At 60.6% G+C, this 54903-nt stretch carries 57 protein-coding genes and 2 pseudogenes (1 of these 59 cut by a window edge); 20 read left to right on the top strand and 39 right to left on the bottom strand.

Annotation, left to right across the window (positions count from 1 at the left end; all coding sequences use genetic code 11):
* On the top strand, window positions 1-6 hold the 3' end of the coding sequence (locus tag AC1RMX_RS16610) for an inorganic phosphate transporter (RefSeq protein WP_096818172.1). Its footprint begins 1608 nt before the window's first position; only the last 6 of its 1614 coding nucleotides appear in the window; its start codon lies beyond the left edge, outside the window; the stop codon is at window positions 4-6.
* Window positions 7-59: 53 nt separating this feature from the next.
* Here AC1RMX_RS16610 and AC1RMX_RS16605 read toward each other — a convergent pair whose 3' ends face one another.
* Window positions 60-956 carry a LysR family transcriptional regulator gene (locus tag AC1RMX_RS16605; RefSeq protein WP_493072553.1) on the bottom strand — a complete coding sequence of 299 codons (897 nt, stop codon included), beginning with the start codon at window positions 954-956 and terminating at the stop codon, window positions 60-62.
* A 120-nt stretch (window positions 957-1076) separates the two neighbouring features.
* Between AC1RMX_RS16605 and AC1RMX_RS16600 the strand changes: the two genes are divergently transcribed.
* Window positions 1077-1832, top strand: a complete 756-nt coding sequence (locus tag AC1RMX_RS16600) for an SDR family NAD(P)-dependent oxidoreductase (RefSeq protein ID WP_493072552.1) — start codon at window positions 1077-1079, stop codon at window positions 1830-1832.
* A 59-nt stretch (window positions 1833-1891) separates the two neighbouring features.
* Here the strand turns inward: AC1RMX_RS16600 and AC1RMX_RS16595 are convergent, their stop codons facing one another.
* Complete coding sequence (locus AC1RMX_RS16595; RefSeq protein ID WP_493072551.1) at window positions 1892-2329, bottom strand: multidrug/biocide efflux PACE transporter; 438 nt, start codon at window positions 2327-2329, stop codon at window positions 1892-1894.
* 88 nt (window positions 2330-2417) lie between these two features.
* On the opposite strand from AC1RMX_RS16595, the gene AC1RMX_RS16590 reads away from it, so the two are divergent.
* The gene (locus AC1RMX_RS16590) at window positions 2418-3272 is read left to right on the top strand and encodes a LysR family transcriptional regulator (protein WP_102621316.1); all 855 of its coding nucleotides are present in this window, start codon (window positions 2418-2420) and stop codon (window positions 3270-3272) included.
* A 4-nt stretch (window positions 3273-3276) separates the two neighbouring features.
* On the opposite strand, the gene AC1RMX_RS16585 is transcribed toward AC1RMX_RS16590, so the two are convergent.
* The gene (locus AC1RMX_RS16585) at window positions 3277-4113 is read right to left on the bottom strand and encodes a LysR family transcriptional regulator (protein ID WP_493072550.1); all 837 of its coding nucleotides are present in this window, start codon (window positions 4111-4113) and stop codon (window positions 3277-3279) included.
* A gap of 111 nt (window positions 4114-4224) precedes the next feature.
* On the opposite strand from AC1RMX_RS16585, the gene AC1RMX_RS16580 reads away from it, so the two are divergent.
* Complete coding sequence (locus tag AC1RMX_RS16580) at window positions 4225-4950, top strand: SDR family oxidoreductase (protein ID WP_248742517.1); 726 nt, start codon at window positions 4225-4227, stop codon at window positions 4948-4950.
* An 11-nt stretch (window positions 4951-4961) separates the two neighbouring features.
* On the opposite strand, the gene AC1RMX_RS16575 is transcribed toward AC1RMX_RS16580, so the two are convergent.
* From AC1RMX_RS16575 to AC1RMX_RS16565, 3 genes are read right to left on the bottom strand one after another with little or no spacing between them, the layout of a single operon-like run.
* Window positions 4962-6206 (bottom strand): RNA polymerase sigma factor, encoded by a 1245-nt coding sequence (locus AC1RMX_RS16575; RefSeq protein WP_493072549.1) that lies wholly within the window; start codon window positions 6204-6206, stop codon window positions 4962-4964.
* Window positions 6199-6543, bottom strand: a complete 345-nt coding sequence (locus AC1RMX_RS16570; protein WP_007951101.1) for a YciI family protein — start codon at window positions 6541-6543, stop codon at window positions 6199-6201. The genes AC1RMX_RS16575 and AC1RMX_RS16570 overlap by 8 nt, the downstream gene beginning before the upstream one ends.
* A 40-nt stretch (window positions 6544-6583) precedes the next feature.
* Window positions 6584-7009, bottom strand: a complete 426-nt coding sequence (locus AC1RMX_RS16565; protein WP_096818191.1) for a YybH family protein — start codon at window positions 7007-7009, stop codon at window positions 6584-6586.
* A 142-nt stretch (window positions 7010-7151) separates the two neighbouring features.
* On the opposite strand from AC1RMX_RS16565, the gene AC1RMX_RS16560 reads away from it, so the two are divergent.
* Window positions 7152-7637 carry a GNAT family N-acetyltransferase gene (locus AC1RMX_RS16560; protein WP_119427903.1) on the top strand — a complete coding sequence of 162 codons (486 nt, stop codon included), beginning with the start codon at window positions 7152-7154 and terminating at the stop codon, window positions 7635-7637.
* A 17-nt stretch (window positions 7638-7654) separates the two neighbouring features.
* Window positions 7655-8260, top strand: a complete 606-nt coding sequence (locus tag AC1RMX_RS16555; RefSeq protein ID WP_493072548.1) for a pyridoxamine 5'-phosphate oxidase family protein — start codon at window positions 7655-7657, stop codon at window positions 8258-8260.
* Window positions 8261-8265: 5 nt separating this feature from the next.
* Here the strand turns inward: AC1RMX_RS16555 and AC1RMX_RS16550 are convergent, their stop codons facing one another.
* From AC1RMX_RS16550 to AC1RMX_RS16540, 3 genes are all read right to left on the bottom strand, one after another.
* The gene (locus tag AC1RMX_RS16550) at window positions 8266-8754 is read right to left on the bottom strand and encodes a GNAT family N-acetyltransferase (protein ID WP_096818197.1); all 489 of its coding nucleotides are present in this window, start codon (window positions 8752-8754) and stop codon (window positions 8266-8268) included.
* Window positions 8755-9070: 316 nt separating this feature from the next.
* Complete coding sequence (locus tag AC1RMX_RS16545; protein WP_096818199.1) at window positions 9071-9565, bottom strand: GyrI-like domain-containing protein; 495 nt, start codon at window positions 9563-9565, stop codon at window positions 9071-9073.
* 69 nt (window positions 9566-9634) lie between these two features.
* Window positions 9635-10297, bottom strand: coding sequence for a LysE family translocator (locus AC1RMX_RS16540; RefSeq protein WP_096818201.1), 663 nt, complete (start codon window positions 10295-10297; stop codon window positions 9635-9637).
* Window positions 10298-10436: 139 nt separating this feature from the next.
* Between AC1RMX_RS16540 and alaC the strand changes: the two genes are divergently transcribed.
* Window positions 10437-11648 (top strand): alanine transaminase, encoded by a 1212-nt coding sequence (gene alaC / locus AC1RMX_RS16535; protein WP_493072547.1) that lies wholly within the window; start codon window positions 10437-10439, stop codon window positions 11646-11648.
* 98 nt (window positions 11649-11746) lie between these two features.
* Here alaC and AC1RMX_RS16530 read toward each other — a convergent pair whose 3' ends face one another.
* Window positions 11747-13099: a GntP family permease gene (locus AC1RMX_RS16530; RefSeq protein ID WP_096818205.1), complete on the bottom strand. Its 1353-nt coding sequence runs from the start codon at window positions 13097-13099 to the stop codon at window positions 11747-11749.
* Window positions 13100-13181: 82 nt separating this feature from the next.
* Window positions 13182-13715 (bottom strand): gluconokinase, encoded by a 534-nt coding sequence (locus AC1RMX_RS16525; protein WP_007951121.1) that lies wholly within the window; start codon window positions 13713-13715, stop codon window positions 13182-13184.
* Between the two features lie 216 nt (window positions 13716-13931).
* On the opposite strand from AC1RMX_RS16525, the gene gntR reads away from it, so the two are divergent.
* A complete protein-coding gene (gene gntR / locus AC1RMX_RS16520) occupies window positions 13932-14963 on the top strand; it encodes an HTH-type transcriptional regulator GntR (RefSeq protein ID WP_192558806.1) in 1032 nt (343 codons plus the stop codon).
* A 1-nt stretch (window position 14964) separates the two neighbouring features.
* Here gntR and AC1RMX_RS16515 read toward each other — a convergent pair whose 3' ends face one another.
* Window positions 14965-15837 (bottom strand): LysR family transcriptional regulator, encoded by an 873-nt coding sequence (locus AC1RMX_RS16515; protein WP_493072546.1) that lies wholly within the window; start codon window positions 15835-15837, stop codon window positions 14965-14967.
* Between the two features lie 121 nt (window positions 15838-15958).
* Here AC1RMX_RS16515 and AC1RMX_RS16510 point away from each other — a divergent pair, with 121 nt between their 5' ends.
* The 3 genes from AC1RMX_RS16510 (at window position 15959) to AC1RMX_RS16500 (ending at window position 18668) form a co-directional block, all read left to right on the top strand.
* Window positions 15959-16399 (top strand): PACE efflux transporter, encoded by a 441-nt coding sequence (locus tag AC1RMX_RS16510; protein ID WP_493072545.1) that lies wholly within the window; start codon window positions 15959-15961, stop codon window positions 16397-16399.
* A 125-nt stretch (window positions 16400-16524) separates the two neighbouring features.
* On the top strand, window positions 16525-17949 hold the full coding sequence (locus tag AC1RMX_RS16505) for an MFS transporter (protein ID WP_493072544.1): 1425 nt from the start codon (window positions 16525-16527) through the stop codon (window positions 17947-17949).
* Between the two features lie 152 nt (window positions 17950-18101).
* Entirely contained in the window at window positions 18102-18668 is a 567-nt protein-coding gene (locus tag AC1RMX_RS16500; RefSeq protein ID WP_493072543.1) for a hypothetical protein, read from the top strand.
* Between the two features lie 56 nt (window positions 18669-18724).
* On the opposite strand, the pseudogene AC1RMX_RS16495 reads toward AC1RMX_RS16500, so the two are convergent.
* From AC1RMX_RS16495 to AC1RMX_RS16470, 6 genes and pseudogenes are all read right to left on the bottom strand, one after another.
* Window positions 18725-19153, bottom strand: a pseudogene (locus AC1RMX_RS16495) (methyl-accepting chemotaxis protein); the annotation flags it as partial.
* A 120-nt stretch (window positions 19154-19273) separates the two neighbouring features.
* Window positions 19274-20044, bottom strand: a pseudogene (locus tag AC1RMX_RS16490) (PAS domain-containing protein); the annotation flags it as partial.
* Between the two features lie 517 nt (window positions 20045-20561).
* A complete protein-coding gene (locus tag AC1RMX_RS16485; RefSeq protein ID WP_096818220.1) occupies window positions 20562-21575 on the bottom strand; it encodes an ABC transporter substrate-binding protein in 1014 nt (337 codons plus the stop codon).
* Window positions 21572-22117, bottom strand: coding sequence for a sigma-70 family RNA polymerase sigma factor (locus tag AC1RMX_RS16480; protein ID WP_102621301.1), 546 nt, complete (start codon window positions 22115-22117; stop codon window positions 21572-21574). Before AC1RMX_RS16480 ends, AC1RMX_RS16485 begins: the two co-directional genes overlap by 4 nt.
* A 127-nt stretch (window positions 22118-22244) precedes the next feature.
* Window positions 22245-23036, bottom strand: a complete 792-nt coding sequence (locus AC1RMX_RS16475; RefSeq protein ID WP_493072542.1) for a phosphate/phosphite/phosphonate ABC transporter substrate-binding protein — start codon at window positions 23034-23036, stop codon at window positions 22245-22247.
* Between the two features lie 7 nt (window positions 23037-23043).
* Window positions 23044-23985 (bottom strand): fatty acid desaturase, encoded by a 942-nt coding sequence (locus tag AC1RMX_RS16470; protein ID WP_493072541.1) that lies wholly within the window; start codon window positions 23983-23985, stop codon window positions 23044-23046.
* A 336-nt stretch (window positions 23986-24321) separates the two neighbouring features.
* On the opposite strand from AC1RMX_RS16470, the gene AC1RMX_RS16465 reads away from it, so the two are divergent.
* Window positions 24322-24741, top strand: a complete 420-nt coding sequence (locus AC1RMX_RS16465) for a GNAT family N-acetyltransferase (protein WP_493072540.1) — start codon at window positions 24322-24324, stop codon at window positions 24739-24741.
* Here the strand turns inward: AC1RMX_RS16465 and def are convergent, their stop codons facing one another.
* The 3 genes from def to AC1RMX_RS16450 form a co-directional block, all read right to left on the bottom strand.
* On the bottom strand, window positions 24742-25281 hold the full coding sequence (gene def / locus AC1RMX_RS16460) for a peptide deformylase (protein WP_096818225.1): 540 nt from the start codon (window positions 25279-25281) through the stop codon (window positions 24742-24744).
* A 2-nt stretch (window positions 25282-25283) separates the two neighbouring features.
* Window positions 25284-26234, bottom strand: coding sequence for a YihY/virulence factor BrkB family protein (locus AC1RMX_RS16455; protein WP_096818226.1), 951 nt, complete (start codon window positions 26232-26234; stop codon window positions 25284-25286).
* Window positions 26235-26411: 177 nt separating this feature from the next.
* Window positions 26412-26603: a CsbD family protein gene (locus AC1RMX_RS16450; protein WP_096818227.1), complete on the bottom strand. Its 192-nt coding sequence runs from the start codon at window positions 26601-26603 to the stop codon at window positions 26412-26414.
* 198 nt (window positions 26604-26801) lie between these two features.
* On the opposite strand from AC1RMX_RS16450, the gene AC1RMX_RS16445 reads away from it, so the two are divergent.
* Entirely contained in the window at window positions 26802-27179 is a 378-nt protein-coding gene (locus AC1RMX_RS16445) for a hypothetical protein (RefSeq protein ID WP_493072539.1), read from the top strand.
* Between the two features lie 48 nt (window positions 27180-27227).
* Here the strand turns inward: AC1RMX_RS16445 and fadD1 are convergent, their stop codons facing one another.
* Entirely contained in the window at window positions 27228-28925 is a 1698-nt protein-coding gene (gene fadD1, locus AC1RMX_RS16440) for a long-chain-fatty-acid--CoA ligase FadD1 (protein ID WP_096818229.1), read from the bottom strand.
* Window positions 28926-29275: 350 nt separating this feature from the next.
* Window positions 29276-30964, bottom strand: coding sequence for a long-chain-fatty-acid--CoA ligase FadD2 (gene fadD2 / locus AC1RMX_RS16435; RefSeq protein WP_493072538.1), 1689 nt, complete (start codon window positions 30962-30964; stop codon window positions 29276-29278).
* Between the two features lie 249 nt (window positions 30965-31213).
* Between fadD2 and AC1RMX_RS16430 the strand changes: the two genes are divergently transcribed.
* Both AC1RMX_RS16430 and AC1RMX_RS16425 read left to right on the top strand, forming a co-directional pair.
* Window positions 31214-32158: an alpha/beta hydrolase gene (locus tag AC1RMX_RS16430; RefSeq protein ID WP_493072537.1), complete on the top strand. Its 945-nt coding sequence runs from the start codon at window positions 31214-31216 to the stop codon at window positions 32156-32158.
* 42 nt (window positions 32159-32200) lie between these two features.
* Window positions 32201-32671, top strand: coding sequence for a MaoC family dehydratase (locus AC1RMX_RS16425; RefSeq protein WP_003227420.1), 471 nt, complete (start codon window positions 32201-32203; stop codon window positions 32669-32671).
* A gap of 69 nt (window positions 32672-32740) precedes the next feature.
* Here AC1RMX_RS16425 and AC1RMX_RS16420 read toward each other — a convergent pair whose 3' ends face one another.
* On the bottom strand, window positions 32741-33208 hold the full coding sequence (locus tag AC1RMX_RS16420) for a PA2169 family four-helix-bundle protein (protein WP_096818237.1): 468 nt from the start codon (window positions 33206-33208) through the stop codon (window positions 32741-32743).
* A 205-nt stretch (window positions 33209-33413) separates the two neighbouring features.
* Between AC1RMX_RS16420 and AC1RMX_RS16415 the strand changes: the two genes are divergently transcribed.
* Together AC1RMX_RS16415 and AC1RMX_RS16410 are read left to right on the top strand one after the other, a co-directional pair.
* Window positions 33414-33650: a DUF3820 family protein gene (locus AC1RMX_RS16415; protein WP_003227425.1), complete on the top strand. Its 237-nt coding sequence runs from the start codon at window positions 33414-33416 to the stop codon at window positions 33648-33650.
* A gap of 24 nt (window positions 33651-33674) precedes the next feature.
* Window positions 33675-34856 carry an aminotransferase class V-fold PLP-dependent enzyme gene (locus tag AC1RMX_RS16410; RefSeq protein ID WP_493065995.1) on the top strand — a complete coding sequence of 394 codons (1182 nt, stop codon included), beginning with the start codon at window positions 33675-33677 and terminating at the stop codon, window positions 34854-34856.
* On the opposite strand, the gene AC1RMX_RS16405 is transcribed toward AC1RMX_RS16410, so the two are convergent.
* From AC1RMX_RS16405 to zwf, 4 genes are all read right to left on the bottom strand, one after another.
* Complete coding sequence (locus tag AC1RMX_RS16405) at window positions 34853-35569, bottom strand: intradiol ring-cleavage dioxygenase (protein ID WP_493072536.1); 717 nt, start codon at window positions 35567-35569, stop codon at window positions 34853-34855. The two genes, AC1RMX_RS16410 and AC1RMX_RS16405, sit on opposite strands and share 4 nt — an antisense overlap.
* Before the next feature lie 200 nt (window positions 35570-35769).
* Window positions 35770-36435, bottom strand: coding sequence for a bifunctional 4-hydroxy-2-oxoglutarate aldolase/2-dehydro-3-deoxy-phosphogluconate aldolase (locus AC1RMX_RS16400; protein WP_011335602.1), 666 nt, complete (start codon window positions 36433-36435; stop codon window positions 35770-35772).
* A gap of 17 nt (window positions 36436-36452) precedes the next feature.
* Window positions 36453-37166, bottom strand: a complete 714-nt coding sequence (gene pgl / locus AC1RMX_RS16395) for a 6-phosphogluconolactonase (protein WP_096818242.1) — start codon at window positions 37164-37166, stop codon at window positions 36453-36455.
* Window positions 37153-38619: a glucose-6-phosphate dehydrogenase gene (gene zwf / locus AC1RMX_RS16390; protein ID WP_085709658.1), complete on the bottom strand. Its 1467-nt coding sequence runs from the start codon at window positions 38617-38619 to the stop codon at window positions 37153-37155. The genes pgl and zwf overlap by 14 nt, the downstream gene beginning before the upstream one ends.
* A 226-nt stretch (window positions 38620-38845) precedes the next feature.
* Here zwf and AC1RMX_RS16385 point away from each other — a divergent pair, with 226 nt between their 5' ends.
* Complete coding sequence (locus AC1RMX_RS16385) at window positions 38846-39706, top strand: MurR/RpiR family transcriptional regulator (protein WP_169842436.1); 861 nt, start codon at window positions 38846-38848, stop codon at window positions 39704-39706.
* A gap of 50 nt (window positions 39707-39756) precedes the next feature.
* Here the strand turns inward: AC1RMX_RS16385 and AC1RMX_RS16380 are convergent, their stop codons facing one another.
* The 11 genes from AC1RMX_RS16380 to edd form a co-directional block, all read right to left on the bottom strand.
* Window positions 39757-40617 (bottom strand): D-hexose-6-phosphate mutarotase, encoded by an 861-nt coding sequence (locus AC1RMX_RS16380; RefSeq protein WP_493072535.1) that lies wholly within the window; start codon window positions 40615-40617, stop codon window positions 39757-39759.
* A 116-nt stretch (window positions 40618-40733) separates the two neighbouring features.
* Window positions 40734-42083 (bottom strand): carbohydrate porin, encoded by a 1350-nt coding sequence (locus AC1RMX_RS16375; RefSeq protein ID WP_102621292.1) that lies wholly within the window; start codon window positions 42081-42083, stop codon window positions 40734-40736.
* Between the two features lie 102 nt (window positions 42084-42185).
* On the bottom strand, window positions 42186-43346 hold the full coding sequence (locus tag AC1RMX_RS16370) for an ABC transporter ATP-binding protein (protein ID WP_493072534.1): 1161 nt from the start codon (window positions 43344-43346) through the stop codon (window positions 42186-42188).
* Window positions 43347-43348: 2 nt separating this feature from the next.
* Window positions 43349-44194 (bottom strand): carbohydrate ABC transporter permease, encoded by an 846-nt coding sequence (locus AC1RMX_RS16365; protein ID WP_096818250.1) that lies wholly within the window; start codon window positions 44192-44194, stop codon window positions 43349-43351.
* On the bottom strand, window positions 44187-45095 hold the full coding sequence (locus AC1RMX_RS16360; protein ID WP_085697145.1) for a carbohydrate ABC transporter permease: 909 nt from the start codon (window positions 45093-45095) through the stop codon (window positions 44187-44189). The genes AC1RMX_RS16365 and AC1RMX_RS16360 overlap by 8 nt, the downstream gene beginning before the upstream one ends.
* 93 nt (window positions 45096-45188) lie before the next feature.
* A complete protein-coding gene (locus AC1RMX_RS16355) occupies window positions 45189-46490 on the bottom strand; it encodes an ABC transporter substrate-binding protein (protein ID WP_192558820.1) in 1302 nt (433 codons plus the stop codon).
* A 118-nt stretch (window positions 46491-46608) separates the two neighbouring features.
* Window positions 46609-47868, bottom strand: coding sequence for a D-mannose isomerase (locus AC1RMX_RS16350; RefSeq protein WP_493072533.1), 1260 nt, complete (start codon window positions 47866-47868; stop codon window positions 46609-46611).
* A gap of 104 nt (window positions 47869-47972) precedes the next feature.
* Entirely contained in the window at window positions 47973-49400 is a 1428-nt protein-coding gene (locus tag AC1RMX_RS16345; protein ID WP_173861378.1) for an ATP-binding protein, read from the bottom strand.
* Window positions 49401-49431: 31 nt separating this feature from the next.
* Entirely contained in the window at window positions 49432-50163 is a 732-nt protein-coding gene (locus tag AC1RMX_RS16340) for a response regulator (protein WP_025112821.1), read from the bottom strand.
* A 79-nt stretch (window positions 50164-50242) separates the two neighbouring features.
* Window positions 50243-51199, bottom strand: a complete 957-nt coding sequence (locus AC1RMX_RS16335) for a glucokinase (protein ID WP_096818256.1) — start codon at window positions 51197-51199, stop codon at window positions 50243-50245.
* Entirely contained in the window at window positions 51196-53022 is a 1827-nt protein-coding gene (gene edd / locus AC1RMX_RS16330) for a phosphogluconate dehydratase (protein WP_102621287.1), read from the bottom strand. The genes AC1RMX_RS16335 and edd overlap by 4 nt, the downstream gene beginning before the upstream one ends.
* Window positions 53023-53242: 220 nt before the next feature.
* Here edd and gap point away from each other — a divergent pair, with 220 nt between their 5' ends.
* Together gap and AC1RMX_RS16320 are read left to right on the top strand one after the other, a co-directional pair.
* Window positions 53243-54244 carry a type I glyceraldehyde-3-phosphate dehydrogenase gene (gap, locus tag AC1RMX_RS16325; protein ID WP_096818258.1) on the top strand — a complete coding sequence of 334 codons (1002 nt, stop codon included), beginning with the start codon at window positions 53243-53245 and terminating at the stop codon, window positions 54242-54244.
* 119 nt (window positions 54245-54363) lie between these two features.
* Window positions 54364-54882: an RNA polymerase sigma factor gene (locus AC1RMX_RS16320; RefSeq protein WP_085709647.1), complete on the top strand. Its 519-nt coding sequence runs from the start codon at window positions 54364-54366 to the stop codon at window positions 54880-54882.
* The last annotated feature ends 21 nt before the right edge of the window (window positions 54883-54903 follow it).

Genomic DNA, 54903 nt, shown 5'->3' with positions numbered 1-54903 from the left:
TTCTGATCCAGCCGAATCCCTGTGAGAGCCCTTGCTCCCACAGGGATTTGCGGCAGGAATCAGAGCGTCGAACGAATCAAATCCCCCAGCCAATCCATGAACACCCGCACCCGCAACGGCAGATGCCGCTGCCGGGCGTACAGCAGTGAAATGCCCATCGCCGGCGCAGTGTATTGCGGCAACACGGTCACCACCTCACCGGTGTCCAGATAGGTATTCATGCCGGTACGCGGCACCTGGATCAGACCGAATCCCCCAAGGCACGCCGACTCGTAAGCATCGGTGCTGTTGACCGTCACGCTGCCGGCCATCGGCAAGCGGTGGACCTGCCCATCCTGCTCGTAGACAAACCCTTCCGAACGCGAACCCAGCACACCGACGTAGTGCACCAGCCGATGCTGCGCCAGATCCTCAAGGGTCTGCGGCACACCGTAGCGCTGCAGATACGCGGGGCTGGCGCAGTTGATCATGCTGAAGTCACCCAGATGTCGCGCCACCACCGACTGATCGGGTTGCGCGCCGATGCGCACCACGCAATCGAAGCCTTCGGCGAGCAGGTCGACCCGGCGATCGGTGCTGCTGATTTCCAGCTCCAGGTTCGGATGACGGGCCATGAATTCCGGCAACTTCGGCATGATCAACCGCCGCGACAGAATGTTCGGCATATCGACCCGGATCCGCCCGGTCAGCGACGCTTCGTCCTGACGGAACAGGTTCTCGATTTCGTCCATGTGCGACAGCAGATCCTTGCTGCGCTCATACAACGCAAGGCCGTCCTGAGTCGCCTGGACCTTGCGCGTGGTGCGTTGCAGCAGACGCGTGCCGAGCAGGGTTTCCAGCACCTGCACCTGCTCGGACACCGTCGAGCGCGGCAGCCCCAGACTCTCCCCTGCCATCGTAAAACTCGACAATTCGCTGACCCGGACGAAGGTGCGCAGCAGTTCCAGTTTGTTCATGGGCCACCTTTTGATTGTTCGTACATACCGACCAGTGATTCCGGTTTCAGTCTGTTTATCACCTCACGGCGGATAAATAAACTGGGCCCCATCAACCGTCACTGCCCTCGAGGAAGACCCATGAATCGTAAAATCGCATTGATCACCGGGGCCAGCCGTGGCCTCGGCAAGAACGCCGCCCTGCACCTCGCCGCGCAAGGCGTGGACATCATCGGCACCTACAACAGCCGCGCCGATGAAGCGCAATCGCTGGTCGAGGAACTGAAAACACTCGGCGCCAACGCCGTGATGCTGCAACTGGATGTCGGCCGCAGCGAAGGCTTCGCCGATTTCGCCGTGCGGGTCGAGCAAGCACTGCAACAGCTCGGTCAGTCGCGCTTCGATTTCCTGATCAACAACGCCGGGATTGGCGTGCATGCGTCCTTCGCCGAAACCACGCCGGAGCAGTTCGACCTGCTGATGAACGTGCAGTTGAAAGGGCCGTTCTTCCTGACTCAGCAATTGCTGCCGCTGATCAACGATGGCGGGCGGATCATCAACATCTCCAGCGGTCTGGCCCGTTTCACCCTGCCGGGTTATGCCGCCTACGCGGCGATGAAAGGTGCGATGGAAGTGCTGACCCGTTATCAGGCCAAGGAGCTGGGTGCGCGGCAGATCGCCGTGAATATCCTCGCACCGGGCGCCATCGAAACCGACTTCGGCGGTGGTGCGGTGCGCGACAATTCGGCGCTGAACGCGATGGTCGCCAGCAACACCGCGCTGGGCCGTGCCGGGCAGCCGGATGACATTGGCGGTGCACTGGCGCTGCTGCTGTCGCCGGGCGCGCAGTGGATCAACGGTCAGCGGATTGAAGCGTCGGGCGGGATGTTTCTCTAAACCCGGCAAAAATCCCGGACAAAAAAAATCGCAGCCCTCGCAGGCTGCGATTTTTGTTTTCAGTTCTGGCAGACGCTGCGCATCACCAGCCGCTCGCGCACCACGTCATAACCCCAATGATAGACATAGGTGTACGGCAGGAAGAACAGCAGCACGCCAATGTCGAGCAGGAACGCCTGCCACAGGCTGACCGACAGCCACCAGGCAATCAGCGGCACGCCCATCACGATCAACCCGCCCTCGAACAGCAGCGCGTGCGCCACCCGTACCCAGGCGTTGTGGGCGATGTTCCAGCGTTTGAGCAGGCGGTCGAAGAAGCCGTTGAACACCACGTTCCAGCCCAGGGCCAGCAACGCGATGGCCATGGTGACGGCGCCCATTTCGACCAGCGGTTTGCCCATGATCCACGCCAGCAATGGAGTACAGATCAGGATTGCCAGCAGTTCGAAACCGATGGCCTGGAAGATACGTTCAGTGATGGATTTGTTGCCAGTCATGGCCGAGTTCCTCTGTGAAGATGGTTGCCATGATCCAGCACCGCACCGATACTTCATAACCAATAACCATCGATCAAGGCGATAGTTCATGGCCTCTCAAGAAGTGCTGCTCGCGTTTGTCCAGGCCGCCACTCAAGGCTCTTTTTCGGCGGCGGCGCGCAAACTCGGGCGCAGTCAGTCGACGGTGAGTGCGGCGGTGGCGAGTCTTGAGATCGATCTGGACCTGATCCTGTTCGACCGCAGCAGCCGCAAACCGACCCTGACCCCGGCCGGCCACGTGATGCTGCAACGGGCCGAGGCGATTCTGTCGGCCACCAGCCGCCTGGAAATGACCGCCCGGCAATTGGCCCAGGGCGTCGAGCCGAAACTCACGGTGGCGATTTCCGACACTTATCAGTCCGACCGTTTCGAGGCGGCACTGGTGGGCTTCGAGCAGCGCTATCCGGATCTGGAGCTGGAATGCCTGATCGCCGAGTGCGATGACCTGATCGAACTGGTGCAACGCGGTCGGGCGCACCTGGCATTCGCCGAGATGCAGGACAACTACCCGCCGGACCTGGCGACCTCGACCGTCGCCGAACGCACTGAAATCGCCCTGTTCGTCGGCCGTAATCATCCGTTGGCGACGCAGGAATCCATCGATCAAACAGTCCTTGAACAGCATCGCGAGCTGCGCCTGGCCACCATCGTCAATCCCTATGACAGTCGCGGCAAAGGCCGGGTGTGGTCGGCGCCGAGTTATCTGATGCTGCTGGAGATGGCCGAAAAGGGCTTCGGCTGGGCACCGCTACCGCGCTGGCTGGTGGAGCGTTTCGGTAACGATCTGCTGGTTGAGCTGAAGGTGCGCGGCTGGCCGAAACCGGTGTTCGTCGATGCGCTGTGGTCGCGGCTGTACCCGCCGGGGCCGGCAGGGAGCTGGTTGCTGAGCAAGATGCTGGAGTGACGATTCAGGCGGCGGCAATCGCCGGCGGCCGATTGTGTTGAAAGTGCTCATGCAACCCGCGCATCGCCGGCAATTCCAGCGCCTGCGCCGCGTAGCACAACCCCACCCGCCGGGTCGGCGCCGGCAGGTGCAGCGCACGTACGATGATGCGTTCATGCCCGCTCACCAACGACTGCGGCAACATCGCCACACCGACACCCGCCGCCACCATGTGCAACGCCTGTTGCAGTGAACCGGCGTGCCCCGCCACCGCTTCCGGCGAACGTCCGTAAAGCGCCATCAAGCGTTGATGCGACGGATGTTGCGGGCAGGTGATCCAGTCCTCGATCGGCGCCCAGCCTGCCTGCGCGCTGGCCATCGGGTGATCGAGGGGTAGCGCCATCACGTAAGACTCTTCCCACAGCGGCAGAAACAGTTCGTCCTCGCAGCACATTTCCTCGACTGCCAGCCGACCGTCGCCATGACAGCCTTCTTCCAGGGTCAGCAGCAGATTGGGCAACGCCTGATGGGCCATGCGCACAAAGGCTTCGATATGGCTGGCGGCGATGTCGCCCTCGATGCCGAGGGTCAGCGGCGCACGGTTTTCGCGGCCGCGAAACATCCGGCTCAGCGCCTCGGACTCGGCCACCATCCGTCGTGCCTGCGGATACAGCAGCCGCGCTTCGTCGCTGACTTCCACACCACGGGGCTGACGCAAAAACAGCGTCGCGCCGAGTTCTTCTTCCAGCTGTTTGATGGTCACCGACAACGTGGGCTGGCTGATGAACAGCCGTTGCGCGGCGGCGGTGATGTTGCGCTCCTCGAACACCGCAAGGAAGGCTTTGAGATGGCGGATATCCATAGGAAATTCCGATGGCAGACAGAGGAATAAGGCATTTTTCAGCCTCCAGCGGGCTAAATATACTGCGCTTCGAATCTGGTTATTTGTTTTTTTTATCTCAGGAGTTCAACCATGGGCAAGCCATTGATCATCATCACCGGCGCCAGCTCAGGCATCGGCGAAGCCACCGCACGGCGTTTGAGCGCTGCCGGTCATCCGCTGCTGTTGCTGGCGCGGCGCATCGAACGCCTCGAAGCACTGGCCCTGCCGAACACTCTCAGCCGCCGCGTCGACATCACCGACCGCGCCGCGTTGCTGGCCGCTGTTGCCGAGGCTGAGGCGCAATTCGGCCCGGCCGATGCGCTGATCAACAACGCCGGGGTGATGCTGCTGGGCGAGATGAGCAAACAGGACCCGGCGCAGTGGGACCAGATGCTCGACGTCAACGTGAAAGGCTTGCTTAACGGCGTGCACGCGGTGGTCGCCGGGATGATCGAGCGCAAGCACGGCACCATCATCAACGTCAGCTCGGTGGCCGGGCGCAAGACGTTCCCGAACCATGTGGCGTATGTCGGCACCAAGTTCGCGGTGCACGGGTTGTCGGAAAACCTGCGTGAAGAACTGGCGCCGCATAACGTGCGCGTGACCACGATTGCGCCGGGGGCGGTGGAGACCGAGTTGTTGAGCCACACCACGGATGAGGCGATCAAGACCGGGTATCAGGCGTGGAAGCAGGACATGGGTGGCACCGTGCTGAGCGCCGAGGATGTGGCGACGGCGATTGCTTATGCGTATGGGCAGCCGCAGGGGGTTTGTATTCGGGAGATTGTGATGGCTGCTACCCGCCAGCAAGCCTGACTCGACGTTTACTAAAGGGGATTGCGCAGCGTCAGCTCGCGCAATCGTCCCTCAATAAACCGCCGCTCCGGCTCCTGCCGCGTCAACGCCAGCGCCCGCGAATAAGCCGCCCGCGCCTCTTCAACCCGCCCCAACTGCCGACAAAACTCCGCCCGCGCCGAATGCGCCAGGTGGTAGTCCTGCAGCTCCCCACGGTCAAGAATCCCCTCGATCAAGGTCAACCCGGCCAGCGCCCCGTCACGCTTGGCCACCGCCACCGCCCGGTTCAACTCGATCACCGGCGACGGCACCGCCCGCAACAAAACGTCATACAGCCCGACAATCTGTTCCCAATCCGTCTCCCCCGCCGTCGGCGCTTCGGCATGCACCGCCGCAATCGCCGCTTGCAGGCAATACGGCCCGAAGCGTCCGGTGGTCAGCGCCTTTTCCACCAGATCACAGCCTTCGGCAATCAGTTCGGCATTCCACAATCCGCGATCCTGATCATCCAGCAGAATCAGCTCACCCTCGGGCGTCGATCGCGCCGACCGCCGCGACTCATGCAGCAACATCAACGCCAGCAACCCCATGACTTCCGGGTCCGGCAACAACTCCAGGAGCAACCGCCCGAGACGAATCGCCTCACGGGTCAAATCCTCGCGGGTCACCTGGGCGCCGCCGGACGCCGAATAACCCTCGTTGAACACCAGGTAAATCACCCGCAGCACACTGTCGAGGCGCTCGGGCAATTCGCTCAGGCTCGGGACTTGATAAGGGATTTTCGCATCGCGAATCTTCGCCTTGGCGCGCACGATGCGCTGGGCAATCGCCGCCGGGGCCGAGAGAAATGCGCGGGCGATTTCCTCGGTGGTGAGATCGCAGACTTCGCGCAGGGTCAGCGGCACTTGCGCGTCCGCCGCCAGTGCCGGGTGGCAGCAGGTGAAGATCAGGCGCAGGCGATCGTCTTCCACGTCTTCGGCGTCCCATTCGGACTGTTCCAGCTCCTCCAGTTGCGCCAGCAACAACGGCTGCGACGCCTTGAACCGCGCACGGCGGCGCAACACGTCGATGGCCTTGAAGCGCCCGGTGGACACCAGCCACGCTCGCGGATTGTCCGGCACGCCGTCGCGCTGCCAGCGCTCGACTGCGACGAAGAACGCCTCGTGCAAGGCTTCTTCGGCGAGGTCGAAATCGCCGAGCAGGCGGATCAGGGTCGCGAGGATCCGCCGCGAGTCTTCGCGATAGACCTGCGCGACCCGAGCCGCGACCTCAGACATTCAACTGCCGCACGGGACGCACTTCGACACTGCCGACCCGGGCCGCCGGAATGTTGCCGGCGACCTGGATCGCTTCGTTGAGGTCCCGCGCGTCGATCAGGTAGAAACCGGCCAACTGCTCCTTGGTCTCGGCGAACGGGCCGTCGGTGATCGACAACTTGCCGTTGCGCATGCGCACCGTGGTGGCGGTCTGCACCGACTCCAGCGCTTCGGCGGCGACCATCCGGCCGCTGCCCTGGATCGACTCGGCGTAGGCCCAGCATTCGGCGTCTTCCGGGCTGTCGGGCGACGAATGCAGCAGGCGCTCATCGCTGTAGACCAGGCATAAATACTTCATGGCGTTCTCCTGAATCGGACGGATCAACTATGGCTGAAGATCAGGGTTTCACATCAAACAGGGTCGAGCCAGTCATCGGATCGAACGGCGCCGACCAGTGTTCGTGGGCGATTTTCCACGCCCCGTCGACCAGCCGATAGCAGGCGGTGGCGCGCATCCAGCAACTCTGGGTTTCGCCTTTTTCATTGGTGCCGCCGCAATTGGCGACCCAGTGGGCGAAGGCGATGTTGTCCCCGATCTCGATGGCGATTTCATGGAATTCGAAAATGTGCGGGCCGGGGCACATTTCCATGCAGGCCACCCAGTGGGCGCGGTAGGCCTCCTTGCCCTTGAATTGCAGGGCCTTGATCGCATCGAAAGAAAGTATGTCGTCGGCGTACAGGGTCATGACCTTTTCCACGTCCTTGGTCATGACGGCCTGACGGTAGGTGTCGATCACGGCTTGAATCTGCGCTTGCGTACTCATGGGGTTTCTCCCTGGTTTTTGTTGTGAAGACACACTTGGTCGCTTGGCGATTGGCCGGATCGACAGCTGAAACAAAAAAATTCCAGAGAACGCAAAATCGCTAGAATCCGAGGCTCATCTTTGTAGGAAAAAGGAAATTCCCGTGTCAGCCCGACTCGTGCCTTACGAAAGCCTGAACGCCACCCAACGCCAACAGGTCGAGGCCATTGAAATCCACGCCGAGCAGATCAAGTTCTCCGGCGACATCCACGGCGCCCTGCACACGCTGCTGTCGAAACCCGGCCCCGGCGTGAAAGGTTTTGCCCTGCTGGCCGAAGACGTACCGGTGGCCTTCCTGCTACTCAAGCGCCCGCCGGTGTTGCCGGAATGGGCCGATGAGCACAGCGCAACCTTGCATGCGTTGCAGGTCGATCACCGGGCCCAGGGCAAGGGTTATGGCAAGGCTTGCCTGCTGGCGCTGCCGGACGTTGCGCGCCAGGCCTGGCCGGAAATCAAAGGGCTGGAACTGTCGGTGGACGCTGACAACGATGCTGCGATTGCGCTGTATGCCAAGTACGGTTTCGTCGACAGCGGCGAAGCGTACAAGGGGCGCATCGGTTACGAGCGGCGCATGGGCCTGTTCTTTTAATCGTCGAGGGAGCAACGATGATCGATTCAATCGAAGCACTGGAAGCTATTTACGGATTGCCCCACGAGCGGGCGGTGCGCAAGCAGATCGGTTTTCTCAACGAGGACTATCAGGCGATGGTCCGGGTTTCGCCGCTGGTGATTGTCAGTTCGGTCGGCGCCGATGGCATCGACGGTTCTCCGCGCGGGGACGCGCCGGGGTTCGTGCGGATCATTGACGAGCGCACCCTGGCCCTGCCGGATCGCCCGGGCAACAACCGCATCGATACCTTGCGCAACGTGCTGCACGATCCACGAGTGTCGTTGCTGTTCATCATTCCGGGGATTGGCGAGACGTTGCGGGTCAATGGCACGGCGACCATCAGCGCTGATCCGGAGTTACTGGAAAGCTTCGAGGTCAACGGCAAGCCGGCGCGCACGGTGTTGCTGGTGACGGTGGAGGCGGCGTTCTTTCATTGCTCGAAAGCGTTCGTGCGTTCGGACGCGTGGAATCCGCAAACCCACTTGCCGCGCTCGGCGCTGCCAACGGCAGGCGCGTTTCACAAGCGCCTGAACGAAGGTCAGTTCGATGCCGAGGCCTACGACCGTGAGGCCCCGACGCGGGTGCGTGAAACGCTCTACTGAAGTCTTTAGAGGGTCAGAATCATCTCGTGCCACGCCATCCCGCCGTGGTCGGACTCGGACGGTTTGATGTAGGCAAAACCGAATCCGGCGTACAGCGGGATGTGCCGATCCTTGCACATCAGGTGAATCGTCGCCTTGCCCTGAGCGCGCATGCGCTCGATGAATTCGCCCAGCAGACGCTTGGCCAGGCCCAGGCCTTGATAGTCCGGGTGCACCACCACCGACATGATCACCACGTTCGGCCCCGCCGGATCGTGGCCGATCAGTTCCTTGAACGCCTCGTCGGACATCTGCACTTCAAACGCCGCGCCGGAGTTGATGAAGCCGGCCACCTGCCCGTCCACCTCGGCGACGATGAAACCGTCCGGCCAGGTGGCGATACGCGTGGCGATCTTCTCGCGGGTCGCGGCTTCGTCGCCCTCGTAGGCGAGGGTTTCGATGGCGTAGCAGCGATCCAGGTCGGCGGCGGTGACGTGGCGGATGACGGTGTTCATGGCGGCTCGAAATCAGTGGAAACAGGGCCGCCAAGGATAAAGGAATAAGGTGTTCATATCGATCCGCATGGGCGGCGTAAAGCCTGCGTATAAGCGCTTTTCTTCGGATTCGGGACGGTCTATTCCTGAGCACTGTCTCTGATCACCCGAAGGGGAACAGTTTATGAGCAGCATGGAAATCGGTTTGTTGATGGTGTTGGGTATCAGCTTTTTCGGCTTCATCACCTTGGGCATCGACCTGTTGCGGGCACGACGGATCAAGGGCAAGTAAGGCTTGATCGGCAGCGCGAAGCGGGTTCGCGCTGCCGGTCGTTCATCAGGTTTTCTTTTCCACCGGGACGCAGATTTCCAGCTTGCCGGTATTGGTTTTCGGATTGAAATCGGCGCTGTAGCGTTCCAGCTCCGGGGCGTTGAGGCCCTTGTATTCGGAGGCCGGCAGCCAGGTCTTGTAGATGTACTCAATGGTCTGTGGCAGAAGATCCAGCGAACCCTTGTGCTCGAACACCGCGTACTGGCGAGGCAGGATTTCGATCCACGGATACTTTTCCTGCGGGAAGTCATCCAGCTTGCGGATTTCGACCCCGGCCATGTAATCGAAACCGCCGTTGCCGTCGAAATTGCTGCAAACGCCGTAGGTCACTTCGCCCTTCTGACCCGGAATATTTCCGATGTGCGGGATCAGTTTTTCCCACAGCGCGGGGATGTCCTGGACGGTCTCTTTGGTGAAACGATCGCGAAAACCTGCAATCAGCAGGAAGTGTCCATGTTCGAAGCGAGGTTCAGCCACTTCGACGCGTTTTTGCTCATCCATGACTCGACTCCTTGGAACGAAAAAAGTGGGTTCGGCTGGGAGTATAGAAGCCAAACCCGATTCGCACATTTACAGCGTATGCAGGGCCTCGACGGCACCGGAACCGACGAACTCGTTATAACCGGATACGATCACGTAGACCGCGAAATAGCAGAAGATCGCCGCCGATGCCATGTAGGAATAGCGCAGCAGTTTGTCACCCAGCAGTTTGCCGCCATGGCTCGCCGCAAAGCACAGACCCGCCGACCACAACAGCCCGGCACACAGGAAGCCGCCGAGGAACAGCGCCGAACTGAGCGGACCGCCGCCACCGGAACGGGCGATCAACGTGCCGCCCACGGCCGCGAACCACAGGATGGCGCTCGGCGACGACATGGCGAGAAAAATCCCACGGAAGAATTCCTTGCGATGGGAGTTCTGGCCGACCTCAGCCGTCTCCGCCAGCAGCGCTTCGTGGTGGATCGCCGAATAGATCATCTTCGCCGCGAAGTAGATCAACAGCGCCGAACCGCCGATCCACAACACCCAGCGCACGGTTTCGTATTGCAGCAGAACGGTCATTCCGGCCAGGGCAAGAACGGCGTAGATCAAGTCGCCGACGCAGGTGCCGAGGCCCAGCGCGAAGCCCTGAAAATAGCCGCGCTGCATGGCCAGGGTGATCATCGCGATGTTGGCCACGCCGATGTCCAGGCACAGCGAAAGGCTCAGCAAGAAGCCGCTGGTGAATTCCATTAACCGTTTTCCTTGGGAAAAAATTGTTGTCGTGCACGCTGGACAGTCTGCCATCGCTGCCCTTATCTTCCGCCACAGGTCACCGCAGTGACCAGCGTCGCTCGGACGGTTCCGGGCGCTTACGTTATCCGAGGCAACAATGGCTGAACAAGGTTCGCCGCGCCGCTTTGCGCGCATAGATCGACTCCCCCCTTACGTTTTCAACATCACTGCCGAGCTGAAGATGGCCGCCCGACGTCGTGGCGAAGACATCATCGACTTGAGCATGGGCAACCCCGACGGCGCCACGCCGCCGCACATCGTTGAAAAACTGGTGCAGGTTGCACAACGCGAAGACACCCACGGTTACTCCACGTCCAAGGGCATTCCGCGCCTGCGTCGGGCGATTTCCAACTGGTACAAGGAACGCTACGAGGTCGATATCGACCCGGAAAGCGAAGCCATCGTCACCATCGGTTCCAAGGAAGGCCTGGCTCACCTGATGCTGGCGACCCTGGATCAGGGCGACACCGTGCTGGTGCCGAACCCGAGCTACCCGATTCACATCTACGGTGCCGTGATTGCCGGCGCCCAGGTGCGGTCGGTGCCGCTGGTGCCGGGCGTGGACTTCTTCGACGAGCTGGAACGGGCGATTCGTGGCTCGATCCCGAAACCGAAGATGATGATCCTCGGCTTCCCGTCCAACCCTACCGCGCAGTGCGTGGAGCTGGATTTCTTCGAACGGGTGATCGCCCTCGCCAAACAGTACGACGTGCTGGTGGTGCACGACCTGGCCTACGCCGACATCGTCTACGACGGCTGGAAAGCCCCGTCGATCATGCAGGTGCCGGGTGCCAAGGACATCGCGGTGGAGTTTTTCACCCTGTCCAAGAGCTACAACATGGCGGGCTGGCGCATCGGTTTCATGGTCGGCAACCCGGAACTGGTCAACGCCCTGGCGCGGATCAAGAGCTACCACGACTACGGCACCTTCACCCCGCTGCAGGTGGCCGCGATTGCTGCGCTGGAAGGCGATCAGCAATGCGTGCGCGACATCGCCGAGCAGTATCGCCAGCGCCGCAACGTGCTGGTCAAAGGCCTGCATGAACTGGGCTGGATGGTCGAAAATCCGAAAGCCTCGATGTACGTCTGGGCGAAGATTCCCGAGGCCTACGCGCACCTCGGCTCGCTGGAATTCGCCAAGAAGCTGCTGGCCGAGGCCAAGGTCTGCGTCTCGCCGGGTGTCGGCTTTGGTGAATATGGCGACGATCACGTGCGTTTCGCGCTGATCGAGAACCAGGACCGGATTCGTCAAGCGGTACGCGGGATTCGCGGGATGTTCCGGGCGGATGGCCTGGTGACCAAATCCTGATACAGGACACATGATCGTTCCCACGCAGAGCGTGGGAACGATCCGCCAGACACAAAAAAACCGCATCGCTGCGGTTTTTTTGTGTCTTGCGTTCGAGGTTAAACGAACAGCGACAGCAGCAGGATAAAGCCCAGCGCAACCACCGACAGGATGGTTTCCATCGCGGTCCAGGTCTTGAAGGTTTCCGCCACGGTCATGTTGAAGTACTGCTTCACCAGCCAGAAACCGGCGTCGTTGACGTGGGACAGGATCAAGGAACCGGCACCGGTGGCCAGCACCAGCAACTCACGGTTCACGCCCGGGATCATCCCCACTACCGGCACCACGATGCCCGCGCCAGTAATGGTCGCCACAGTGGCCGAACCGGTCGCGATGCGGATCACCGCCGCCACCAGCCACGCCAGCAGGATCGGCGAGATCTGCGCGCTGACCGCCATGTGGCCGATCACGTCGCCCACACCGCTGGTCACCAGCATCTGCTTGAAGCCACCACCGGCACCGATGATCAGGATGATCGCGGCGGTTGGCGCCAGGCTCGCATCCAGCCATTTGAGCATCTGCTGAGAACCGATGCCCTGCTTGGCGCCGAAGGTGTACAGCGACAGCAGCAAGGCCAGCAACAGCGCCGAGATCGGGTGACCGATCATGTCCATCCAGGTGCGGAAGAAATGACCGTCCGGCAACGCCACATCAGCGAAGGTTTTCAGCAGCATCAGGAACACCGGCAGCAGCACGGTGACCAGGGTGATGCCGAAGCTTGGCAGCTTGGCCGAATCGGTTTCACGGGCCAGTTGATCGACCAGTTCCTGGTTCGGATGACCCGGGATGTGCTTGGCGATGAACGTACCGAAGATCGGACCGGCAATGATGGCGGTCGGCAGCGCGACGATCAGACCGTAGAGAATGGTCTTGCCGATGTCAGCACCGAACACGCCGATGGCCAGCAGCGGGCCCGGGTGCGGTGGCACCAGACCGTGCACGGCGGACAGGCCGGCGAGCAGCGGGATACCGATCTTGATGATCGACACGCCGGTGCGGCGAGCCACGATGAACACCAGCGGAATCAGCAGCACGAAGCCGATTTCGAAGAACAACGGAATGCCCACCAGGAACGCGGCGAACATCATCGCCCACTGCACGCGCTCTTTGCCGAACGCGCGAATCAGGGTCTGGGCGATCTGATCGGCACCGCCGGATTCGGCCATCATTTTGCCGAGCATCGTACCCAGCGCGAGGATGATGCCGACGAAACCGAGCACGCCACCGAAGCCGTCCTGGAACGCCTTGATGATGGTGCCGATCGGCATGCCGGACGTCAGGCCGAGGAACGCGGCGGCGATGGTCAGAGCAATGAAGGGATGGAGCTTGAACTTGGTGATCAGGACGATAAGCCCGATCACCGTGACCACTGCATCAAGCAGCAGGTAGGCGTCATGGGACATGCCAAACATTGGGGGTGTCTCCTGGTTTGTTGTTGTTATTAAAGCGGGTTAATCAGAAGTCGAAAGGACAGCGCTATCTTCGCAAACACGCTCATACCGCCTGTTTCAGGCCATGAGCCTGCCACCAGACGTGGGCTTGCGACGCCAGTTCTTCAACGCTGTGGATCGAAGCATTCAGGGCCAGGGTCAACGGCTCGCCCTTGGGCGATTCGAGGGTGGCGAACTGGCTTTCGATCAAGGTGGCCGGCATGAAGTGGCCCGGACGATGGGACACACGTTCGGCGGCAACTTCAGGCGTCAATTCGAGGAACACGAAGCCCAGGCCCGGCAAGGCGCTGCGCAGACGTTCGCGGTAAATGTGCTTGAGGGCCGAGCAGGTCAGCACCGGGCGTTCGCCCAGGGCATCGACGCGACGCAGCTCATCGCACAGGCTGTCGAGCCAGCCGGCACGGTCTTCGTCGTTCAGGGGGATCCCCGCGCTCATCTTTTCGATGTTCGCGGCCGGATGGAAAGTATCGCCTTCAATGGCAGTGGCGCCGCTCAATTGGCACAGGGCCTCGCTGACGCACGTCTTGCCGCAACCGGCAACGCCCATGATGACCAGGGCGGTGATGGGATGATTCATGAAACACCTCAGCGCGCAGACAGCGCTACCTTTGCTAACTATGACTCTAGTGCACAGGCAGAAATTGCCGACGCCTTCTTGTCGTTTTTTTGGGTTGCAGCAGGTTGGGTCCCAACGCCAAAAAGCGAGGATCAGGCAGGACCTCGCTTACGCATTTGCAGCTGCATAAGGACAGCGCTACCTTAGTGCCTTGATTTTTGTTTGGCAAGCCGCCCGATGACCACCCCTAAAAACGATAAAAACACCCGCACCACCGGCCGTCCCACCCTCAATGAAGTCGCCCGGCTGGCTGGCGTCAGTCCGATAACCGCTTCTCGCGCCTTGCGCGGGGTCAGCACTGTCGCCACCGAGCTGGTGGAAAAAGTCCAGAAAGCCGCGCTGGAACTCAACTACGTGGTCAACCCCGCCGCCCGCGCCCTGGCCTCGGCCCAGAGCCATTCGGTGGTGGTCCTGGTGCCTTCTTTGGCCAACCTGTTGTTCATCGACACCCTGGAAGCCATTCATCGGGTGCTCACGCCCAAAGGCTTCGAAGTGCTGATCGGCAACTTCCACTATTCCCGCGATGAAGAAGAAAACCTGCTGCGCAACTACATGGCTTATCAGCCACGGGGTTTGCTGCTGACCGGTTTCGACCGCACCGAAACATCGCGGCGGATGATCGAGGCCAGCAACATTCCCTGCGTGTACATGATGGAACTGGACAGCGCCGCCGGGGTGAACTGCGTCGGCTTCTCCCAGCTCAGCGCCGGGGAAACCGCCGCCGAACATTTGCTGTCCCGTGGCCGCAAGCGTCTGGCGTACATCGGCGCGCAGCTCGATCAGCGCACCCTGCTGCGCGGTGAAGGTTTTCGCAAAGCGTTGCAGAAGGCCGGTCGCTACGACCCGGATCTGGAAGTGCTGACCCCGCGTTCATCGTCTGTAGGCCTGGGCGGCGAGTTGTTCCTGCAGCTGCTGGCAGCGCATCCGGACGTCGATGCGATCTTCTTCGGCAACGACGACCTGGCTCAGGGCGCATTGCTCGAAGCGCTGCGCAACGGGATCAAGATCCCCGAGCAAGTGGCGATCCTCGGCTTCAACGACCTGCCGATGTCCGAGCACATGGTGCCGCGCCTGAGCAGCATCAACACCCCGCGCGAGGCCATCGGCCGGCGTGCGGCGGAACAGATGCTGACCCTGATGGCCGGCAACAGCGTGGCGCGACCGGTCGAGGACATGGGCTTCGAATTGAAGGTGCGCGAAAGCACCTGACTCAACCGCCCAGCAACGCCACAAGAGCCAGCGCGCCCTTCTGCAACGGCTGGCTCTTGAGCCACACCGCGTGCACCGGCAATACCAGGCCGTTCTCGATGTTGCGGAAGTTCAGCCGTTTCAATCGCCCCGAATCGAGCCACGGCTGTACCACCGACAACGGGAAATTGCCCCAGCCCAACCCCGCCTCGACCATCTCCAGCGCCGTCTCCAGGCTATCGGTGCGCCAGTGGGATTCGGCCACCAGCGGCCGGGTTTCGCTGATCGGCAAGTCGCGACTGCCGACGACGATCTGCCGCACATGCACCAGATCCTCGAGAAACAGATCCTGCCCCTGCAACAGCGGACTGTCCGCCGCCAGCGTGGCGATCATCCGTTCACTGCCGACAAACTGAAAGCGCTCCAGCACGTTCACGCTCAACCCGGCGAACGCCAGGCACACGCTGACCCGGCCACTGTGAAGCATCGCCAGCACGTCATCCTGCGGCGCGGTCAGCACTTCGATGTCGAGCAGCGGGTGGCGCTCACTGATGTCCTTGATCGCCGCCAGCAAACGTCGCCGGTCGATATCCGCCGCCACGCCAATCGACAACTTGCTCTCCAGCCCCAGCGACAACTGCACCGCATGCACCTGCAATTGCTTGAGCTGACCGGCGATCAGCCGCGCATGAGGCACCAGCGACAGCGCCATCGCCGTGGGTTGCGGTTCGCGGTGACTGCGATCAAACAGCGGGTAGCCGAGTTCGGCCTCCAGATTGCCGATGGCCATGCTCACCGCCGACGGGACTTTGCCCAATGCCCTGGCTGCGGCGGAAAACGAGCCGCGCTCAATCACTGCGAGAAACAGCTCGATGCTTTCGCTGTTGAAATTCACATCATCTACCTATCAATAAAACTGAAAGCTACTGACTTTTTCTGTCATCACCATTGAAGCTATCTTTCGTCGTCTTCGCCAGCCCCACTGGCCACAAGTCGCAAGAAAGAGGCAATTCCCCATGCATGGCGTCAAACGCAAACTGGTCTACGTGTCGCTCTATGAAGTGATCGGCATGACCTTCTCGGCCCTCGGCTTGGCCCTGTTGTCCGGCACGTCGCCCGGCAGCACCGGCCCGCTGGCGGTGATCATCACCACCATCGCCGTGACCTGGAACTTCATCTACACCTCGCTGTTCGAGCACTGGGAAAGCCGTCAGGTCTCGCGCACCCGCACAGTCAAACGCCGTATCGCCCACGCGGTCGGCTTTCAATTGACGCTGATCGTGTTCCTGATTCCGCTGATCGCCTGGTGGATGAACATCAGCCTGGTGCAGGCCTTCCTGCTGGATCTGGCGCTGATCGTGTTCATCCCTTGCTACACCTTCGCCTTCAACTGGCTGTTCGATAAGGTGTTCGGTTTGCCGGCCTCGGCGCTGCCGGATCCCGTGCCCGCAGCATGAATCGCTAATTGGTAAGCGGATATTGCAAGAAATCGGCGGTTTTCCCATGCCAACCGCCGATATAAACAATCCTTGATTTCCGATAGCAGGCTAAGCTTTTCCATCATAAAAAAATGGATCGGCCCATGACTGCACACGCCCCCGCCGCCGCGCAAAGCGATGGCATCGACCCGATACGCGCCGCACAGGTTTCCGCCCGCATCGACCGTCTTCCGGCGGTCGCCACGATCTGGCGGCTGGTGGCGCTGCTGTCGATCGGTGGTTTCTTCGAACTCTATGACCTGTTCCAGACCGCCTATATCAGCCCCGGCCTGATCCGCGACGGCATCTTCACCACCGGCAATCAGGGCGTGTTCGGGTTCTCCGATCAAGCCGCGTTCGCCTCGGCGACGTTCCTCGGTCTGTTTCTCGGCGCCAGTCTGCTCAGTCCGTTGGCGGATCGTTTCGGGCGACGGGCGATCTTCACCTTCGCGCTGGTCTGGTACACCGTGGCCACGGTGCTGATGGGCGTGCAGAGTTCGGCGCTGGGGATCATCTGCATGCGTTTTCTGGTGGGCATCGGCCTCGGCATCGAACTGGTGACCATCGACGCCTACCTCTCGGAACTGGTGCCCAAACGCATGCGCAGTTCGGCGTTCGCCTTCGCGTTTTTCGTGCAGTTCCTGTCGGTGCCGGCGGTGGCGCTTATGTCTTGGTGGCTGGTGCCGCAGGCGCCGTTCGGGGTGTCCGGCTGGCGTTGGGTGGTGCTGGCCAGTGCGGTGTTTGCGCTGTTCATCTGGTGGCTGCGCAAACGGCTGCCGGAGTCGCCGCGCTGGCTGGCCCAGCATGGCCGCTTCGATGAAGCGAACCGGATTCTCGATGGCATCGAGGCGCGCTGCGAGAAAGATCACCGTCAACCACTGGATGCGCCGGAAGCCGTGGCCGTCGACGTCGAAGGCAAGGGCCGTTTCGCCGATATCTGGCAGCCACCGTACCGGCGCCGGGCACTGATGCTGATCGTCTTTCACATCTTCCAGGCCATCGGTTTCTTCGGCTTTGGCAACTGGCTGCCAGCGTTGCTTTCCGGTCAGGGCGTCAGCGTCACCCACAGTCTGATGTACGCATTCATCATCACCCTCGCCTACCCGCTCGGGCCGTTGCTGTTCGTCAAATTCGCCAACCGCTTCGAGAACAAGTGGCAGATCGTCGGCTCAGCCTTGGGCGCCATGACCTTCGGCACCTTGTTCGCGTTGCAGACCAGCGCTTTCGGCCTGATTTTCTGCGGGGTGATGATCACCTTCTGCAACGCCTGGCTGAGCTTCAGTTATCACTCCTATCAGAGCGAACTGTTCCCCACCAACATCCGCGCCCGGGCGGTGGGGTTCTGTTACTCGTTCAGTCGTTTGTCGACGGTGTTCAGCAGCCTGTTGATCGGTCTGTTCCTCGACCACTTCGGCACGCCGGGCGTACTGGCGTTCATTGTCGTCAGCATGTTGATCGTGATGCTGACCATCGGCTATTTCGGCCCCCGCACCCGCAACCTGGCGCTGGAAAACATCGCTCATCGCTGACGGGCAACGGTCATCTTCTGCCGCCGGACGGCAAAGGATGACCGCTTCCGAAAACCGTAAATTCCTTAATCTGCTGAATTCATGAGACTTATTCTGACGGCACGGTAATTGCTGTTTTACCGCCGACAGCAATTACCACAAGGTCCTTCATCATGTTGGTCAGTTCGAAACAGGCGAATTTGATTCATCTGCCCAAGCGCATCACCGAAGACGCCACCGCTTCGGCGGCTGCCGGTCTGCAAGGCGGGCTCCACGGCGCGATGCTGCAATCGCTGCAAAACCAGGCGCAGGCGCAAACCACTGACGCCACCAGTCAGATTCAAAGCTCGGCCACGCAACTCGCCACCCAGCAAGTCAACGAAGCCACGCGCATCAGCGACAACGTCGATGAAGCGTTCGCCAAGACCCGCGTCGGCCTGCAGACTTCTGACGCTTCGCAGACCAAGGCCACCGGCACTTCCGCCACCGACGAGTTCAAGGACTACATGAGCAAGTCGCCGGAACAGCGTCTGCGCGACAGCATCCTCAAGGAAATGGGTTTGACCGAAGACGACATCAAAGCCATGCCGCCAGAGAAACAACTGGCCATCGGCAAAGAGATCGCCGATCGCCTGCAGGACAAGATGAAACTGGCCGAAGCCGAGAAGCAGAACAAACAAGACGCCAACTCGGTCAAGATCAGCGACCAGTCGGCAGACAAGTTCCTCGCTTCGCTCTGACTCGCAGCGCAATGAAAAAAGGATCCCAAGGGATCCTTTTTTTCAGCCGTAAACCGTCAGTTCAACTGCAACGTCTCGTTGAACTGGCTGATCGCATCCACCACATGCCGCGAGCCCTGCTGAATCTCCCGGATCGCGTCCCCCGCCTCGTTCGCCAGTTCCACCCCGAGCCCGGTGCGGCTCAGGCTCGACTGCATGCTCGACACCGCACTCAGTGACAACTCATGGTTCTTGCGCACCACATCGACGATCTCCAGGGTTGCCTGACTGGTCCGCGCCGCGAGGCTGCGCACTTCATCCGCCACCACCGCAAAACCGCGTCCGTGCTCACCCGCCCGCGCCGCTTCGATGGCCGCGTTGAGTGCCAGCAGGTTGGTCTGGTCGGCAATCCCGCGAATGGTCTGGACGATGGTGCCGATGATGTCCGACTGCTTGCTCACCGCATCGATGCTCAGCGCCGCTTCGTTGAGGTCGCGGGAAATGTCCTGAATGATCTGCACCGTCTGCTGCACGACCTGTGAGCCTTTTTGCGCGCAGGCGTCGTTTTGTACCGAGGTGCTGTGGGCCGATTCCGCAGCGGTCTGCAAGGTGGTCATCTGGTGGGTGATGTCGCTGGCGAACTTCACCACTTTGTACAACCGACCCTTGGCATCGAACAACGGGTTATACGAGGCTTCGAGGTAAACGGTCTGCCCGGACTTGTTCTTGCGTTCGAAGCGGTGCGAGTGATATTCGCCGCGATTGAGCGAGGCCCAGAACGCTTTGTATTGCGCGGATTCGGCTTCGGCGCGATGACAGAACAGGCTGTGATGATGGCCGACAATTTCGTTGAGCGAATACTGCATGGTCTTGAGGAAGTTGTCGTTGGCCGAGATCACATTGCCTTCCGGGGTGAATTCGATCACGGCCATCGAACGGCTGATGGCGGCGAGCATGCTCTCCTCTTCTTTTTCCTTGTTCACGCGCGCCGTGATGTCCGACGCCACTTTGATCACGCTTCTGACTTGTTTGTCCGGGCCATACACCGGCATGTAACTGGCCTCGAGCCAGATCTCCTGACCGCGCTTGTTCAAACGCAGGAAAGTCCCGCTGAGGGGTTCGCCACGGGCCAGGTCACGCCACAACTTGGCGTATTCCTCGCTGCGGTAAAACGCCTCTTCGCAAAAGACCCGGTGATGTTTGCCACGCACTTCCTCGGCGCTGTAGCCCATGGTCTTGCAGAAGTTCTCATTGGCATCCAGAACGATGCCCTCGGGGGTGAATTCGATCATCGCCATCGAACGGCTGATCGCCTCCAACTTGGCGTTGGCTTCGGTCAGGGCACAACTGAAGCGTTCGATTTCCTGCAGGTCAGCCTTGTGATGTAGGTTGAACATGTCTCTATCACCTTCCGCGCGGTCTTTTGATTTGATGAAAGTTCAGGTCTTTCAGAATCCACCACTACGTTCCACAGAACAGGCACACGCATTCCTCCACAGGAGGAAGTTGTCAGGTGATCAACGATGATTAATCAAAGAGTCCATGCAGCGACGCTCTAATCAAGACATCCTTCTCTTGATAGCCCGCGGGCGGGCCATTCCTAACGTGCAGAAGAACTTCCATTTAAAAACATGCTCCTTGTCGGTTCAGTGTCGGTGCCTTGGATTGCGCACTCTGGCAGCTTTGTTCATGACTAACCGATTGCCGTCGAGGCGCATTGGATGGCGGTCGACATAGTTAGTTACGTGTGAGCATAGACAGCGCAAAGCCTTGCGCAAGGCCACTAGTCGGCCAGTACCACGGGGAGTTTGGACAAAAAAAGGACAAGAATCGGTTCAGCGGGCGGGATGTTTGTTGCCATTGCGACAGACTCGCAATGGCAACTTTTGAAACTACGCAATTATCGGATAAGTACTACAGACTCCCACTGACTTTATTCGCCACTTCACCCGGCACCCACGACTTCCAGACTTGCGGTTGATCGCGCAGGAAGGCTTCGGCGACCTGACGTGGCTGCTGACGTTTCTCGCTCATCCCGGCCAGGGTCTGGTTCAGCAGATCGATCGGCAAATCGACCTTTTCAAAGAACGTCACCAGTTCCGGATACTGCGCCTTGAACGGTGCCGACACGCCAATCGCCAGGCTCGCCGGCATCGAGCGGGTGCCTTTCGGATGGGGGTTGTTGGCGTCGGCCAGGGTTTTCCAGGCTTCGGCGTCGAACGGCGGCTCTTCCAGCTTCACCAGTTTGAAGCGACCGAGCAACGGTGTCGGCGACCAGTAGTAGAACAGCACCGGTTTGCCACGCTTGATCGACGACGCCACCTCGGCATCCAGCGCCGCGCCGGAACCGGTGCGGAAGTTGACGAAGCTGTCGTTCAGCGCATAGGCCTTGAGCTTCTGGCTGTTGACGATTTCCGAGGTCCAGCCGGTCGGGCTGTTGAGGAAACGCCCGCGGCTCGGGTCTTCCGGGTCCTTGAACACATCCTTGTAGCGCGGCAGGTCGGCCACGGATTTCAGCTCCGGCGCCAGCGGTTTGATCCCGCGCTCGGGGTCGCCCTTGATCACGTATTCCGGCACCCACCAGCCTTCGGTGGCGCCCTTCACCGTGTCGCCGAGGCCGAACACCTTGCCCTCGGCGGCAGCCTTGACCCACGCCGGACTGCGTCCGGCCCATTCTTCACCGATCACTTGAATGTCGTTTTTTGCCAGCGCCGCTTCGAGGCTGACGGTGCTGCCCGGCAGCGTATCGGTCGGGTAGCCATAGCCTTTTTCGACGATCAGGCGCAGCACTTCGGTGATGAAACTGCCGCTTTCCCAGGTGATATCGCCGAAGTGGATCGGCGCGGTTTTTTCCGCTGCCACGGCGTGGCCGGCAGTCAGGGTCAGGGCCAGCAGCGAACTGCCGAGCAGGGTTTTGATCGATCTCATGCGGACCTCTTGTTCTGGGAGGAAATCAGGGTTTGGTTGGCGCTGTGGCGATTGCACAGGGCCTGGGAACGGGTCATGTACATGCTCACCGAACGCTGGGAGATGCCCAGTTCGGCAGCGATTTGCGGGTAGGTCAGGCCGTCGATGCGCGCCAGCAGAAAGGTCGAGCGCACCTTGCCCGGCAGGCGCTGGAGCGTTCGGTCCAGATGCTTGAGACTCTGCGACAGATCTGCCAGATCTTCGGGAGACGGCGCGTGATCGAGGTCACTCTGTTGCAGTTGATGCAGATGCCGACGCTCCAGATCGCCCCGCCGCCAGCGCTCATACAGCAGCCGCTGGGCGATGGTGGTGAGCAACGCGCGGGGTTCGCGGATGGCGGTCAGGCCCGGTGCTTCGAGCAATTGCGCGAAGGTTTCGGCGGCGATGTCTTCGGCGCTGGCTGCATCATTCGATTGCCGGCGCAGACGTGTGCACAACCACTGGTAATGGTCGCGAAACAACGTATTCACATGATTGCGATGGGATGAGTCGGCGCCGGACATGGGGGCTCCTTGGTCAAGGGTCGCTGAATGTCCGGTCGTCCGGTGGCGCGATCCTAGCAAGGTGCCTTATGCGTTAAAAATACTTAAAAAGAATTTTTATATTCCATTAGTGAATTAGTGGAAATCGCTAACGCAAGCGGCCGTATCCCAGTTCTTCGGCCTCGCGTTGATAGTCCAGCAGGACGAGGTAATCACTTTCGCTGGCAGGCAGGACTTCGGGCAGGCCGAGGATGCGGGCAACGTCGGGCAAGTCTTGCAGGCTGCGGTTCATCGCCCGGCGCAGCTGTTCGATCTGCGTGTCCGAAGCACTGGCAACGGTGATGAAAGGCAAGGTCGGGCTGAACGCACTGCGCGCCACCACCCGCAAGCCATTGACCTCTTCGGCGGCGTGCTGCGCCAGGTAGGCAAAGGTCACGCTGTCGATGGCCGCCAGATCGGCGCGATCTTCGCGCAACCAGCGCAGGCTTTCGCGATGGCCGCCACTGAGGCCGACCGAAGCGAAAAACTCACCGTCCCGCTGCAACGGCGCCAGACGCTGGCGCAACAGGTTCATGCCGCTGTTGGAGTCCTCGCTGTTGATCACCCCGCGACTGTCGAAGAACTCCGCCAGACTGCGGCGCGGATCATTGGCGCGGGCAAGGATCAGACTGCAATGATTGCCGGCAGTGGCATCCGGCAATTCATAGCGCGGACGGCCGACAATTCTGACCTGGCCACGCAGTGCGGTCATCAGCGGATAGCCGCAGGTCTGGGTCAGCAGCAACTGCGGCGACAGCCAGAGGTCGGGCAGCGACAAGCCTTCGGCCTTGAGTCGCGAGCGGCCCAGGTGATCGAGAATCCGCGCCAGCCACTGTTCGTTCGCCGCGCGGATCGGCTCGGGGGCGATGTACATCAACAGCTCTGCGTAACCTGACGTCATGGTGGCCTCAAATAAACGGATGCTGCGGACTGTCGATCGGTTTGATGCCGTGCCGACGCCACAGTTGCCCATAACCTTGCACCAGAAATCCACCGCTGCGCGCCACCCATTGCTCCCGGCGCATGCGATAGGCCTTGGGCAAGTCGTACCACGCCAGCTTCGGCAAATCGTGGTGCACCAGATGGAAATTCAAGTTCAGGAACAACCAGCGCCACGGCCATCCGGCTTCGTTGAGCACCGTGCGTTGTTCCGGTTGTGCGTGCGGCCGGTGTTCATAGTAAGAGCGAACCATCGCAATCGACAGCGCCGGCACGCTGATCAAAAACAGGTAATGCCAGACCGGCAACACGCTGTAGCGGGCGATGAAAAACAGCATCAGCAAGGTCAGGGTTCCGTGGGTCAGCCACATTAGCCAGGCTTGGCGCTCGCTGTTTTTCAGGCGTTGCAGTTGTTCATTGGCCAGCGCCAGTAACGCCAGCGGCGCACCTATTACGAATCGGCCGAGCACGGTCTTGTTCAGCCAGTGCAGGCTGCGTTCGAGCAGCGAACTGCCGTGCCAGCGCTCGGCGCTCAGGTAACGGCTTTCGGGGTCGACGCCGGGGATCGTCAGGTCCTCATCGCGATGGTGCTGCAAATGGCTGTCGCGATAGAGCGTGTACGGATACCACACCGCAAACGGCGCGTAGCCGAGGACTTTGTTCACCGAAGTCCAGCGCGTCGGATGACCGTGGAGCAATTCGTGCTGCACCGACAGCCACAGCACCAGCAACGGAATCAGCAGCAACGTGGTCCACCAGAGGCCCAGCCATCCGCTGCCCAGCACAATCGCGAACCAACCGGCATACACGCCGATCAGCAACAGCCAGGTCGGCCAGTCGGTGCGGGCGGTGAAGCGTTGGCGCAGGGCTTCGATCTGTTGGCGATGGGCATCGTCGAAATAATGGGGCATGGCGTGGCTCGGAACGAGGGTCTGATCGTTCTGTGCAACACCAGCGGAGAATCTTGCAGATTATTTTGGCGAGGTTTTTAGGGGCGAGACAGGAGCCCGGGAACCAGGCTCCTGAAGGAGGTGATCAATGACCGAAGATGTCGACTTTTTTCGCCCTTTTCTCGTGGCGTTTCTCGATGGCGGTCTTGGCCGGTTTCTTCTTCGCGGCTTTCTTCGAATCCATACCTTTGGACATGATGCGTACTCCACTCAGAGGGGATGTGAGATCAGGTATACACCTATCCCGGCGAGCACGTTGTTTTATAATCCGCGGCTTTTGCACCGGCAGTCCGATTCATGACCGACATCCGTTACAGCCAGCTCGACGACCTGTCCTGGCCCTTGATGAACAAGTTCTACCGCCAACATCAATCGTCGATGAAAGCGGTGCGCGAGGCGCAATTGTGGGTGGCGCGGCGGGAGGAGATTGTTGCTGCGTTGTGTCTGCGGCCGGTTTCAGGCGGGTATTGGCTGACCGGGTTGTTCGTCGACCCGACCTGCCGCGAACAGGGCATTGCCGCACAATTGATTGCCGAAGCGGTGAAGGACGTCGAGGCGCCTGTCTGGTTGTTCTGCCACCCGGATCTGCGCGGTTTCTACGAACGGCGCGGCTTCACTTTCGACCCCGCCCTGCCCCAGGCGATGGCCGAGCGCTTGAGCCGTTATGCGCGGAGCAAGCCGATGATTGCCATGGAGCTTGCGCCGCGCGCGGACTAGTCAGTCGTCGGCGTTGGGGTCGAGATCCGGGAACATCACTTCGGTGTAACCGAACTTGCTGAAATCGGTAATGCGCGACGGGTACAAGCGCCCGATCAGGTGGTCGCACTCGTGCTGCACCACCCGCGCATGGAACCCCGAGGCCACGCGCACGATCGGCTGCCCCTTGGGATCGACACCTTCGTAGCGGATCTGCTGATAACGATCTACCGCGCCCCGCAGGCCGGGCACCGACAGGCAACCTTCAAAACCCTCTTCCATCAAGGGACTCAACGGCGTGATCAGCGGATTGATCAGGATCGTCTGCGGCACGGCTTCGGCGTCCGGGTAACGTTCGCTGTGCTCGAAGCCGAAGATCACCAGTTGCAGGTCGACGCCGATCTGCGGCGCGGCCAGGCCGACACCGCCGACGCTTTCCATGGTCTGGAACATGTCGTCGATCAGTTGCCACAGCTCAGGGCTGTCGAGCATCTCGGCGGGCACCGGCGGGGCAATGCGCAGCAGGCGTTCATCGCCCATCTTCAGGATTTCACGGATCATGATCAGGCTTCGTCTGTGTTCGGGTTGAGCGAATGATCGCGCCCAAGTCCGGAAACGTGTTGTTTGGGATGTTCATCGAGTTCACCGGGGACTTTCTCGCCCGGGTCCTTGCCCTCGCTGGACATGTGTTCGATCACGGCATTCATCTCCGCCCCCAGCAACAGCACGGCGGCGGAAATGTAGAAATACAGCAACAGCACGATGATCGCACCGATGCTGCCATACATGGCGTTGTAGTTGGCGAACGTCTTGACGTAGAACGCGAACCCCAGGGACGCGATGATCCACACCACTACCGCCAGCACCGAGCCCGGGGTGATGAAACGGAATTCCTGTTTGACGTCGGGCATCACGTAGTAGATCAAAGCGACGGCGACCATCATCAGGATCACGATCACCGGCCAGCGAGCGATGGTCCATACGGTGACGATGAAGTCTTCCAGACCGACCTGCCCGGCGATCCAGCCCATCACCTGCGGCCCGAGCACCATCAGCGCGGCAGCGGCCAGCAGCATGCCGGCAATGCCGACGGTGTAGATGATCGACAGCGGGAAGCGCTTCCAGATCGGCCGGCCCTCGACCACGTCGTAGGCCGCGTTCATCGCGCTCATCATCAGGCGCACACCGGCGGACGCGGTGTACAGGGCGACGACGATACCCACGGACAGCAGACCGCCCTTGGATTGCTGCAACTGGTCGATCACCGGGTTGACCTGCTCCAGCGCCTGGGGCGGCAACACCAGCTCCGATTGCAGGCGCAGCCAGGAGAAGAAGTCCGGCAGGTGCAGGAAACCGATCAGGGCAATCAGGAACAGAATGAACGGGAACAGCGAGAACAGCATCTGGTAGGCCAGTGCCGAGGCATAGGTCGACATCTCGTCATCCATGAACTCGGTGACGGTGCGCACGATGACCCGGTGCAGGGGCAGGCCTTTCATGTCGGGGAAAATCATTCGCGTCTCCTTTCGCCGCAAAACAGGTTGAAGTCGTGGCGACTCAGGGGCCGTTTTTCTCTCATCAAAGTAGCTTACTTGGCGACTTTGAAACACTGTGATCCGTGACTGTATGTGAACGGGACACGAAAACGGCCATCCTTGGATGGCCGCTTCGGTGTTTCGTTCAAGGCTGGATCAAGCCTTGTCGACGCCTTTCTTGATCGCGTCCTTGGCTTTGCCCACGGCTTGCTGGGCCTCGCCTTTCTTCTCTTGCAGTTTGCCTTCGACTTGCAGTTTGGTGTTGTCGGTGGCTTTACCGATGCCCTGCTTGACGTTGCCGACCGCTTCGTTGGCCATGCCTTTTACTTTATCGCCTGTGCTACTCATGGTGTTTCTCCTTGGTGCATTGAAGGGGAAAAGTCAGTACGTAACGATTGACTGGCCCGGTTTGCGCCAAGTTTCATTTATTTTCAGGGCTTCATTTCGTCGCGGCGTGCAGGTTGCGCTTTATGTTTGCGAGCGTAGCCCCGAGAATGCCCACCATAAGGGCGCCAGGCGCCACAGAACCGATCCCGCAGGAATGTTATGAAACTCGATAAAAAGCAGGCCATCGCCCGTCGCAACCAGGAACTGGGCGGTGCCGTGCTCGGCACCAACAACTGCCACTTCTCCGAACTTAACCGCAACCGCAACATCTGGTGGTTCGATCTGCCGGTGTCGCGTCTGGCCATTGGTCAGTACGAGTGGATTCACCTGTTGATGCACACCCCGGCCACCGACGAGCTGCTGCACCTGAAAGTGCCGACCGTGTTTCTGCGCGAGAAGCTCGAAGGCCTGGTGATCCGCAACGAAGGCAAGCGCAAGGCTGCCCTGAGCCTGGAACTGAGTGCCGACAAGGACTCGTACCTGCAGGACATGCGCCCGGCAGGCACCAACGTGAACTTCGCACCGTTCCGTCAGTAAGCGATTCCTGCACCAACAAAAAGCCCCGCATCTGCGGGGCTTTTTATTTTATGCGGCGTTCTTCGCCTTGATCTTCTTCAGCTCTTCGTCGCGCAACTCGCGACGCAGGATCTTGCCGACATTGGTGGTCGGCAGCGCATCGCGGAATTCCACCGAACGCGGCACCTTGTAGCCGGTGACGTTGGCGCGCATGTGCTCCATCACCGTTTCCTTGGTCAGCGTGACGCCTGGCTTGGCGACGATGAAGATCTTGATCGCCTCGCCCGACTTCTCGTCCGGAATACCGATGGCCGCGCACTGCAACACGCCCGGCAGGGTTGCCAGCACGTCTTCCAGTTCGTTCGGGTACACGTTGAAACCGGAGACCAGGATCATGTCTTTCTTGCGATCGACAATACGCATGTAACCGTCCGGCTGGATCAGCGCGATGTCACCGGTCTTCAGCCAGCCTTCGCTGTCGAGCATCTCGTCGGTGGCTTCCTGACGCTGCCAGTAGCCCTTCATCACTTGCGGGCCCTTGACGCACAGCTCGCCGATTTCACCCAGCGGCTGCTCGACGCCGGCATCGTCGATGACTTTGCACAGGGTCGACGGCACTGGAATGCCGATGGTGCCGATCTGGATGTTCTGGATCGGGTTGACCGTAGCCACCGGGCTGGTTTCGGTCATGCCGTAACCTTCGCAGATCGGGCAACCGGTGACCGCTTTCCAGCGCTCGGCGGCGGCCAGTTGCAGGGCCATGCCACCGGACAGGGTGACTTTCAGCGCCGAGAAATCCAGCTTGCGGAAACCTTCGTTGTTGCACAGGGCCACGAACAGCGTATTGAGGCCGACGAAACCGCTGAACTTCCACTTCGACAGTTCCTTGACCATCGCCGGCAGGTCGCGCGGGTTGCTGATCAGGATGTTGTGGTTGCCGATCAGCATCATCGCCATGCAATGAAAGGTGAACGCATAGATGTGGTACAGCGGCAGCGGGGTGATCAGGATCTCGCAACCTTCATTGAGGTTGGAGCCCATCAGCGCCTTGCACTGCAACATGTTGGCGACGAGGTTGCGATGGGTGAGCATCGCGCCCTTGGCCACGCCGGTGGTGCCGCCGGTGTATTGCAGCACCGCGACATCGCCGCTGTCCGGGTTGGCTTCGGCGACCGGCTGACCCTGGCCCTTGCTCAGCACGTCGTTGAACTTGACGGCTTTTGGCAGGTGATAGGCCGGCACCATTTTCTTCACGTACTTGATGACGCTGTTGATCAGCAGACGCTTGATCGGCGGCAGCAGGTCGGCGACTTCGGTGACGATGACGTGTTTGACGCCGGTTTTCGGCACCACGGCTTCGGCCAGGTGCGCCATGTTGGCCAGGCACACCAGCGCCTTGGCACCGGAGTCATTGAACTGGTGTTCCATTTCCCGCGCGGTGTACAGCGGGTTGGTGTTGACCACGATCAGCCCGGCACGGATGGCACCGAAGACGGCGACCGGGTACTGCAACACGTTGGGCAGTTGCACGGCGATTCGATCACCGGGCTGCAAATCGGTATGCTGTTGCAGATAAGCGGCAAACGCACCGGACAATTCGTACAGTTCACCGTAGGTGATGGTCTTGCCCAGGTTGCTGAACGCCGGTTTGTCGGCGAAGCGTTGGCAGGATTGCTTCAACACTGCCTGAATATTCGGGTACTCGTCTGGATTGATGTCGGCAGCAATTCCAGCGGGGTACTTATCCTTCCAAAAGTCTTCGATCATGGAAGCCCACTCCTCAGCAACGCGAATTCAGCACCGCATTTGATGCGATTATTATTGGTGTTTGTTTATTGGTGAGTCTGGCTTTTTACAAGGCCGAGAAGTCACAAAGCGCGCCGAGAGTAGCAGCTTTGCCAAGGGTCGACTAGAGCCAAAAGCGGCCCCTACAGTCATTTTCATGACTCAAGAACTACTGGCAGTCATTTTAGAGCAAAAATCCTATAACTCTCTAAAAGCCCCGGAATTCCGGGACAAAAAGCAAAAGATCGCAGCCTTCAGCGGCTTAAGGAAGCCACCAGAGGCTGCGATCTTCAGGCCTCAACGCGAATGCGTCAGGCGCAGTCATTCGGCGATCAGGCGATATCGCGCAACTCACGCCGCAGAATCTTCCCGACAGGCGTCATCGGCAACGACTCACGCAGCACAATGTGTTTGGGCACCTTGTACGCGGTGAAATTCTCTTTGCAGTAGGCCTTCAGTTCTTCCAGGCTCACGCCGGTTTCCCGCGCCACAACAAACAGCTTCACCGCTTCCCCGGAGCGCTCGTCCGGCACACCGATCACCGCGCAGTTGGCGACTTTCGGGTGGGCCATCACCACGTCTTCGATCTCGTTCGGGTACACGTTGAAACCGGAGACGATGATCATGTCTTTCTTGCGGTCGACGATGCGCACGAAACCGTCCGGGTCGATCACCGCGATGTCACCAGACTTGAACCAACCCTCGGCATCCAGCACCTCGGCGGTGGCCTCGGGTTTCTGCCAGTAGCCCTTCATGATCTGCGGGCCCTTGATGCACAGTTCGCCGCGCTCGCCCAAAGGCTGTTCGACGCCGTCGTCATTGATGACTTTCAACCGGGTGCCCGGCACCGGCAGCCCGACCGTGCCGATTCGTGAAAGATCGCCGTAAGGGTTGGTGCAGGCCACCGGCGAAGTTTCGGTCAGGCCGTAGCCTTCGGTGATGCGGCAACCGGTGATCTGCTCCCAACGCTCGGCGGTGGCCTTGACCAGCGCAGTGCCGCCGGAGTTGGTGAGCTTGAGGGTGGAGAAATCCAGGGTTTTGAAGTCCGGATGATCCATCAGCGCGACAAACAGCGTGTTGAGTCCCAGCAGTGCCGAGAACTTCCAGTTCTTCAGCTCCTTGATGAAACCGCCGATGTCACGCGGGTTGGTGATCAGCACGTTGTGGTTGCCCGACACCATCATGCACATGCAATTCGCGGTGAAGGCATAGATGTGGTACAGCGGCAGCGGCGCGATCATCACTTCCTGACCTTCGCGCAGCAGTGGCTGGCCATCGCTGCCGAACTGGGCGAGACAGGCGCGAACCTGCTGCATGTTGGCCACCAGATTGCCGTGGGTGAGCATCGCGCCCTTGGCCAGGCCGGTGGTGCCGCCGGTGTATTGCAGGACGGCGATGTCGTCCAGGCCGACCTTCAGCGGCTTGATGCCCAGGCCCCGACCCATGCGCAAGGCGCTCTTGAAGGAAATCGCCTGGGGCAGCGAGTACGCCGGGACCATTTTCTTCACTTTGCTGACCACGGTGTTGACCAGCCAGCCCTTGGCGGTGGGCATCAGGTCGCCCATCTTCGCTTCGATCAGGTACTGGATGTCGGTGTCCGGCAGCACTTCCTGGACCTTCTGGCCGAACATGTTCAGGTACACCAGCGCCCGGGCACCGGAGTCCTTGAACTGGTGACGCATCTCCCGCGCGGTGTACAGCGGGTTGGTGTTGACCACGATCAGCCCGGCACGCAGCGCGCCGAACACGGCAATCGGATAATGCAGGACGTTGGGCATCTGCACCGCGATGCGATCCCCCGGCACCAGATCGGTGTGGGCTTGCAGGTAACCGGCGAACGCGGCGCTGTAGCGCTCGAGTTCGGCGTAGGTCAGGGTCACGCCCATGTTGCTGAACGCCGGGCGATCAGCGAATTTCTTGCAGGAACGCTCGAACACCTCGATCACCGACTTGAATTCACCCACGTCGATGTCCTGGGGTACGCCCGCCGGGCGTTTGTCATTCCAGAAATCAGGTTGCATTGTTCTTGTCCTCTTTACCTGAGCCGATCCGGGGCCGCTTCGCTGTCATTTTTCTCTTGTCCTTGAAAAAGCCGAAAGCAAAAAGCGGGGCTTCACGGACACTAGCAGCTATGGTCATTCAGGCAAATATGGGCGACGTCCTCATTGATCGTGTGAATCTTCCAGCCGTGGCGTGAGCTGATCGGACGCGCTATACAATGCAACCTCTGCTGGCCCCTGCAGCAAAAGCATGCAGCAAAAGGAATAGCCATGATCCACGACACTTTCTGGCTGGACGCGAGTGACCGCAGCCGCCTCTTCATCAACCAGTGGCTGCCGAACGCGCCGCTGAAGGCGGTGATTCTGCTGGCCCACGGCATGGCCGAGCACAGCGGTCGGTATGCGCGACTGGCAGAGTCGTTCTGCACCGAAGGTTACGGTGTATACGCGCCCGACTTACGCGGCCATGGCAAAACGGCCGATCAAGGGACGCTCGGGCATTTCGCCGACGACGATGGCTGGTGCAAGGTGGTCGGCGACCTGGCCAGCCTCAACCAGCACATCGGCCAGCGTCATAGCGACGTACCGATCGTGCTGCTCGGGCACAGCATGGGCAGCTACATCGCGCAGGCTTATTTACTGCATCACAGCGCCAGCCTGCACGGCGCAATTCTCAGCGGCTCGAATTTCCAGCCGGTGGCGCTGTACCGCGCAGCCCGGCAGATCGCCCGGTTCGAAAAGCTGCGCCAGGGCGCCAAGGGTCGCAGCGCGCTGATCGAATGGCTGTCGTTCGGCTCGTTCAACAATAAATTCAAACCGGCGCGCACCGAGTTTGACTGGCTGAGTCGCGACCCGGCCGAAGTCGACAAGTACGCCACCGATCCGCTGTGCGGCTTTCGCTGCACCAATCAGTTGTGGATCGACCTGCTCGGCGGGTTGCAGCAAATCAGCAAAGCGTCCAATCTCGCCCAGATCGACCCGGGCCTGCCGCTGCTGGTGATTGGCGGCGAATGTGATCCGGTGAGCGAAGGCAAGCGTCTGACTGATCTGGCCAATGCCTTGCGCTCGGCCGGCAGCCAGAACCTGCAACTGAAGATCTACCCGCAGGCGCGGCACGAATTGTTCAACGAGACCAACCGCGACGAAGTGACCGCCGATGTGCTGGCCTGGATCGACCAGGCGCTCAGCCATCGCCGTCCTCACCGCAGCGAATAATTTATTGTGGATTCATTTAATCCGTCACAGGAATCAAGACCGATGACCCAGGTTACCAACATCCCTTACGAAGCCCTCGAAGTCGGCCAGACCGCCAGCTACAGCAAGACTGTCGAAGAGCGTGACATCCAGCTGTTCGCCGCGATGTCCGGCGACCACAACCCGGTGCACCTGGACGCCGAGTTTGCCGCCGCCAGCATGTTCAAGGAACGCATCGCCCACGGCATGTTCAGCGGCGCGCTGATCAGTGCGGCCGTGGCGTGCGAGCTGCCTGGGCCGGGCACCATTTATATCGGTCAGCAGATGAGCTTCCAGAAACCGGTAAAGATTGGCGACACCCTGACCGTACGCCTGGAAATCCTCGAGAAACTGCCGAAATTCCGCGTGCGCATTGCCACTCGCGTATTCAACCAGCGCGATGAATTGGTCGTGGACGGTGAAGCCGAGATTCTGGCTCCACGTAAACAACAGACCGTTACCCTGCCGACCTTGCCGGCCATCAGCATCGGCTGATCAATCTCGGTTAAATCCGGACACAAAAAAACGCCAGACTAGCTGGCGTTTTTTCTTGGCCCCGAACGCTTAAGAGCGTGCGCGAGCCTGGTTACGCAGGGCTTTCACTTGATCGTGATTGCGTTGCACGCCGTGGTACTGGCGTTCGACCAGATCACGGATGCCCACCAGGTTGTGCTTGTTGATCTTCTCGATCGCTTCACGATAGGCCTTCAGGGCATGGTCTTCACCGCGCTCGGCTTCGTTGAGTACCGCTTCTTCGTCCTTGCCGGTAAACACGGCTTTGACGTCGACCCAGCGACGATGCAGATCGCCGCTGACGCTGGTGGAAGTTTCCGGATCGCCACCCATTGAACGCACGGTCGCCTGCAATTCGGCAGCAGCCGTAGCGCAGTCGGCGGAGCGTTTCACGAACAGGGTTTTCAGTTCAGGGTGTTTGATGTCTTCTGCACAGGTCTTGAACCCTTCCTGACCGTCCTTGCTGGTTTCAATCAGGTCGTTGAGGACGGAGATGGCTTCTTTATTGAGGTCAGTCATTTTTTAATTCCTTGCGTTCGGTGGAAGGTGCAAGGAGTGTTGCAGTGGCCGTGCCAGTTTTTTCTATTGAATTTATTCTTTTATTTTCAATAAGTTACTCATAAAGACGAAATCTGTATGCCTGTTATTTGCATGATCTGTCATTTGGCCTGCATGCAGAATGCCTGTATTTTCCAGACTGTTTTGAACTCAGACGATCCGTGCAATGAATCCCGAAAAACTCGAACTGCTGATTACCCGCGAAATGCCCTTCGGCAAATACAAGGGACGGATCATCGCCGACCTTCCCGGCCCGTACCTGAACTGGTTCGCCCGTGAAGGCTTCCCCCACGGCGAACTCGGCGGCCTGCTGGCGCTGATGCAGGAAATCGACCACAACGGCCTGTCGGACCTGCTTGAACCGTTGCGCGCCAAACATGGCAAACCCGCCCCGCGCCACTGAGGCGCATCCTGATCCGAGTCGACCATGCCCGATAACACCCGCCGCGCCCGAGACGAAGCCTTCTGGCAAACCTTCGCCGACCGTTACGACCGCCACCCCGGCCCCGTGAATCTGGAAAACGGCTACTTCGGGCGCATGTCGCGCACCGTGGTCGAGGACTATCAACGCCACATCGAGCTGATCAACAACAGCAACTCGATCTACGTACGCCAACGCTTTGAACAGCACGACAGCCTCGACATCCGCGCGCAACTGGCCGAACTGATCGGTGTGCGTGCGCAAAGCATCGCCTTCACCCAGAACGCCACCGCCGGCCTGCAGTCGCTGATCCGCAACTACAACCGTCTCGAACCTGGCGATCAGGTGCTGATCTGCGATCTGGAATACGACACGGTCAAGGGCGCCATGCGTTGGCTGGCCCGCCATCGCGGGGTCGAGGTGATCGAGATCGAGCACACGCACCCGGCCAGCTTCGACAGCCTGCTGGCGACCTACCGCGAAGCCTTCACTCGCTATCCGAAGCTCAAGCTGATGGCGCTGACCCACGTCACCCACCGCACCGGACTGGTGATGCCGGTGCAGGCCATCGCCTCGCTGGCCAAGGAACATGGCGTCGATATCATCCTCGATGGCGCCCATGCCCTCGGCCAGATCGAGTTCGATCTGGAAGCGCTGGGCATCGCCTTCGCCGGGTACAACCTGCACAAATGGATCGGCTCGCCGCTGACCCTGGGCTTTCTGTATATCGCCCCGCAACGCTTGGCCGACATCGACCCAGACATGGGCGAGATGCATTTCCCGCTCAACGACATCCGCTCGCGCACACCCCACAGCACGCCGAACATTCCGGCGCTGATGACCCTGCCGCTGGTGTTCGAGGAACACCGCTCACTCGGTGGCGCGGCGGCCAAGGGCGCACGAGTCAATTACCTGCGCAACCTGTGGGTCAGCGCCGTGCGCAATCTGCCGGGCATCGAAGTCACGACCCCGGACGATCCACGTCTGTATTGCGGCATCACCTCGATGCGTTTTACCCGGCATGCCGACCAGCAGGCGATGGTCGAACGCCTGCTCAACGACTACAACCTGTTCACCGTCGTGCGCAACGGCGCAGCCTGCGGGCCATGCATCCGCATCACGCCGTCGTTGACCACGACGGCGGCGGAGATCCAGTCGCTGGTTCTGGCGCTGAATGAACTGCGTTAAACCGTGTACTTGTCGAAGTCCTCGGGCTTGATCTGCGACGACACCGCAAAGGTGTCGATGCCGATCGTGAGGTGGCCGAAGTAACCGTCCTCGTGGGAGTCGCGGCCGATCGGCCACACGGTCAGGGTCGAGGCCTCCCCACCCATGTTGGCGTAATAGACATCGTTGGCATTGCACACCGGTACCGAGCCGCGCCCGCGATACGCCTTGGCGTTGAGCACGCCGCGAGAAACCACCTCGGGGAAGTACAGCTGTCCGACCCAGGCCACATTGCGCTCGTCCAGGTATTCGTTGCCGGCGACGATGCGCACCGCCACGTGAATGTGCAGGGCACGTCCGGCATAAAACCCCGGATAGATCGTGGTGAAGCGCACCCTGCCCTTGTGATCGCTGAACTGACCGCCGCGCAGGTAGGTGTCGTCGTCGGTTCGCGGGATTGAACCGATGTCTTCGACATCGACTTCCTGGTCCGGGTTGACCCGACTCCAGCCGGAATAGGCGCCCCGTGCGTTGCAGTGCCAGATATCCACCAGTGCCCCGCTGACCGGTTCGGCGGTCATCGCATCGACGATGGTCAGGCGCAGCAGCAAGGGCAGGCCCTCGGCGCCTTCACTGATGTTGCGACGCAGCAGTTTGGGATTGCGAAAATACGGCCCGGCGACTTGCTCGGGGGCCAGTTGATAAACCGATGGCGCTGAAGGCTGGTTATCCATGACGCGTTCTCTCTTCCATAAGATGAACGCAGGTTAGCGCCACACACCGAGCCAGGTGCGGTAACTATGTATCTCCAGATAACGTATCTCGAGATAACGAAGGTTTTTTGCGGGCAAAAAAAAACGGTGCACCGACCAAGCGCACCGTTAAAGCCGTAGAACACACAACGAAGTGTCAGGAAAAAACTATTTCAGAAACATCAGTCCAGCAGCGCCAGAGCCTCGGCGGTGCATTCCTGAATGCGCGCCCAGTCACCGTTCTTGATCCACTCAGGATCCAGCATCCAGCTACCGCCCACGCACATGACGTTTTTCAGCGCCATGTAGCTCTTGATGTTGGCCGGGCCGACACCGCCAGTCGGGCAGAATTTCACTTCGCCGAACGGGCCGCCCAGAGCCTTGATGGCCGCCACGCCGCCGCTGACTTCAGCCGGGAACAGCTTGAAGCGGCGATAACCCAGGCCATAGCCTTCCATGATGCCGGAAGCGTTGCTGATGCCCGGCAGCAGCGGGATCGGGCTTTCGACGCTGGCTTCCAGCAGGTCACGGGTGATGCCCGGGGTGACGATGAATTGCGAACCGGCCGCTTCGGCCGCGGCCAGCATGTTGCGGTCGAGCACGGTGCCGGCACCGGTCACCAGCTCCGGGCGCTGCTCGCGCAGGATCTGGATCGCCTTGAGGCCGAACTGCGAACGCAGGGTCACTTCCAGCGCGGTCAGACCACCGGCGGCCAGGGCGTCGGCCAGCGGCAACACGTCCTGTTCACGGGCGATGGTGATCACCGGCAGGATCCGCGCCTTGGCGCAGAGGCTGTCGATCAGGGCAACTTTGTCCGCCATGGAAACGGTCGGGGATGGGGTTGTCATAGCGGCTGTTCCTTGGCTCATGGGCACCAGTAAATCTCTAACGTAGGTTGCAGAAACGCGCGAACCGGCATGGCGGCGACGTCGTTGGATGCCAGTGCGGCATTCAGGGTGGTCAGTTTCGACTGACCGGAAATCGACAGAATCTTGTGCCGCGCCGAGGCCAGCAGCGCCCGGCTCATGGTCAGGCGTTGACGCGGCACGCTTGGCGCCAGCATCGGCCAGCAGCGACGGGTGCCATCGGCTTGCAGGGCTTCAGTCAGGTTCGGGCTGTCCGGGAACAACGACGCGGTGTGACCGTCATCGCCCATGCCCAACACCAGCACGTCGATGGGCGGCAACTCGGCGAGCAACCGATCGGCCTGCTCCGCAGCCTGCTCGACGTTGGCCGCCGCGCTGTAAAGGCTGAGGAACTGCGCCTTGGCCGCCGGGCCCTTGAGCAGATACTGCTTGAGCAGGCCGGCATTGCTGTCGGCGTGTTCGACCGGCACCCAGCGCTCGTCGGCCAGGGTCACGACGACCTTCGACCAGTCCAGCGCCTGCTTGGCCAGGTGCTGGAAAAACGCCACGGGGCTGCGACCGCCGGACACCACCAGCACAGCGTTGCCTCGCGCTGCCAATGCATCGCTCAACTGCTTGGCGACATTCAGCGCCAAGCCTTCGGCGAGCAACACCGGGCTCTTGAATTCGTGGGCATTTACGCCCGCGGGCAGTTTCACATCAGATATCGCCATACCACGACCTCCCGTCCCGCGTGATCAATGCAATGGAGCTCATCGGCCCCCACGACCCGGCCGCATACGGCTTGGGCGCGTCACCGGATTTTTTCCACCCGGCGATCAACTGGTCACACCACTTCCACGCGGCTTCGATTTCATCTTTACGGACAAACAGGTTCTGATTGCCGTTCATCACTTCCAGTAACAACCGCTCGTAGGCGTCGGGGATCCGCGCGCTGCGCCAGGTGTCGGAGAAATTCAGTTGCAACGGGCCGCTGCGCAGCTGCATGCCCTTGTCCAGGCCTTGATCCTTGGTCATCACACGCAGGGAAATGCCTTCGTCCGGTTGCAGACGGATGATCAGTTTGTTGCTGATCTGCAGGCGCTGCTCCGGGGCGAAGATGTAGTGCGACGGTTCCTTGAAGTGGATGACGATCTGCGACAGTTTCTGCGGCATGCGCTTGCCGGTTCGCAGGTAAAACGGCACGCCGGCCCAGCGCCAGTTGCGGATATCGGCACGCAGGGCGACGAAGGTTTCGGTGTCGCTCTGGGTGTTGGAATTCGGCTCTTCCAGGTAACCCGGTACGGATTTGCCTTCGCTGTGGCCGGCAATGTACTGGCCGCGCACCACTTGAGTGGTCAGGCCTTCCGGGCTGATCGGCGCCAGGGCCTTGAGCACTTTCACTTTTTCGTCACGGATGCTGTCGGCGGACAGGTCGGCCGGCGGGTCCATGGCAATCAGGCAAAGCAGTTGCAGCAGGTGGTTCTGGATCATGTCGCGCAACTGGCCGGCCTTGTCGAAATAGCCCCAGCGGCCTTCGATGCCGACCTTCTCGGCCACGGTGATTTCCACGTGGGAGATGTAATGCTGGTTCCACTGGGTTTCGAACAGGCTGTTGGCGAAACGCAGGGCGATCAGGTTTTGTACCGTCTCTTTGCCCAGGTAGTGGTCGATGCGGTAGGTGCGGTTCTCCGGGAAGAACTGCGCCACGGCGTCGTTGACCTTGCGCGAGGATTCGAGGTCCGAGCCGATCGGTTTTTCCAGCACCACGCGGGTGTTTTCGGCCAGACCGACTTTCGCCAGGTTCTCGCAGATCGCGCCGTACACCGCCGCCGGGGTGGCGAAGTAGGCAATCATGCGTTGTTTGGTGCCCGCCAGTTCGGCCAGCGCCGCGTAATCTTCAGCCTTCAGGAAGTCGACGTGCAGGTAGGTCAGGCGCGCCAGAAAGCGCTCGGCCACGGCCTCGTCCAGCTCCTTGCCCACGTAGCGGCGCAGTTCGGCGGCAATAAATGCCATGTGCTGCTGTTCGGTGCCTTCTTCACGGGCCAGCGCGATAATACGCGTGTCCTCGTGCAGCAGGCCGGCGCCATCCAGGTGATAAAGGGCAGGAAACAGCTTGCGCAGGGCCAGATCGCCCAAGGCGCCGAACAAGGCGAAGGTGCACGGTTCAACCGTAATCGAAGGCATGATGTTTGTTCTTTTATCAAGTTAAGCTACAAATACCTTTTTTCAAGGCATCACTCAAGGGAAAATGTAGTAATAACCACAACATTTTCGCAAAATACAGATTCCGAGTGGTGGTCGGTCGGAGCCATCAGTAGGATAGGCCACCGTCACGGGCCACATCAAAGGCCCAATTTGCATAGCCGCGCGCTTATCGGCGCCGGTGAATCTAGGAATTCTTATGGACCGCGTGCGAAATTTACTGGAACAAATCCAGAGTCGCCTTGAAGAGCTGAACAAGGCCGAACGCAAAGTCGCCGAAGTGATCCTGCTCAACCCACAGCAGGCCACCCGCTTCAGTATCGCCGCCCTCGCCCAGGCGGCGTCGGTCAGTGAACCGACGGTCAACCGTTTCTGCCGTTCGTTCGGTGTCAGCGGCTACCCTGAACTCAAGCTGCAACTGGCCCAGAGCCTGGCCAGCGGCGCGGCGTATGTCAGCCGTGCAGTGGAAGCTGATGACAATCCCGAAGCCTACACACAGAAAATTTTCGGCAGCGCCATCGCCTCGCTCGACAGCGCCTGCCAGGCGCTGGACCCGAACCTGATCAGCCGCGCCGTCGACCTGTTGATCCAGGCCCGGCAGATCCACTTCTTCGGCCTGGGCGCCTCGGCCCCGGTGGCTTTGGATGCGCAACACAAGTTCTTCCGTTTCAACTTGGCGGTGACCGCCCACGCCGATGTGCTGATGCAACGGATGATTGCGTCGGTGGCGCACACTGGCGAGCTGTTCGTGATCATTTCCTACACCGGGCGCACCCGCGAACTGGTGGAAGTGGCGCGCATCGCCCGGGAGAACGGTGCTTCGGTACTGGGTCTGACCGCCGAGAACTCGCCACTGGCCAAGGCCAGCACCCTGAGCCTGAACATTCCGCTGCCGGAAGACACCGACATCTACATGCCGATGACCTCGCGGATCATTCAGTTGACGGTGCTGGATGTGCTGGCGACGGGGATGACGTTGCGTCGCGGGGTGGATTTCCAGCCGCATCTGCGCAAGATCAAAGAGAGCTTGAATGCTAGCCGGTATCCGGTGGGTGACGAGTTCAACTGAAGATCAAAAGCCCCTCACCCTGATCGTTCCCACGCTCTGCGTGGGAACGATCAGGGTGAGGCAGCAGCCCAAGCCTGCAAACTCAAATGCGCCTTCTCCCCCGGCGCCAGATGCAAGCTGTCGGTGCCCCCCGCCGCCGCTTCAACACAGACAAATTCCGAGATCTCATCCCAGGTCACGCCCAACAATGGCCGCGCCCCCGGATGCCAGACAACCGTGTCCGCGCTGTCACCGGTATCGATGCACAACTCGCGCTGCCAGGCGTGATCCTTGAGCTGCAATTCACCGTCGTGCTGGAACACGCGCTGACAGCCGCCTTCGACCCGTAATTCGCCTTCCTGCTGACAAATCTCACGGTTCAATTGATCGTAACCCTGCGCGCCTTCGAGCCCAGACAGCGCTATCTCACTCACATCGCCAATACGCCAGTAAGCGTGCAAAGCCTGGCTCAACTGGCACGGCATGTCGTCCTGATGCTCGGTGCTCAGGCGCAATTCCATGCGCTCACCCAGGTGCGCGTGCAGGTCCACCTGCCAGTCGCACAGCTGCAATTGCCAATGCAAGCGCACGCCGTCATCGCTGGTGCTGCTGTCGAGCAGTTTCCAGTCCAATAGTCGCGCCCAGCCGTGGGACGGCCACGCGTTTTCGCTCGGATGACGGCCATACCACGGCCAGCAAACCGGCACACCGCCACGGATCGCGCCGACATGCGGCCACTTTGCCGCGCACCACAGCCACGGTTTTTGCCCGCGCGGCTGAAAGTGCAGCAACTGCGCGCCCTGACGACTGAACACCGCCTGACACAGCGGATGGTCGATCACCAGCACATCGCGCATCTGATAGCGCTCCCAGGCGAACACCGGTCGTTCGCGCAAGGATTTGAAGAAGCGTTGCAGCGGATGCTCATGCATGGGCCACGGTTCCAGATTCAACTTTCATGGGCTGCGACGCCCCTTTGCAAAAAAAAGCGGACAGCCTGGGCTGTCCGCAAATATGCGCACATAGAGAGGAGCTTATCGCAGACGCGTTAGAACGTAGACTGAATTTTCAGGCCAGCGACCAATGCGTTGTCCACTTGATCCACGCCACCCGGGTGAGTGATGTATTGCAGGTTAGGACGCACGGTCAGCCAGTTGGTGACGTGGAAGCCGTAGTTGATCTCGTAGTTGTATTCGGTCTCGCGAATCGGCGAGAACACCGGATTGTCGTAGTCCGAAACACCGTTGGAGGCGTTCAGCAGCTCGGCGTTTTTCTTCACGTCGTCGTTGACATGGATACGCGCGGCACCGATACCGACGTCATCCTTCGGACGGGCGTCGAACGGGCCTTTGTAGACAAACATCACCGACTGGTAGTTGTCGATGAAGTTGGTGTCCTTGTCGTGGAACGTGGCGTTGGCCGCGATGTTCAGACCACGGGAAGCGTCGCCGTTGTGGCTGGTGAGTTGCTGTTGCGCAACGAACCAGTAGCCGTGCTTGCTGCTGTGGGTGCGGTAGGCGTTACCGGTGGTTGCTGCGTCGTTGCCGTTGATGTCTTCACGGACGTCATTGGCATCAGCCGTGCTCTTGTAGTAACCGACGCGGTATTCGCCCGGCAGGCTGTTGACCTTCGGCGACCAGACCAGCTCGACCGGCAACACGGTACCGGCGGTGCCGCTGCCGCTGAGCTTGAAGCCGTTGCCGTGTTCCAGCTGCGACGGGTTCTGGTTGTACGCGCCGATCTGCGCGTAGAGCTCGTCGTTGATGTTGTACTTCACGCGGATCGCGGCCTGGCTGACGGGCCAGTTGTACCAGATGTTGGTCGCCCAGTTACCCACCTGCGAGCCGCAGAACGCCAGGTTCTGGAATTCGCACGGGAAGGTGTTGAAGTCTTCGCCTTCACCGAAGTAACCGGCCTTGACGTCGAGTTTGTTGTCGAAGAACTGGTGCTGAATCCACAGTTGGGTCAGACGCACCATGTGGCCACGACCGTAGACTTCCTGCGAGGAAGACAGGGTGCCGGCACGCGGATCGCCAACGCGGTCGTTGGAGATGTTCTGACCGTTACGGTTGGTCAGTTGGATCTTGGCCTGAGTGTTGTCCCAGCCCCAGAGTTTTTGCAGGTCCAGTGCCACGCCCAGACCGAACTGGTCGCTGTAGCGGCCGGTCTTGTCATCGTTGTAGCCGCCATGCAGGTTGGCGCCCATTTCCCCAACGTAGTCGGCCTTGATGTCGATGCCTTGCTCGATCAGCTTGGTCCGCTCACCACCCCAGTCGCCCGTCATCCACTTGGAATCGGAGCTGAATGCATCGGCGGCCATGGCATTGCCGGCCAGAACCAATGCGGCCGCAGCTGACATTTGGCAGATCAACCGGGCATTGACGTGTTTCTTTTTCATCCCTACATCCTCGTCTTTATTGTTATTAACTGTTTTTTTCCAACGCGGTTTACATCCCCTGCAGAAATGAGCCTGTTGCAGGCTCATTCCCACATTGATTTCTTACCGACCTTTGAACTGAGCGACGTTGGCGCTGTGCGCTTCAGTCTTCGGCAGACCGGCAACGCCCAGGCGCTCGCCGCTCTTGGCGTCGAACAGCAGCACTTTCGACGGATCGAATTGCAGGGTCAGGGTCTCGCCCACCTGCGGCGCCACGTCCGGGGCCAGACGGCAGCAGACCTTGGTGTCGTTGAGGTTGACGAACACCAGGGTGTCCGGACCGGTCGGCTCGGTGACCTGCACTTCAGCCTTGATGTTCGGCAGGCCGTTGCCCTCGCCGTTCGCCAGAACAATCTGCTCCGGACGCAGGCCGAGGATCACTTCGCGGTCTTCGAGACCGGCGTCCTGCATCGCCATCGGCAGCTCGCAACGGGCCTGGCCGCTGTCGAGCAGCGCCACCAGACGGCCATCCTTGCGTTGCAGGCGCAGCGGGATGAAGTTCATCGGCGGCGAACCGATGAAGCTCGCCACGAACAGGTTGGCCGGGTCGTTGTAGATCTCTTTCGGCGTACCGAACTGCTGGATGATGCCGTCCTTCATCACCGCCACCTTGTCGCCCAGGGTCATCGCTTCGATCTGGTCGTGGGTCACGTAGACCGTGGTGGTTTTCAGGCGCTGGTGCATCAGTTTCATTTCGGTGCGCATCTCGACGCGCAGCTTGGCGTCGAGGTTCGACAGCGGTTCGTCGAACAGATAGATCTTCGGTCGGCGCGCCAGTGCACGGCCCATCGCCACGCGCTGTTGCTGACCACCGGAGAGCTGGCCCGGCTTGCGATTGAGCAGATGCTCGATTTGCAGCAGCTTGGCCACGCGGGCGACTTCTTCGTCGATGGCCGACTGGCTCATCTTGCGGATCTTCAGACCGAACTCGATGTTCTCGCGCACGCTCATGGTCGGGTACAGCGCGTAGGACTGGAACACCATCGCGATGTCGCGGTCTTTCGGGCTCATGCCGCTGACGTCCTGGTCACCGATCATGATCGCGCCGCCGGTGATGGTTTCCAGGCCGGCGATGCAGTTCATCAGGGTCGACTTGCCGCAGCCCGAAGGCCCGACAAGGATCAGGAACTCACCGTCCTTGATCGACAGTTCGATGTTCTTCAGGGTGTCCGGCAGGCCGGCACCGTAGGTCTTGTTTACATTGCGAAGTTCGAGCGTAGCCATGATTACCCCTTGACTGCGCCGGCCGTCAGCCCGCGCACGAAATACTTGCCTGCGACCACATAGACCAGCAGGGTCGGCAGCCCGGCGATCATCGCCGCCGCCATGTCCACGTTGTATTCCTTGGCCCCGGTGCTGGTGTTGACCAGGTTGTTCAGCGCCACCGTGATCGGTTGCGAATCACCGCTGGAGAACACCACGCCGAACAGGAAGTCGTTCCAGATCTGCGTGAACTGCCAGATCAGGCAGACCATGATGATCGGCGTCGACATCGGCAGGATGATCATGCGGAAGATGGTGAAGAACCCTGCACCGTCCAGGCGTGCCGCCTTGATCAGCGCATCCGGAATGCTCACGTAGTAGTTACGGAAAAACAGCGTGGTGAACGCCAGACCGTAGACCACATGGATGAACACAAGGCCCGTGGTGGTACTCGCCAGGCCCATCTTGCCGAGAGTGAACGACGCCGGCAGCAGCACGGTCTGGAACGGCAGGAAGCAGCCGAACAACAGCAGACCGAAGAACAGCTGCGAACCGCGGAAGCGCCAGAACGACAGCACGTAGCCGTTCAACGCACCGATGGCGGTGGAGATGATCACGGCCGGAACGGTGATCTTGATCGAGTTCCAGAAGTAACCGTCAACGGTCGCCCAGGCTTTCACCCAGCCGATGCCGCTGACCACGGTCGGCCAGCTCAGCAGGTTGCCGGTGGAGATGTCTTCCGGGGTCTTGAAGCTGGTCAACAGCATGACCACCAGCGGTACCAGATACAGCAGGACCGCGAGGATCAGCACCGCGTAGATCGCGATGCGGCTCAGGCTGATGGAAGGTTTGGCAGCGAGACTAGTCATGACGCTTGGTCCTCAGCTCGGAGTACAGGTAAGGCACGATGATCGCGAGGATCGCACCGAGCATCAGAATCGCACTGGCCGAGCCCATGCCCATCTGCCCACGACTGAACGTGAACGAATACATGAACATCGCCGGCAGGTCGGAGGAATAACCCGGGCCGCCGGCCGTCATGGCCGCCACCAGGTCGAAGCTCTTGATCGCAATGTGCGCCAGGATCATCACCGCACTGAAGAACACCGGACGCAGGCTTGGCAGCACCACTTTCCAGTAGATGCGCGGCATGCTCGCGCCGTCGATCTGGGCGGCACGGATGATCGACTGATCAACGCCACGCAAACCGGCGAGGAACATCGCCATGATGAAGCCCGAAGCTTGCCAGACCGCCGCGATCACCAGGCAATACACCACGCGATCCGGGTCGATCAGCCAGTCGAGACGGAAGCCTTCCCAGCCCCAGTCCCGCAGCAATTTGTCCAGGCCCATGCCCGGGTTGAGCAGCCATTTCCACGCGGTACCGGTGACGATCATCGAGAGCGCCATCGGGTACAGGTAAATGGTGCGGATGAAGCCTTCACGACGGATTTTCTGGTCGAGGAAAATCGCCAGTGTCACGCCGATCACCAGGGTGATGCCGATGAACATGCCGCCGAACACGGCCAGGTTCTTGCTCGCCACCCACCAGCGATCGTTGTCGAACAGCCGCGCGTATTGCGCCAGCCCTGCCCACTTGTAGTTCGGCAGGAAGGTCGACGTGGTGAACGACAGGACAAACGTCCAGAGGATATAGCCATAGAAGCCCACCAGAACGATGAACATGCTCGGCGCCAGCACCAGTTTCGGTAGCCAGCGCTGCAATGCGTCGAACGGCGAGGCCTTGCTGAACACAGCAACAGAACTCATGGGAAGATCCAGTAAAGAAGATGAGGGACCGCTGCAAGCTGCCAGCCTCAAGCCGATGCGCGACTTGAAGCTGGCTGCTGCTCTACGCTGGTGTTACTTGGCAGCCTTGATGGCGGTGCCGAGTTTCTTCGCAGCGTCGGCCGGGTCGGCTTTCGGGTCGTTGATGTAGTTGGTCACGACATCAAAGAACGCACCCTGTACGGCCAGCGTGGTCGCCATGTTGTGCGCCATGCTCGGCTGCAGGCCGCCGTTCTTGGCGTCTGCCAGGAAGTCCTTGGCAGCGGTCTGGGCGCAGGAGTCGAAACCGTACTTGCCCATGTCGGCGAGCATGTCGTTGCGCACCGGGATCGAGCCCTTGTTGATGCTGAAGACTTTCTGGAAGTTTTCACCCAGCACGACTTTGGCGATGTCCTGCTGACCGGCCGCGGTGCCCGCGTCCTTCTGCTTGAACACGGCCAGCGAGTCGATGTTGTAGGTGAACGCCTTGTCGGTGCCCGGGAAGGCTACGCACTCGTAATCCTTGCCGGCGACTTTCTTGGCGGCGGTCCATTCGGACTTGGCCCAGTCACCCATGATCTGCATGCCGGCCTTGCCGTTGATGACCTTGGCCGCTTCCAGGTTCCAGTCCTGGCCTTTGCCGTCCTGGTCCATGTAGGTCGCGACTTTCTTCAGCTCGGTCAGGGCCTTGACCATTTCCGGACCGGTCAGGGCAGCGTTGTCCAGGTCGACCAGAGCTTTCTTGTAACCATCAACGCCCATCACCGACAGCACGACCGCTTCAAACACGGTGCTGTCCTGCCAAGGCTGGCCGCCGTGGGCCAGCGGGATGAAACCCGCAGCCTTGAGCTTGTCACCGGCAGCGTAGAATTCTGCGAGGGTAGTCGGGGCTTTTTCGATACCGGCTTTCTTGAAGACTTCCGGGTTGATCCACAGCCAGTTCACACGGTGAATGTTCACCGGCACGGCCACGTAATCACCTTCGAACTTCACGGTGTCGGAGACTTTCTTGTCGAGCAGGCTGTCCCACTTCTCGGACTTGGAAACGTCCTTCAGGACGTCAGTGTCGAGCAGACCGGTCGACGCCCATTCCTGGATGTCCGGGCCTTTGATCTGGGCGACGCCCGGCGGGTTGCCGGCGACGGCACGGCTTTTCAGCACGGTCATGGCAGTCGCACCGCCACCACCGGCGACAGCGCCGTCTTTCCAGGTGAAACCGTCTTTTTCCACTTGTGCCTTGAGCACATCGACAGCAGCTTTTTCGCCACCGGACGTCCACCAATGCACGACTTCCACCGAACCTTTGGATTCGGCAGCGGAAACACTCAGGGGCAGCACAGCGAGCGGGAACAGGGAGGCGACAGAAATGACAGTAGCGAGGCGAGAAATCGCATTCATCTGAGATGTACCTTTCTTGTTGTTATGCATGCAAGTCTGGTGCTTGCGCTGCACACGAGTTTAAACAGAGCGCTTCCCTTCGCAGGTAACGAAGGGACGCGCAAATGTCACCGCATGGTTACACAGGAACGGGCCGGGACAACTGCGCCAGCGCAGTCGCCATGCTCGGCGCCAGCGGCAGACGCGGGATCAGTACGGCTTGCCAGGCGTGATACAGATCCGGTTTGCCCGCCCAGATATCGGCACTTGGGCGGTTTTGCGGATCGAGTTCGTGATGCCAGCTACCGTCGCAGCGGTCGATGAAATTCGCTTCGCAAAATTCCCAGAACAGTCGGTACCAGGTTTCGTACTGCGCATCGCCGGTACGTTTGAGCAAGGCGCTGGCAGCGGCGCTGGCCTCGGCGTGGGTCCAGTGCAGGCGATGGCGCACCACCGCTTTGTTGTCCCAGTCGAGGGTGTAGACGATGCCCGGGGCGCCATCGACGTCCCAGCCATGAAGGCAGTTGTTCTCGAACAGCTTTTGCGCATCGGTGGCCAGCCAGCCCGGCGTGAGCATCCCGGCCTGGACCCGCGCCGCTTCGAGGTGCAGCAACAGCCGCGCCCACTCGAAACCGTGACCCGGCGTGGTGCCGTACGGGCGGAAACCGTCGGCGGGATTGTCGTGGTTGTATTCGCGCAGCGGCTGCCAGTTTCGGTCGAAATGCTCGATCACCAGATAATCGTTGGCGGCGGCGTGACCATGAATCACCCGCTCGACGATACGCTGCGCACGCACCAGCCAGCGCGGGTCTGCGGTGACATCGGCCAGCGCGAGGAACGCTTCGGTGGCGTGCATGTTGCTGTTGGCGCCGCGATAGGCTTCCTCTTCACGCCAGTCGCGATTGAAGAATTCGCGCATGGCGCCCTCTTCTTCGCTCCAGAAATACGTGTCGATAATGTCGATGGCGTCATCCAGCAACGCCTGTGCGCCAGGACGCTGGGCGACCACCGCGGAACTGGCCGCGAGGGCCACGAAAGCATGCAGATAAGCGTTCTTGCCGGTGTTGCCATCACGGTGTTCGGCAACCGCAAACCAGCCGCCATGCAGCGCATCGCGCAACGGGCCGCGCAACGCCTGGATGCCGTGATCGACCAGCTCGGCAAATCCCGGCAGGCCCTGAATATGGGCCATGGCGAAGCTGTGGGTCATGCGGGCGGTGTTCATGGTTTCGGCTTGCGCACCGGCCTGAAGCTGGCCGCGCTCATCGAGATTGCCAAAGCCTTCGGGCAGTCGCGAAGCCTTGGCAAATGTCAGCAGGCGCAGGCCTTCGTCGGCGAGCCATTGCTGGTGGGCAGGGGCGTTCAGCCAACTGCTGAAGCCCGGATTGAAGTGATCCATGGAAGGCCTTTTTTGTTGTTATGACTGCGGGCAGTCTAAACAACGGGCCGAGGTGGGCTTGTAACGAAGGGGACGGGTTTTGTCACCGATCGGTGACATTCAGATCAATCCGCCGAACGCGGCAATTGCAGGGTCACGCGCAATCCACCCTCACGCAGGTTCTGCAACGTCACTTCACCGCCATGGCTATGAGCAATGTTGCGGGCGATCCCCAATCCAAGCCCATACCCCTGCTGCTGCCCCGCCAGCCGGAAGTGCGGTTCGAACACCTGCTCCAGCCGCTGCTCCGGCACGCCCGGGCCTTCGTCGTCGACATGCAGCACGAACGCACTCTCGTCGTCATCGATATGCAGATGCGCGTTCTGCCCGTACTTCAGCGCATTGTCGATCAAGTTGCCGATGCAGCGCTTGAGCGCCAACGGCTTGCCCGGATACGCCGCCAGCGCCCGCCCCTGCTGGGTGACGCGGCCATTGCCGTTGGGCGCCAGATACGGCTCCACCAGGCAGTCGAGCACATGGTTGAGATCCACCGGCTCGATGTTCTCGTGGATATCGGTGTCTTTCACGCATTGCAGCGCGCCTTTGACCAACAGCTCCAGCTCATCCAGGTCGCGGCCGAACTTGGTTTGCAGCTGTTCGTCTTCCAGCAGTTCGACCCGCAGACGCAGGCGGGTGATCGGCGTGCGCAGGTCATGGGAAATCGCGCTGAACAACTGGCTGCGCTCGGTCAGGTAACGGCTGATGCGCTCGCGCATGGTGTTGAACGCGCGACCCACTTCCACCACTTCGCTACCGCCGCCCTCGGCCACCGGCTCAACGTCGGCGCCCAGCGACAAGTCCCGCGCGGCCCGCGCCAGACGCTTGAGCGGCCGGCTCTGCCAATGCACCAGCAGGCCGATGAACAACAGCAGAAAGCCGCTGGTGAACACGATAAACCACACCTGCTGGGTCGGCAGGCCTTGCTCTTCGAGACTGGTGTAGGGCTCGGGCAGCAGCGAGGCGATGTACAGCCATTCACCCGGCGCCAACTGGATCTGGGTCACCAGCACCGGCGGATTCACCGGTTCCAGGGTCAGCGCGTAATGCGCCCAGGAGCGCGGCAACTCATCGAGTTTCAACCCGGCATTGAAGATCCGCAGGTCATCGGGGCTGACGAAGGTCACCAGAATGTCAGTGTCCTGGCCCAGCGACTGACGCAGCACCTCATCCACCGCCTGAAGCACCGCCGCCTTGCGCGGCGTCACCGGCAACACGTCCATGCCCAGCGGTTTGTCATTCAGCGTCACCACAAAACGCGTGCCGCCCATGCTGCGCAACTGATCGAGCACCAGCGGCCGGTAAGCCACCGGCAACGAGCGGAAATAGCTGACGCTGGCGGTCATCGAATGGGCGAGGCTGCGGGCGCTGGTGACCAGGCCTTCGAGCTGTGTCGCGCGCAATTGGGACACCCAGATCACACTGGACAAGGTCTGGGCAAACAACACCGCCAACAACGTCAGCAGCAGCATCCGCCCAAGCAGCGAACGGGGCATCGGCACTTTGCGTGCGGTGTTGCGCAGGAGCTCAGTGACCATTGCCGGCAACCACGTTGGCTGCCAGCTGGTAGCCGCTGCCACGCACGGTGCGGATCAGCCGCGGCGGTTTTTCGGTGTCGCGCAGACGCTGGCGCAAGCGGCTGACGGCCATGTCGACGATGCGATCAAGCGGCATCAGGTCGCGGCCACGGGTGGCGTTGCCGATGGTGTCGCGGTCGAGGATTTCCTGGGGGTGATCGAGGAACAGTTTCAACAGGGCGAAGTCGGCGCCGGACAGAATCACTTCCTCGCCGTCGGTGTGAAACAGCCGATGGCTGACCATGTCCAACCGCCACTCGTCGAACGCCAGCACTTCACTGCCGCTGCGTTCCTGACCGAACTGGGCACGGCGCAGCAGGGCTTTGATCCGGGCTTGCAGTTCGCGGGGGCTGAAGGGTTTGCCGAGGTAGTCGTCGGCGCCCAGTTCCAGACCGATCACCCGATCGGCCTCGTCGGAACTGGCGGTGAGCATGATGATCGGCACCTGAGCCTGACGCGGATGCTGGCGCACCCAGCGGCACAGGCTGAAGCCGTCTTCATCGGGCAGCATCACATCAAGAATCACCAGATCGCTCGGCGCCTCGTTCAGCGCCTGGCGGAAGCTGGCGCCGTCGGCCGTGGCCCGTACCTGAAAACCCGCGCGGGTCAGGTAGGTTTCCAGCAACTCGCGTATCTCCTGGTCGTCATCGACCAACAAAATCGACTTGTTGACTGAACTCACTTCGAAGGCATCCTTGTTGTTGGAATTGGGCGGATTATGCCTGATGTGCTGATGGTTCCCACGCTCGGCGTGGGAATGATCATTGACCGGATTGTTCGAGCGCGACTCCTGCACCGACGAGACCCGAGTACGGCGCCGTCACCAGCCACACCGGAATCCCCTTGAAGTAATCGCTCATGCAGCCCTTGTCGGCGAAGCTGCGGGCAAAACCGCTTTCGAGGAAGAAATCGGCAAAGCGCGGAATCACGCCGCCAACGATGTACACCCCGCCTCGGCCGCCGGTGGTCAGCACGTTGTTGCCGGCCACGCGACCGAGCCAGCAGCAGAACTGCTCCAGCACTTCCAGGGCAATCGGATCACCTGCGAGGCCCGCCGCTGTGATTGCTTCCGGCGTGTCGAGTTTGGGTTCATGACCATCCACCGCACAGATCGCCCGGTACACCCGAGGCAAACCGCCGCCGCTCAACGCGGTTTCCGCACTGACGTGGCCGATTTCGTTGTGGATGTGCTGCCACAGTTGCGTTTCACGCGGGCTGCTCAGCGGCAGATCGACGTGGCCGCCCTCCCCCGGCAATGCGGCAAACCGGCCTTCGCCCAGATCGAGCAAGGTGCCGACGCCCAGGCCGGTGCCCGGGCCGATCACCACCGCCGGGCGCAACGGCTCAGGCGTGCCTTCGCAGACCACGCGAAATTCGCCGGGCTGCAAACGGGTCATGCCCAACGCCATCGCCGAGAAATCATTGATCAGCAACAACTGCTCGACCTGCAACGCCTGGCAAAACGCCTTGCGGCTCAGGCGCCAGTGGTTGTTGGTGAACTTGAATTCATCGCCGCTCACAGGACCTGCCACCGACAGGCACACCGAACCGATGGCGCCCGGCGCCAGGCCGAGCCCGCTCAGGTAGAGGCTGATCGCCTCTTCCGGGCTGGCATGGTCGGCCGTGGCCAGCACCTGCACCGATTCGAGCTGCTGATCTTTCCACAACGCAAACCGCGCGTTGGTGCCTCCGATGTCACCGACCAAAGCCAGTTTCAATTAAGCGTCTCCAGGGCAGAAGTGAAGGCGCTGGCGCCCTGCTCTGCCGAGCTGAAGGCCAAACGCATGAAGCCAAACAGTTCGCGGCCGCTGCCGATGTTGTTGCCCAACAGGCCTTTGGCGGGTTCGCGCGCTGCAAATTCGGCGGCGTCCACCTTGAGTTCCAAGGTGCCTTTGACGCCATCGACGCGGATGATATCGCCCTCTTGCACGCGAGCCAAAGCGCCGCCGACATAAGCTTCGGGGCTGACGTGGATCGCCGCCGGGATTTTCCCCGACGCGCCGGACATGCGCCCGTCAGTCACCAGTGCAACCTTGAAGCCGCGATCCTGCAGCACGCCGAGGAACGGCGTCATCTTGTGCAGTTCCGGCATGCCGTTGGAACGCGGCCCCTGGAAGCGCATCACTGCGACGAAATCTTTTTCAAGCAAACCGGCCTTGAAGGCGTCCGCCAGATCCTGTTGATCCTGGAACACCATGGCCGGCGCTTCGACGATCTGGTTTTCCAGCGCCACGGCGGACACCTTCATCACGCCACGACCGAGGTTGCCTTCCATCACCCGCAAACCACCCTCTGCCGAGAACGCACGAGCCACCGGACGCAGGATGTTTTCGTCGAGGCTTTCGGTCGGGCCTTCGCGCCACACCAGTTTGCCGTTATCGAGGAACGGCTCCTTGGTGTACTGGCTCAAGCCGTGGCCGAGCACGGTGTTGACGTCTTCGTGCAGCAGGCCGGCTTCGAGCAGCTCGCGAATCAGGAACGACATGCCGCCCGCGGCCTGGAAGTGGTTGATGTCAGCCTTGCCGTTCGGATAGACGTGGCTCAGGGTCGGCACGACTTCGGAGAGGTCGGCCATGTCCTGCCAGGTCAGTTGAATGCCTGCCGCCATGGCAATGGCCGGCATGTGCAGGGTGTGGTTGGTCGAACCGCCGGTGGCGTGCAGCGCGACGATCGAGTTGACCAACGCCTTCTCGTCGACGATTTCGCCGATCGGCATGAAGTTGCCGTTCTGTTTGGTCAGGCGCGTGACCTGATGCGCGGCTTCGCGGGTCAGGGCATCACGCAGCGGCGTGTTCGGGTTGACGAAGGACGCGCCCGGCAAGTGCAGGCCCATGACTTCCATCAGCAGCTGGTTGGTGTTGGCTGTGCCGTAGAACGTGCAGGTGCCCGGGCTGTGGTAGGACTTCATTTCCGATTCCAGCAGCTCTTCGCGGGTCGCCTTGCCTTCGGCGTACTTCTGCCGCACGTCGGCTTTTTCCTTGTTGGAAATCCCCGAAACCATCGGCCCGCCCGGTACGAAGATCGTCGGCAGGTGACCGAAACGCAGGGAGCCCATCATCAGACCCGGCACGATCTTGTCGCAGATGCCGAGCATCAGAGCGCCGTCGAACATGTTGTGAGACAGCGCCACCGCCGTCGACATCGCGATCACTTCGCGACTCGGCAGGCTCAGCTCCATGCCCGGCTCGCCCTGGGTCACGCCGTCGCACATGGCAGGCGTGCCGCCGGCGAACTGGCCGACCGAGCCGATTTCGCGCAGGGCGTTCTTGATCTGTTCCGGGAAGACTTCGTACGGCTGGTGCGCCGAGAGCATGTCGTTATACGACGAAACAATGGCGATGTTCGCCGAGTTCATCATCCGCAGGCTGTGCTTGTCTTCGCTGCCGCATCCGGCCACGCCGTGGGCGAAGTTGGCGCATTGCAGCTTGCCGCGCATCGGCCCGTCAGTTGCAGCGCCGCGAATCAGCGCAAGGTAAGCCTGGCGTGTGGCGCGGCTGCGGGCGATAAGCCGTTCGGTGACCTCAAGAACGCGGGGATGCATGTGTAGAACTCCAGGCTAACGGATGTGGCGACCTGATTGTCTATGCTGATCAAAAGCCCGTTCGCGTGGGATGACGAGCGGTTTTCTTGATCATTCGGACCAGTTGATTCAGGTCACTCGTTGTAGATAAAACAAAATATTGCCACTAAAAAGGCTTGTTTTCTATTTTTATGCGAATAATCTTGTAATTCCAACAACAAAACGACGGCGGCGCTGTTCAATGACTCTTCGAATCGCAATCAATGGTTTTGGCCGCATCGGCCGTAATGTCCTGCGCGCACTGTATACCCAAGGCTATCGTCAGGATTTGCAGATCGTCGCCATCAACGATCTGGGCGACAGCGCGATGAATGCGCACTTGCTCAAATACGATACCGTTCACGGCACGTTCGATGCTGAAGTTGCGCATGACAACGAGAGTCTGACCGTCAACGGTGACCGCATTTCGGTCAGCGCCATCCGCAACCCTGCCGAACTGCCGTGGGCTGCGGAAAAGATTGATGTGGTATTCGAATGCACCGGTCTGTTCACCGACCGTGCCAAAGCCGCCGCGCATATTACTGCCGGTGCGCGCAAAGTCATCATCTCGGCCCCGGCCAAAGGCGCCGATGCCACCGTTGTTTATGGTGTGAACCACGACATCCTGCGCCAGTCGCACCAGATCATTTCCAACGCATCGTGCACCACCAACTGCCTGGCCCCGGTGGCCCAGGTGCTGCACCGCGAACTGGGCATCGAAAGCGGTCTGATGACCACGATTCACGCCTACACCAACGACCAGAACCTCACCGACGTCTATCACACCGACCCGTACCGCGCCCGTTCGGCCACGCAGAACATGATCCCGAGCAAGACCGGCGCCGCCGAAGCCGTGGGCCTGGTGCTGCCGGAACTGGCGGGCAAGCTGACCGGCATGGCCGTGCGCGTGCCGGTGATCAATGTGTCGCTGGTGGACCTGACCGTACAGTTGAAGCGCGAAGCCTCGGCCGATGAAGTGAACGCACTGATGAAAGCCGCGAGCCAGCATTCGAAAATCCTCGGCTACAACACCCTGCCGCTGGTATCGAGCGACTTCAACCACAACCCGCTGTCGTCGATCTTCGACGCCAACCACACCAAATCCAGCGGCAAACTGCTGAAAGTGCTGGCCTGGTACGACAACGAGTGGGGCTTCTCCAACCGCATGCTCGATAACTGCCTGGCGCTGTGCAACGCGGAATAAAACCGCTGCCGCCGATTTGAGAGCGGGTAATAGCTTTACCAACCTTTGACAAATCAACACTTGACCACTCGGGCGGATGATAAGCATTATCATTCGCTCGAAATGGATCAGGTCCTCCCGTGAGTCAGTCGCAGTTCAATCACGTTTTCCTCGCCCAGCGCACTTCACTGCTGCGAACGCTGGAACGAATGGTCAACAACCACAGCACCGCCGAAGACCTGTTGCAGGAAACCTACCTGCGCGTCACCCGGGCGCTGAGCGAACGGGCCATCGATCACCTTGAACCCTTTGTCTTCCAGACCGCGCGCAACCTGGCGCTGGACCATTTGCGTGCGCGCAAGATTCATTCACGCACCATGGTCGACGACGTACCGCAGGACGTGGTGCACAGCGTCGCCGCCCCCGCCAGCAGCGCCGAAGACGCCGCCCACGCCGAACAATTGCTGGAGCGCCTGAACGTGAGCCTCGGTGAACTCAGCCCCCGTCAGCAGCAAATCTTCATCCTCAGCCGCTTGCACGGGCACAGCTATCAGGAGATCGCCGAAGAACTCAGCGTGTCCCTCAGCACGGTGCAGAAAGAACTCAAACTGATCATGACCATTTGCATCGGTGTCGCCGAGCGCCTGAACGGCGACTGACCAGGCCTTGTCCGTATTCGA

Source organism: Pseudomonas sp. GW822-FHT03F04, from assembly GCF_058801405.1.
This window is presented reverse-complemented; position numbering and strand designations above follow the sequence as displayed.

Excerpts from the sequence above, each read along its gene's own strand:
- AC1RMX_RS16605 (WP_493072553.1), bottom strand. The coding sequence starts at position 956 with ATGAACAAACTGGAACTGCTGCGCACCTTCGTCCGGGTCAGCGAATTG.
- AC1RMX_RS16600 (WP_493072552.1), top strand. The coding sequence starts at position 1,077 with ATGAATCGTAAAATCGCATTGATCACCGGGGCCAGCCGTGGCCTCGGC.
- AC1RMX_RS16595 (WP_493072551.1), bottom strand. The coding sequence starts at position 2,329 with ATGACTGGCAACAAATCCATCACTGAACGTATCTTCCAGGCCATCGGT.
- AC1RMX_RS16590 (WP_102621316.1), top strand. The coding sequence starts at position 2,418 with ATGGCCTCTCAAGAAGTGCTGCTCGCGTTTGTCCAGGCCGCCACTCAA.
- AC1RMX_RS16585 (WP_493072550.1), bottom strand. The coding sequence starts at position 4,113 with ATGGATATCCGCCATCTCAAAGCCTTCCTTGCGGTGTTCGAGGAGCGC.
- AC1RMX_RS16580 (WP_248742517.1), top strand. The coding sequence starts at position 4,225 with ATGGGCAAGCCATTGATCATCATCACCGGCGCCAGCTCAGGCATCGGC.
- AC1RMX_RS16575 (WP_493072549.1), bottom strand. The coding sequence starts at position 6,206 with ATGTCTGAGGTCGCGGCTCGGGTCGCGCAGGTCTATCGCGAAGACTCG.
- AC1RMX_RS16570 (WP_007951101.1), bottom strand. The coding sequence starts at position 6,543 with ATGAAGTATTTATGCCTGGTCTACAGCGATGAGCGCCTGCTGCATTCG.
- AC1RMX_RS16565 (WP_096818191.1), bottom strand. The coding sequence starts at position 7,009 with ATGAGTACGCAAGCGCAGATTCAAGCCGTGATCGACACCTACCGTCAG.
- AC1RMX_RS16555 (WP_493072548.1), top strand. The coding sequence starts at position 7,655 with ATGATCGATTCAATCGAAGCACTGGAAGCTATTTACGGATTGCCCCAC.
- AC1RMX_RS16550 (WP_096818197.1), bottom strand. The coding sequence starts at position 8,754 with ATGAACACCGTCATCCGCCACGTCACCGCCGCCGACCTGGATCGCTGC.
- AC1RMX_RS16545 (WP_096818199.1), bottom strand. The coding sequence starts at position 9,565 with ATGGATGAGCAAAAACGCGTCGAAGTGGCTGAACCTCGCTTCGAACAT.
- AC1RMX_RS16540 (WP_096818201.1), bottom strand. The coding sequence starts at position 10,297 with ATGGAATTCACCAGCGGCTTCTTGCTGAGCCTTTCGCTGTGCCTGGAC.
- alaC (WP_493072547.1), top strand. The coding sequence starts at position 10,437 with ATGGCTGAACAAGGTTCGCCGCGCCGCTTTGCGCGCATAGATCGACTC.
- AC1RMX_RS16530 (WP_096818205.1), bottom strand. The coding sequence starts at position 13,099 with ATGTTTGGCATGTCCCATGACGCCTACCTGCTGCTTGATGCAGTGGTC.
- AC1RMX_RS16525 (WP_007951121.1), bottom strand. The coding sequence starts at position 13,715 with ATGAATCATCCCATCACCGCCCTGGTCATCATGGGCGTTGCCGGTTGC.
- gntR (WP_192558806.1), top strand. The coding sequence starts at position 13,932 with ATGACCACCCCTAAAAACGATAAAAACACCCGCACCACCGGCCGTCCC.
- AC1RMX_RS16510 (WP_493072545.1), top strand. The coding sequence starts at position 15,959 with ATGCATGGCGTCAAACGCAAACTGGTCTACGTGTCGCTCTATGAAGTG.
- AC1RMX_RS16505 (WP_493072544.1), top strand. The coding sequence starts at position 16,525 with ATGACTGCACACGCCCCCGCCGCCGCGCAAAGCGATGGCATCGACCCG.
- AC1RMX_RS16500 (WP_493072543.1), top strand. The coding sequence starts at position 18,102 with ATGTTGGTCAGTTCGAAACAGGCGAATTTGATTCATCTGCCCAAGCGC.
- AC1RMX_RS16485 (WP_096818220.1), bottom strand. The coding sequence starts at position 21,575 with ATGAGATCGATCAAAACCCTGCTCGGCAGTTCGCTGCTGGCCCTGACC.
- AC1RMX_RS16480 (WP_102621301.1), bottom strand. The coding sequence starts at position 22,117 with ATGTCCGGCGCCGACTCATCCCATCGCAATCATGTGAATACGTTGTTT.
- AC1RMX_RS16475 (WP_493072542.1), bottom strand. The coding sequence starts at position 23,036 with ATGACGTCAGGTTACGCAGAGCTGTTGATGTACATCGCCCCCGAGCCG.
- AC1RMX_RS16470 (WP_493072541.1), bottom strand. The coding sequence starts at position 23,985 with ATGCCCCATTATTTCGACGATGCCCATCGCCAACAGATCGAAGCCCTG.
- AC1RMX_RS16465 (WP_493072540.1), top strand. The coding sequence starts at position 24,322 with ATGACCGACATCCGTTACAGCCAGCTCGACGACCTGTCCTGGCCCTTG.
- def (WP_096818225.1), bottom strand. The coding sequence starts at position 25,281 with ATGATCCGTGAAATCCTGAAGATGGGCGATGAACGCCTGCTGCGCATT.
- AC1RMX_RS16455 (WP_096818226.1), bottom strand. The coding sequence starts at position 26,234 with ATGATTTTCCCCGACATGAAAGGCCTGCCCCTGCACCGGGTCATCGTG.
- AC1RMX_RS16450 (WP_096818227.1), bottom strand. The coding sequence starts at position 26,603 with ATGAGTAGCACAGGCGATAAAGTAAAAGGCATGGCCAACGAAGCGGTC.
- AC1RMX_RS16445 (WP_493072539.1), top strand. The coding sequence starts at position 26,802 with ATGAAACTCGATAAAAAGCAGGCCATCGCCCGTCGCAACCAGGAACTG.
- fadD1 (WP_096818229.1), bottom strand. The coding sequence starts at position 28,925 with ATGATCGAAGACTTTTGGAAGGATAAGTACCCCGCTGGAATTGCTGCC.
- fadD2 (WP_493072538.1), bottom strand. The coding sequence starts at position 30,964 with ATGCAACCTGATTTCTGGAATGACAAACGCCCGGCGGGCGTACCCCAG.
- AC1RMX_RS16430 (WP_493072537.1), top strand. The coding sequence starts at position 31,214 with ATGATCCACGACACTTTCTGGCTGGACGCGAGTGACCGCAGCCGCCTC.
- AC1RMX_RS16425 (WP_003227420.1), top strand. The coding sequence starts at position 32,201 with ATGACCCAGGTTACCAACATCCCTTACGAAGCCCTCGAAGTCGGCCAG.
- AC1RMX_RS16420 (WP_096818237.1), bottom strand. The coding sequence starts at position 33,208 with ATGACTGACCTCAATAAAGAAGCCATCTCCGTCCTCAACGACCTGATT.
- AC1RMX_RS16415 (WP_003227425.1), top strand. The coding sequence starts at position 33,414 with ATGAATCCCGAAAAACTCGAACTGCTGATTACCCGCGAAATGCCCTTC.
- AC1RMX_RS16410 (WP_493065995.1), top strand. The coding sequence starts at position 33,675 with ATGCCCGATAACACCCGCCGCGCCCGAGACGAAGCCTTCTGGCAAACC.
- AC1RMX_RS16405 (WP_493072536.1), bottom strand. The coding sequence starts at position 35,569 with ATGGATAACCAGCCTTCAGCGCCATCGGTTTATCAACTGGCCCCCGAG.
- AC1RMX_RS16400 (WP_011335602.1), bottom strand. The coding sequence starts at position 36,435 with ATGACAACCCCATCCCCGACCGTTTCCATGGCGGACAAAGTTGCCCTG.
- pgl (WP_096818242.1), bottom strand. The coding sequence starts at position 37,166 with ATGGCGATATCTGATGTGAAACTGCCCGCGGGCGTAAATGCCCACGAA.
- zwf (WP_085709658.1), bottom strand. The coding sequence starts at position 38,619 with ATGCCTTCGATTACGGTTGAACCGTGCACCTTCGCCTTGTTCGGCGCC.
- AC1RMX_RS16380 (WP_493072535.1), bottom strand. The coding sequence starts at position 40,617 with ATGCATGAGCATCCGCTGCAACGCTTCTTCAAATCCTTGCGCGAACGA.
- AC1RMX_RS16375 (WP_102621292.1), bottom strand. The coding sequence starts at position 42,083 with ATGAAAAAGAAACACGTCAATGCCCGGTTGATCTGCCAAATGTCAGCT.
- AC1RMX_RS16370 (WP_493072534.1), bottom strand. The coding sequence starts at position 43,346 with ATGGCTACGCTCGAACTTCGCAATGTAAACAAGACCTACGGTGCCGGC.
- AC1RMX_RS16365 (WP_096818250.1), bottom strand. The coding sequence starts at position 44,194 with ATGACTAGTCTCGCTGCCAAACCTTCCATCAGCCTGAGCCGCATCGCG.
- AC1RMX_RS16360 (WP_085697145.1), bottom strand. The coding sequence starts at position 45,095 with ATGAGTTCTGTTGCTGTGTTCAGCAAGGCCTCGCCGTTCGACGCATTG.
- AC1RMX_RS16355 (WP_192558820.1), bottom strand. The coding sequence starts at position 46,490 with ATGAATGCGATTTCTCGCCTCGCTACTGTCATTTCTGTCGCCTCCCTG.
- AC1RMX_RS16350 (WP_493072533.1), bottom strand. The coding sequence starts at position 47,868 with ATGGATCACTTCAATCCGGGCTTCAGCAGTTGGCTGAACGCCCCTGCC.
- AC1RMX_RS16345 (WP_173861378.1), bottom strand. The coding sequence starts at position 49,400 with ATGCCCCGTTCGCTGCTTGGGCGGATGCTGCTGCTGACGTTGTTGGCG.
- edd (WP_102621287.1), bottom strand. The coding sequence starts at position 53,022 with ATGCATCCCCGCGTTCTTGAGGTCACCGAACGGCTTATCGCCCGCAGC.
- gap (WP_096818258.1), top strand. The coding sequence starts at position 53,243 with ATGACTCTTCGAATCGCAATCAATGGTTTTGGCCGCATCGGCCGTAAT.